Annotated in this window: 57 protein-coding genes (2 of these 57 cut by a window edge); 39 read left to right on the top strand and 18 right to left on the bottom strand. The window is 38.2% G+C overall.

Annotated elements, in window-relative coordinates:
- The 5 genes from IGK27_RS01185 to IGK27_RS01205 all read left to right on the top strand — a co-directional run.
- Window positions 1-343, top strand: the 3' portion of a protein-coding gene (locus IGK27_RS01185; RefSeq protein WP_002362939.1) for a methylated-DNA--[protein]-cysteine S-methyltransferase. The gene continues 149 nt to the left of window position 1, outside the view; 343 of the gene's 492 nt are visible here — the last part of the coding sequence; the start codon falls outside the window, past its left edge; its stop codon occupies window positions 341-343.
- 12 nt (window positions 344-355) lie between these two features.
- Window positions 356-868 carry a DNA-3-methyladenine glycosylase I gene (locus IGK27_RS01190; protein WP_002355189.1) on the top strand — a complete coding sequence of 171 codons (513 nt, stop codon included), beginning with the start codon at window positions 356-358 and terminating at the stop codon, window positions 866-868.
- Between the two features lie 12 nt (window positions 869-880).
- A complete protein-coding gene (locus IGK27_RS01195) occupies window positions 881-1555 on the top strand; it encodes an HD domain-containing protein (protein ID WP_002355190.1) in 675 nt (224 codons plus the stop codon).
- Window positions 1556-1697: 142 nt separating this feature from the next.
- Window positions 1698-2633: a cation diffusion facilitator family transporter gene (locus IGK27_RS01200; protein WP_002355191.1), complete on the top strand. Its 936-nt coding sequence runs from the start codon at window positions 1698-1700 to the stop codon at window positions 2631-2633.
- A 29-nt stretch (window positions 2634-2662) separates the two neighbouring features.
- Entirely contained in the window at window positions 2663-3076 is a 414-nt protein-coding gene (locus tag IGK27_RS01205) for a DUF4809 family protein (RefSeq protein ID WP_002364994.1), read from the top strand.
- Between the two features lie 97 nt (window positions 3077-3173).
- Here IGK27_RS01205 and fabI read toward each other — a convergent pair whose 3' ends face one another.
- Entirely contained in the window at window positions 3174-3926 is a 753-nt protein-coding gene (gene fabI / locus IGK27_RS01210; RefSeq protein WP_002358338.1) for an enoyl-ACP reductase FabI, read from the bottom strand.
- 297 nt (window positions 3927-4223) lie between these two features.
- Here fabI and fabF point away from each other — a divergent pair, with 297 nt between their 5' ends.
- The 3 genes from fabF to IGK27_RS01225 all read left to right on the top strand — a co-directional run bounded on the left by fabF (window position 4224) and on the right by IGK27_RS01225 (window position 7011).
- Window positions 4224-5462, top strand: coding sequence for a beta-ketoacyl-ACP synthase II (gene fabF / locus IGK27_RS01215; protein ID WP_010821341.1), 1239 nt, complete (start codon window positions 4224-4226; stop codon window positions 5460-5462).
- 1 nt (window position 5463) lies between these two features.
- On the top strand, window positions 5464-5898 hold the full coding sequence (gene fabZ / locus IGK27_RS01220) for a 3-hydroxyacyl-ACP dehydratase FabZ (RefSeq protein ID WP_002355197.1): 435 nt from the start codon (window positions 5464-5466) through the stop codon (window positions 5896-5898).
- Between the two features lie 144 nt (window positions 5899-6042).
- Window positions 6043-7011, top strand: coding sequence for a dihydroorotate oxidase (locus IGK27_RS01225; RefSeq protein WP_002386045.1), 969 nt, complete (start codon window positions 6043-6045; stop codon window positions 7009-7011).
- Between the two features lie 37 nt (window positions 7012-7048).
- Here IGK27_RS01225 and IGK27_RS01230 read toward each other — a convergent pair whose 3' ends face one another.
- A complete protein-coding gene (locus IGK27_RS01230) occupies window positions 7049-7696 on the bottom strand; it encodes a FusB/FusC family EF-G-binding protein (protein WP_002355200.1) in 648 nt (215 codons plus the stop codon).
- Window positions 7697-8050: 354 nt separating this feature from the next.
- Here IGK27_RS01230 and efp point away from each other — a divergent pair, with 354 nt between their 5' ends.
- The 4 genes from efp (at window position 8051) to IGK27_RS01250 (ending at window position 11074) form a co-directional block, all read left to right on the top strand.
- Window positions 8051-8611, top strand: coding sequence for an elongation factor P (efp, locus tag IGK27_RS01235; protein ID WP_002355202.1), 561 nt, complete (start codon window positions 8051-8053; stop codon window positions 8609-8611).
- Between the two features lie 168 nt (window positions 8612-8779).
- Window positions 8780-8917: a hypothetical protein gene (locus IGK27_RS01240; RefSeq protein WP_002355203.1), complete on the top strand. Its 138-nt coding sequence runs from the start codon at window positions 8780-8782 to the stop codon at window positions 8915-8917.
- Window positions 8918-9006: 89 nt separating this feature from the next.
- Window positions 9007-9924: a PLP-dependent cysteine synthase family protein gene (locus IGK27_RS01245; protein WP_002355204.1), complete on the top strand. Its 918-nt coding sequence runs from the start codon at window positions 9007-9009 to the stop codon at window positions 9922-9924.
- 13 nt (window positions 9925-9937) lie between these two features.
- Window positions 9938-11074 (top strand): cystathionine gamma-synthase, encoded by a 1137-nt coding sequence (locus IGK27_RS01250; protein WP_002355205.1) that lies wholly within the window; start codon window positions 9938-9940, stop codon window positions 11072-11074.
- 36 nt (window positions 11075-11110) lie between these two features.
- On the opposite strand, the gene genA is transcribed toward IGK27_RS01250, so the two are convergent.
- The 3 genes from genA to genR all read right to left on the bottom strand — a co-directional run bounded on the left by genA (window position 11111) and on the right by genR (window position 14837).
- Window positions 11111-12541: a 6-phospho-beta-glucosidase GenA gene (genA, locus tag IGK27_RS01255; RefSeq protein ID WP_002355206.1), complete on the bottom strand. Its 1431-nt coding sequence runs from the start codon at window positions 12539-12541 to the stop codon at window positions 11111-11113.
- A gap of 26 nt (window positions 12542-12567) precedes the next feature.
- Window positions 12568-13902: a PTS sugar transporter subunit IIC gene (gene genB / locus IGK27_RS01260; RefSeq protein ID WP_002355207.1), complete on the bottom strand. Its 1335-nt coding sequence runs from the start codon at window positions 13900-13902 to the stop codon at window positions 12568-12570.
- Window positions 13903-14075: 173 nt separating this feature from the next.
- The gene (gene genR / locus IGK27_RS01265; protein ID WP_002355208.1) at window positions 14076-14837 is read right to left on the bottom strand and encodes a MurR/RpiR family transcriptional regulator; all 762 of its coding nucleotides are present in this window, start codon (window positions 14835-14837) and stop codon (window positions 14076-14078) included.
- 198 nt (window positions 14838-15035) lie between these two features.
- Here genR and IGK27_RS01270 point away from each other — a divergent pair, with 198 nt between their 5' ends.
- The 6 genes from IGK27_RS01270 (at window position 15036) to IGK27_RS01295 (ending at window position 21607) form a co-directional block, all read left to right on the top strand.
- Window positions 15036-15626, top strand: a complete 591-nt coding sequence (locus IGK27_RS01270) for a dihydrofolate reductase family protein (protein ID WP_016615451.1) — start codon at window positions 15036-15038, stop codon at window positions 15624-15626.
- Between the two features lie 131 nt (window positions 15627-15757).
- Window positions 15758-17125, top strand: coding sequence for a TrkH family potassium uptake protein (locus tag IGK27_RS01275; RefSeq protein WP_002366061.1), 1368 nt, complete (start codon window positions 15758-15760; stop codon window positions 17123-17125).
- 20 nt (window positions 17126-17145) lie between these two features.
- Window positions 17146-18309, top strand: coding sequence for a cation:proton antiporter (locus IGK27_RS01280; RefSeq protein ID WP_002355211.1), 1164 nt, complete (start codon window positions 17146-17148; stop codon window positions 18307-18309).
- Window positions 18310-18436: 127 nt separating this feature from the next.
- The gene (locus IGK27_RS01285) at window positions 18437-18877 is read left to right on the top strand and encodes a CopY/TcrY family copper transport repressor (protein ID WP_430596425.1); all 441 of its coding nucleotides are present in this window, start codon (window positions 18437-18439) and stop codon (window positions 18875-18877) included.
- A gap of 15 nt (window positions 18878-18892) precedes the next feature.
- Window positions 18893-21379: a heavy metal translocating P-type ATPase gene (locus IGK27_RS01290; protein ID WP_002377899.1), complete on the top strand. Its 2487-nt coding sequence runs from the start codon at window positions 18893-18895 to the stop codon at window positions 21377-21379.
- Window positions 21380-21400: 21 nt separating this feature from the next.
- A complete protein-coding gene (locus IGK27_RS01295) occupies window positions 21401-21607 on the top strand; it encodes a heavy-metal-associated domain-containing protein (protein ID WP_002370181.1) in 207 nt (68 codons plus the stop codon).
- A 43-nt stretch (window positions 21608-21650) separates the two neighbouring features.
- Here IGK27_RS01295 and IGK27_RS01300 read toward each other — a convergent pair whose 3' ends face one another.
- Window positions 21651-23021: a DUF5808 domain-containing protein gene (locus IGK27_RS01300; RefSeq protein ID WP_002370182.1), complete on the bottom strand. Its 1371-nt coding sequence runs from the start codon at window positions 23019-23021 to the stop codon at window positions 21651-21653.
- Window positions 23021-23410: a GntR family transcriptional regulator gene (locus tag IGK27_RS01305; RefSeq protein ID WP_002358356.1), complete on the bottom strand. Its 390-nt coding sequence runs from the start codon at window positions 23408-23410 to the stop codon at window positions 23021-23023. Before IGK27_RS01305 ends, IGK27_RS01300 begins: the two co-directional genes overlap by 1 nt.
- Window positions 23411-23559: 149 nt before the next feature.
- On the opposite strand from IGK27_RS01305, the gene IGK27_RS01310 reads away from it, so the two are divergent.
- Window positions 23560-24888 (top strand): aminopeptidase C, encoded by a 1329-nt coding sequence (locus IGK27_RS01310; protein WP_002358357.1) that lies wholly within the window; start codon window positions 23560-23562, stop codon window positions 24886-24888.
- 43 nt (window positions 24889-24931) lie between these two features.
- Here IGK27_RS01310 and IGK27_RS01315 read toward each other — a convergent pair whose 3' ends face one another.
- Both IGK27_RS01315 and IGK27_RS01320 read right to left on the bottom strand, forming a co-directional pair.
- Window positions 24932-25552, bottom strand: coding sequence for a flavin reductase family protein (locus IGK27_RS01315; protein ID WP_002379044.1), 621 nt, complete (start codon window positions 25550-25552; stop codon window positions 24932-24934).
- A gap of 21 nt (window positions 25553-25573) precedes the next feature.
- The gene (locus tag IGK27_RS01320) at window positions 25574-26548 is read right to left on the bottom strand and encodes a ring-cleaving dioxygenase (RefSeq protein WP_002355221.1); all 975 of its coding nucleotides are present in this window, start codon (window positions 26546-26548) and stop codon (window positions 25574-25576) included.
- A 265-nt stretch (window positions 26549-26813) separates the two neighbouring features.
- Here IGK27_RS01320 and IGK27_RS01325 point away from each other — a divergent pair, with 265 nt between their 5' ends.
- Both IGK27_RS01325 and IGK27_RS01330 read left to right on the top strand, forming a co-directional pair.
- Window positions 26814-27170, top strand: coding sequence for a DMT family transporter (locus IGK27_RS01325; RefSeq protein ID WP_002386054.1), 357 nt, complete (start codon window positions 26814-26816; stop codon window positions 27168-27170).
- Window positions 27167-27478 carry a DMT family transporter gene (locus tag IGK27_RS01330; RefSeq protein WP_002355223.1) on the top strand — a complete coding sequence of 104 codons (312 nt, stop codon included), beginning with the start codon at window positions 27167-27169 and terminating at the stop codon, window positions 27476-27478. The genes IGK27_RS01325 and IGK27_RS01330 overlap by 4 nt, the downstream gene beginning before the upstream one ends.
- 95 nt (window positions 27479-27573) lie before the next feature.
- On the opposite strand, the gene IGK27_RS01335 is transcribed toward IGK27_RS01330, so the two are convergent.
- Window positions 27574-28620, bottom strand: a complete 1047-nt coding sequence (locus IGK27_RS01335) for a chitinase (protein WP_002355224.1) — start codon at window positions 28618-28620, stop codon at window positions 27574-27576.
- Between the two features lie 42 nt (window positions 28621-28662).
- Window positions 28663-29247: a lytic polysaccharide monooxygenase gene (locus IGK27_RS01340; RefSeq protein WP_002355225.1), complete on the bottom strand. Its 585-nt coding sequence runs from the start codon at window positions 29245-29247 to the stop codon at window positions 28663-28665.
- A gap of 274 nt (window positions 29248-29521) precedes the next feature.
- Between IGK27_RS01340 and IGK27_RS01345 the strand changes: the two genes are divergently transcribed.
- From IGK27_RS01345 to IGK27_RS01355, 3 genes are read left to right on the top strand one after another with little or no spacing between them, the layout of a single operon-like run.
- A complete protein-coding gene (locus tag IGK27_RS01345) occupies window positions 29522-30256 on the top strand; it encodes an acyl-ACP thioesterase domain-containing protein (protein WP_002355227.1) in 735 nt (244 codons plus the stop codon).
- Window positions 30257-30306: 50 nt separating this feature from the next.
- Complete coding sequence (locus tag IGK27_RS01350) at window positions 30307-31140, top strand: DUF72 domain-containing protein (RefSeq protein WP_002355228.1); 834 nt, start codon at window positions 30307-30309, stop codon at window positions 31138-31140.
- A gap of 16 nt (window positions 31141-31156) precedes the next feature.
- Window positions 31157-31693, top strand: coding sequence for a haloacid dehalogenase (locus IGK27_RS01355; RefSeq protein WP_002355230.1), 537 nt, complete (start codon window positions 31157-31159; stop codon window positions 31691-31693).
- Between the two features lie 22 nt (window positions 31694-31715).
- Here the strand turns inward: IGK27_RS01355 and IGK27_RS01360 are convergent, their stop codons facing one another.
- Entirely contained in the window at window positions 31716-33068 is a 1353-nt protein-coding gene (locus IGK27_RS01360) for an aspartate kinase (RefSeq protein WP_002385384.1), read from the bottom strand.
- A gap of 186 nt (window positions 33069-33254) precedes the next feature.
- Here IGK27_RS01360 and IGK27_RS01365 point away from each other — a divergent pair, with 186 nt between their 5' ends.
- The 3 genes from IGK27_RS01365 to IGK27_RS01375 all read left to right on the top strand — a co-directional run bounded on the left by IGK27_RS01365 (window position 33255) and on the right by IGK27_RS01375 (window position 37134).
- Window positions 33255-33941, top strand: coding sequence for an HAD family hydrolase (locus IGK27_RS01365; RefSeq protein WP_002355232.1), 687 nt, complete (start codon window positions 33255-33257; stop codon window positions 33939-33941).
- A 185-nt stretch (window positions 33942-34126) separates the two neighbouring features.
- A complete protein-coding gene (gene ezrA, locus IGK27_RS01370) occupies window positions 34127-35863 on the top strand; it encodes a septation ring formation regulator EzrA (RefSeq protein ID WP_002355233.1) in 1737 nt (578 codons plus the stop codon).
- A 125-nt stretch (window positions 35864-35988) separates the two neighbouring features.
- On the top strand, window positions 35989-37134 hold the full coding sequence (locus tag IGK27_RS01375; protein WP_002355234.1) for a cysteine desulfurase family protein: 1146 nt from the start codon (window positions 35989-35991) through the stop codon (window positions 37132-37134).
- A 51-nt stretch (window positions 37135-37185) separates the two neighbouring features.
- Here IGK27_RS01375 and IGK27_RS01380 read toward each other — a convergent pair whose 3' ends face one another.
- Both IGK27_RS01380 and IGK27_RS01385 read right to left on the bottom strand, forming a co-directional pair.
- On the bottom strand, window positions 37186-37878 hold the full coding sequence (locus tag IGK27_RS01380) for a response regulator transcription factor (RefSeq protein WP_002358364.1): 693 nt from the start codon (window positions 37876-37878) through the stop codon (window positions 37186-37188).
- Complete coding sequence (locus IGK27_RS01385) at window positions 37875-39218, bottom strand: sensor histidine kinase (protein ID WP_002385380.1); 1344 nt, start codon at window positions 39216-39218, stop codon at window positions 37875-37877. The genes IGK27_RS01380 and IGK27_RS01385 overlap by 4 nt, the downstream gene beginning before the upstream one ends.
- Before the next feature lie 323 nt (window positions 39219-39541).
- On the opposite strand from IGK27_RS01385, the gene IGK27_RS01390 reads away from it, so the two are divergent.
- The 5 genes from IGK27_RS01390 to IGK27_RS01410 all read left to right on the top strand — a co-directional run bounded on the left by IGK27_RS01390 (window position 39542) and on the right by IGK27_RS01410 (window position 45171).
- Complete coding sequence (locus IGK27_RS01390; RefSeq protein ID WP_002358366.1) at window positions 39542-40519, top strand: DUF4822 domain-containing protein; 978 nt, start codon at window positions 39542-39544, stop codon at window positions 40517-40519.
- Window positions 40520-40703: 184 nt separating this feature from the next.
- Window positions 40704-41669 carry a DUF4822 domain-containing protein gene (locus IGK27_RS01395; RefSeq protein ID WP_002387659.1) on the top strand — a complete coding sequence of 322 codons (966 nt, stop codon included), beginning with the start codon at window positions 40704-40706 and terminating at the stop codon, window positions 41667-41669.
- A 218-nt stretch (window positions 41670-41887) separates the two neighbouring features.
- Window positions 41888-42931, top strand: coding sequence for a DUF4822 domain-containing protein (locus tag IGK27_RS01400; protein WP_002387660.1), 1044 nt, complete (start codon window positions 41888-41890; stop codon window positions 42929-42931).
- A gap of 173 nt (window positions 42932-43104) precedes the next feature.
- A complete protein-coding gene (locus IGK27_RS01405; protein ID WP_002379049.1) occupies window positions 43105-43908 on the top strand; it encodes an ankyrin repeat domain-containing protein in 804 nt (267 codons plus the stop codon).
- A gap of 51 nt (window positions 43909-43959) precedes the next feature.
- Entirely contained in the window at window positions 43960-45171 is a 1212-nt protein-coding gene (locus IGK27_RS01410; protein ID WP_033626279.1) for an amidohydrolase family protein, read from the top strand.
- A 108-nt stretch (window positions 45172-45279) separates the two neighbouring features.
- On the opposite strand, the gene IGK27_RS01415 is transcribed toward IGK27_RS01410, so the two are convergent.
- The 4 genes from IGK27_RS01415 to IGK27_RS01430 form a co-directional block, all read right to left on the bottom strand.
- A complete protein-coding gene (locus IGK27_RS01415) occupies window positions 45280-45699 on the bottom strand; it encodes a type II toxin-antitoxin system death-on-curing family toxin (RefSeq protein ID WP_033626278.1) in 420 nt (139 codons plus the stop codon).
- The gene (locus tag IGK27_RS01420) at window positions 45696-45935 is read right to left on the bottom strand and encodes an AbrB/MazE/SpoVT family DNA-binding domain-containing protein (protein ID WP_002358371.1); all 240 of its coding nucleotides are present in this window, start codon (window positions 45933-45935) and stop codon (window positions 45696-45698) included. The genes IGK27_RS01415 and IGK27_RS01420 overlap by 4 nt, the downstream gene beginning before the upstream one ends.
- A gap of 100 nt (window positions 45936-46035) precedes the next feature.
- Window positions 46036-46848 (bottom strand): alpha/beta hydrolase, encoded by an 813-nt coding sequence (locus IGK27_RS01425; RefSeq protein ID WP_002407437.1) that lies wholly within the window; start codon window positions 46846-46848, stop codon window positions 46036-46038.
- Window positions 46823-48415 carry a PucR family transcriptional regulator gene (locus tag IGK27_RS01430; protein ID WP_002355248.1) on the bottom strand — a complete coding sequence of 531 codons (1593 nt, stop codon included), beginning with the start codon at window positions 48413-48415 and terminating at the stop codon, window positions 46823-46825. The genes IGK27_RS01425 and IGK27_RS01430 overlap by 26 nt, the downstream gene beginning before the upstream one ends.
- Window positions 48416-48537: 122 nt before the next feature.
- Here IGK27_RS01430 and fdrA point away from each other — a divergent pair, with 122 nt between their 5' ends.
- The 7 genes from fdrA to IGK27_RS01465 all read left to right on the top strand — a co-directional run.
- Window positions 48538-51549: a DUF1116 domain-containing protein gene (gene fdrA / locus IGK27_RS01435; protein WP_002355249.1), complete on the top strand. Its 3012-nt coding sequence runs from the start codon at window positions 48538-48540 to the stop codon at window positions 51547-51549.
- Window positions 51542-52375, top strand: coding sequence for a DUF2877 domain-containing protein (locus IGK27_RS01440; protein WP_002355250.1), 834 nt, complete (start codon window positions 51542-51544; stop codon window positions 52373-52375). Before fdrA ends, IGK27_RS01440 begins: the two co-directional genes overlap by 8 nt.
- A 9-nt stretch (window positions 52376-52384) precedes the next feature.
- Window positions 52385-53638 (top strand): MFS transporter, encoded by a 1254-nt coding sequence (locus tag IGK27_RS01445; protein ID WP_002355251.1) that lies wholly within the window; start codon window positions 52385-52387, stop codon window positions 53636-53638.
- A 134-nt stretch (window positions 53639-53772) separates the two neighbouring features.
- Window positions 53773-54711, top strand: coding sequence for a carbamate kinase (gene arcC, locus IGK27_RS01450; RefSeq protein ID WP_002355252.1), 939 nt, complete (start codon window positions 53773-53775; stop codon window positions 54709-54711).
- Between the two features lie 6 nt (window positions 54712-54717).
- Complete coding sequence (locus tag IGK27_RS01455) at window positions 54718-55938, top strand: dicarboxylate/amino acid:cation symporter (RefSeq protein WP_002355253.1); 1221 nt, start codon at window positions 54718-54720, stop codon at window positions 55936-55938.
- A gap of 89 nt (window positions 55939-56027) precedes the next feature.
- Entirely contained in the window at window positions 56028-57089 is a 1062-nt protein-coding gene (gene allD, locus IGK27_RS01460) for an ureidoglycolate dehydrogenase (protein WP_033626496.1), read from the top strand.
- On the top strand, window positions 57089-57671 hold the beginning of the coding sequence (locus IGK27_RS01465) for a hypothetical protein (RefSeq protein WP_002392492.1). 839 nt of this gene lie beyond the right edge of the window; only the first 583 of its 1422 coding nucleotides appear in the window; its start codon is at window positions 57089-57091; its stop codon lies beyond the right edge, outside the window. The genes allD and IGK27_RS01465 overlap by 1 nt, the downstream gene beginning before the upstream one ends.

The following is a 57671-nucleotide window of genomic DNA, read 5'->3' on the forward strand; positions in this document are numbered from 1 at the left end:
TTCTGAAAAGAAAACTGCGCCTTATAAAGAAGCACTAATAAGTTATCTTAACCAACATTCGACAACGTTTGCTTGCCCCATAGACATCGAAGGAACGCCCTTTCAAAAAGAAGTTTGGCAGGCGTTGCAAGAAATACCTTATGGTGAGACAATAACCTATCAAGAAATTTCAGAAAAAATTGGGCGTCCACGTGCGGTTCGAGCAGTTGGCACAGCGATTGGGAAAAATCCTTTATTAATGGTCATTCCTTGCCATCGAGTCATCGGCAGCAAGGGACAATTAACCGGTTACCGTGGTGGTTTAGCAATGAAACAAGCATTATTAACATTTGAACAGTCTTAAAAGGAGGCGGCGATGAACAACTATCAATGGTATACAGAACAATGGGGAAAACCTACAAGAGAGGATGATTTGCTGTTTTTATTGTTGACGGTGGGTGTTTTTCAAGTTGGTTTAAGTTGGAAAGCAGCAGCAGGGAAAAAAGTAGCATTCATGAAAAATTTTTGCCAAATGAAGCCGGAAAAAGTTGCCGCGCTGTTGCCTGACGAAGTCGATCGAATAGTAGCTGATCCAGATATGATTCGCAATCGGCGCAAAATTGAAGCAACCATTAAAAATGCGCAAGCAATTTTAAAAGTACAAGAAGAATTTGGCAGTTTTGCCAATTATCTATGGCAATTTGTAAAAAACGTCCCCGTTTTATCTATTTATGAAGAAGCATACCAAGTCCCACGCACACAGCTTTTGTCAGATAACGTAGCAAAAGACTTAAAAAAAAGAGGATTTTCTTTTGTAGGTCCGATTGTCACCAATATGTTTCTGAAAGCTAGCGGGATTATCCAGGTGGAAATTTTAAATCCAGAATAAAGGAGTGTTAGGATGTTTGAAAATGAATCTCTTAGTTTTGAAGAACAAACAATTATTCAAGCAGCAGAGCGTTATGTTCAACAAGAATTAGCCAACGAAGCAAGTGGCCATGACTGGTGGCATATTTATCGGGTGACACAATTAGCAAAAACAATTGCAGAGAAAGAACAAGCAAATTTATTTTTATGTATATTAACAGCATTGTTACATGATATTGGCGATGAAAAATTTAACGAAAGTGAAGAGGCTGGCTTACTAAAGGTGCAACAATGGTTGGAAGCAAATAACGTATCAACAGAGCAAACGAATCACATCCTTTCCATTATTGCTAATATGTCCTTTAAAGGAGGAAATACTGGGAAAACAGTCACTACATTAGAAGGAAAAGTGGTCCAGGATGCGGATCGATTAGATGCCATCGGTGCGATTGGAATTGCACGGGTGATGGCTTATTCGGGAAATAAAGGCCGTTTAATTCACGATCCTCACAAACAACCTCGTGAACAGTTAACCCAAGAAGAATACCGGAATGGGGAAGATACTGCTATTATGCATTTTTACGAGAAACTTTTAAAGTTAAAGGAACAAATGAATACAAATTATGGTCGCTTATTGGCGGAAAAGCGTCATCAATTTATGGAACTTTATCTGGAGGAATTTTATCAAGAGTGGGATGGACACCGATAAATGAGGGCCAACTAAAACAGTCAGTACATTTCTTTTTGAATTTTAAGAGAACTCTTTTTTACAAATACCTCAGAAGTGGTAAAATGATGGATGAATAAACGGGTGGTTTATCTTAGTTTTACGTTACATATAGGAGGTAATTATGGAGACAAAAAAATCGAGTGGCATGTTTGCAGTTATTGCCGCACTGATTGCGAATATTTTAGTAGCGATTAGTAAATTTGTTGGTTTTGCTTTAAGTGGTAGTACCGCTATGATGAATGAAAGTATCCACAGTGTCGTGGACTGTAGTAATCAGGTGTTATTACTTTTTGGGAATAAGCGCGCTTCTCGTGGGCAAAGTGCGTTACATCAATTTGGAGAAGGCCGTGCAAAATACTTTTTTAGTACAATTGTTGCAACGATGCTCTTTTTTGGTGGGGGCGCGTTAGGCGTAATGGAGGCTATTCAGAAGTTACTGCATCCCTCTCATGAAGTAGAAAATGTGGCTATTGTCATTGGTATTTTAATTTTTGGTTTGCTTGTGGAAGGTAGCTCTTTGCGTGTAGCGATGAAAGAAATCAAAGAATTGAATACAGAGAAGTTATCGCTCTTAAAATTTTTGCGAGAAAGTCGTCACAGTGAAATTTTAATTATTTTTACGGAAGACTTTTGTGCGGTTATTGGTTTGTGTTTAGCTTTGGTGGGAACCCTTTTAACAATGGTAACTGGGATTGCTGCATTTGATGCTATCAGTGGTTTACTGATTGGTTTGCTATTAATGTGTGCAGCCATTTTCTTAGCGAAAGAATTTTATAGTTTGATTATAGGCGAAAGTGTGACCGCTACAGATTTAGCAAAAATTAAAACCGCATTTGATCGGGCGGATGTTGAAAAACTAATTGATGTAAAAACCGTTCATTTAGGCCCAACTGAAATTTTAGTAGCGGCAAAAATTGATGTGGTAGAACCAATGGAAGAAGATGCACCTGATGTTGTGAATGCGATTGAACGAGATATTCGTAGTAAAATGCCTGATAAAAAAATCTATATCTATATTGAAGTTGACGATTATGATGTGAATTACGTTCGTAAATAACAAATGAAAGAATAACTTTAAAAAACAATATGGGGGAAGAAACGATGCAAGAGGCAATTATAACAAGTACAGTAGATTTAACCAGTGGTGGTTGTAACGCCTGTGGTTTAGTGGAAGATACCGTCTACACATTAGCAATGAATGGAGTGGACATTCCGTTAGATGGCTTGACAGTTGCTCATCTAGTTTCTGCTGTTGTTGCCAGAAATGGATTTAAACAGGAGCTACAAATGGATATGCTAGATGACGAATATATCCTTTATCGAAAAGAAGACACAGCAGTAACCTTTAAAGAAGCGTACAATCATTTAAGCTACGATAACGGTTCTGAAAAAATCCAATCTAAAAATAAACTGGAAGATTTATCAAAACTTTTTGAACAAGTTAATCAAATCCTAACAACTGTTTTTGGAATTGAAACTGTCAATTTTATTATAGAATAAAGTAAAAAATAGAACAGAAATTGGACAATCAATGAGTGAAAGAGATTGTCCAATTTCTGTTTTTTAATGTATAAATAGAAATAAAGACAAAAAATGATTAAGTTAAGTGAACGCCTTTATCGACATAAATGATGTCACCGACCACACCACTAGCTAGCTCACTGACTAAAAAGGCACAAGTGTTTCCGACTTCTTCAATGGTTACACCTGTTTTATCTGGTGTCCGCTCATTAGAAATACTAATCAATTGATCGTAGTCTTTTACACCAGTCACAGCCAATGTTTTAATCGCTCCTGCGGAGATTCCGTTGACACGAATTTTATCTGCAGCTAATTCAAAAGCTAGATATTTCACGGCAGTTTCTAAAGATGCTTTAGCAATCCCCATCATATTATAGTTAGGAATCGCACGTTCGGAACCTAAATACGTCAATGTGACAATTCCTGAACCAGGATTTAACAAAGGTTTCGCATAATGAGTGACTGCTAAAAGAGAGTAGCTACTAATATCTTGTGCTAATAGGAAACCATCACGAGTGATGTCACTAACGTTTCCAGACAATTCTTCTTTTTTGGCAAAAGCAATCGCATGGACTAGTCCATCGATCGTGCCCACTTCATTTTTAATTGTTTCAAAGGCTGCTTGAATGGACGCATCAGAAGCAACATCGCACTCCACCAACAAATCATTTTCATCTGCTAATTTAACCACTTGCTTTTTCATGCGTTCGTTTTGATACGTATAAATAACATTGGCCCCTTGATCTTTTAATGCTTTAGCACAGCCCCAAGCAATACTTTTTTTGTTGGCAACACCCATTACGACGACATTCTTATTTTGTAAAAACATATAAAATCTCCTTTAATAAAAAATTTTTGTTGATAGAATAGGCTTTTCTTCATCAAAATGTAAAAGTTACATTTATTGAGTTGACGAATAAAATTTCAACTGGTATTATCTGTGTGAGAATGATAACAAAATCTTCTCAATTTTCTAATCTTGAAAAAAACAGACATTTTTCCTGATGTCTGAATTATTAACCAAAATACTTTGAAAGTCAAACTATTTTTCTTATTTTTTGAGAAAAAGTGCTGGAAACCGCATGAAATAATAGTTTGATAATCAAAATAAACTCGGAGGTACAGTATGAAAAGAGTGGTCATAACCGGCATGGGTGCCGTAACACCATTAGGCAATACCGTAAAAGAATTTTGGCATAATCTAGTGGATGGCAAGCTAGGAATTGGCAAAATTACTAAATTTGATTCTGAAGATACTGGGGTGGCTTTGGCTGGTGAAGTGAAAGAGTTTGACCCAAGTGCTGTTTTAGAACGCAAAGAGCAAAAAAGAATGGACTTATTTTCTCAATATGGCTTGGTCGCTGCTTTAGAAGCGTGGGAAATGAGTGGTTTAACAGAAGCAACGATTGACCCGACTCGTTTAGGTGTGATTGTCGGTAGTGGGATTGGCGGGATGACTACCTTACAAGACCAAGTACGGGTAATGGATAAAAAAGGCGCAAAACGTGTAACACCATTTTTCGTGCCCATGGTAATTGCTAATATGGCAGCGGGAAATATTTCGATTCGTTTAGGTGCAAAAGGACCTTCTCAAACTATCGTGACTGCTTGTGCTTCTGCGACGAATGCGATTGGTGAAGCTTTTCGCACGATTAAATATGGTTTAGCGGACATGATGGTAACTGGTGGGACAGAAGCCACAGTATGTGAAATTGGGATTGCAGGCTTTGCAGCATTGAATGCTTTAAATACAACAGAAGATGCGACTCGGGCTTCGATTCCTTTTGATAAAGAACGAAAAGGTTTTGTGATGGGTGAAGGCGCAGGAATGCTGGTTTTAGAAGAACTCGAGCATGCACAGAAACGTGGCGCAACTATCTACGGCGAAATTGTTGGCTATGGCAGCAACTGTGATGCTAGCCACATGACCGCTCCTTTAAAAGACGGTAGTGGCGCGGCGGCTGCGATGGAAATGGCGATTGCAGAAGCAGGGATTACGCCGGAACAAATTGGGTATATCAATGCTCATGGTACGTCAACCCCAGCGAATGACGCTGCGGAAACAACGGCCATCAAACGTGTCTTTGGTGAGCGAGCATCGCAAATTCCAATTTCAAGTACAAAGAGTATGACTGGACATTTATTGGGCGCGGCTGGCGGTATCGAAGCGATCGCTTGTGTGCAAACATTGCAAGAAGGAAAAGCTCATCCGACAATAGGCTACCAAGTTGCTGATCCAGATTGTGATTTAGATTATGTCACAGAAGGTGCACGTGACATTACAGCGGACTATACAATTAGTAATTCGTTTGGCTTTGGTGGCCATAATGGTGTAATTTGCTTGAAGAAATGGGAGGAAAACTAGTATGAAAAAAGTAATGACTGCAACAGAAATTATGGAAATGATTCCTAATCGCTATCCGATTTGTTATATTGATTATGTGGATGAAATTATTCCAAATGAAAAGATTATTGCAACAAAAAATGTAACAATTAACGAAGAATTTTTCCAAGGACATTTCCCTGGAAATCCAACAATGCCAGGCGTTTTGATTATTGAAGCATTGGCACAAGTAGGTTCGATTTTAATCTTAAAAATGGATCAATTTGAAGGTGAAACAGCCTATATTGGCGGTATCAACAAAGCCAAATTCCGTCAAAAAGTGGTCCCTGGTGATGTCTTGAAATTACATTTTGAAATCGTCAAATTACGTGACTTTGTCGGCATCGGCAAAGCGACTGCTTACGTGGAAGATAAAAAGGTCTGCGAATGTGAATTGACGTTTATTGTGGGACGATAAGAATCAATCAATTTTGGATACGTTAGTTTCCCTAAGAAAAGGAATAAGTCACAATGGCTTATTCCTTTTTAAATTTATATAAATAACACTAACGCAAAAAAACATGCTATAATCATAAAAAGCTTATGTGAAGGTGGTAAGCTTATGAGTAAAACAATTTACAGGAGGGTTTTTCTTTTGGATATTTCAGTAGAGTTTTCGGGACATAAATTGGCGAATGTGTTAATGAACGCATCAGGCATTCATTGTATGACAATTAAGGAAATGGACGAGTTAGCGGCTTCTCAAGCAGGTGCTTTTGTCGCTAAGACGGCAACACCTAATCCTCGTCAGGGCAATGAGGAACCACGGTATTTTGATACACCATTAGGAAGTATTAACTCAATGGGCTTGCCTAATTTAGGGATTGATTATTATTTAGATTATCAGATTGCACGTCAAAAGGAATTTCCTGAGGAGTTACGCTTTTTATCTGTATCTGGTATGAATTATGAGGAAAATATCGCTATTTTAAAAAAAGTGCAAGAAAGTGAATACACAGGAGTGACAGAATTTAATTTGTCTTGTCCCAATTTGCCTGGTAAACCGCAAATTGCTTATGATTTTGAATTAACAGAAAAGCTTTTAACAGAAGTTTTCCAATTTTTTACTAAACCATTAGGTGTAAAATTACCCCCATTTTTTGATATTGCACATTTTGACGCAATGGCTGAAATTTTAAATAAATTCCCTTTAGTTTACGTGAATAGTATTAATAGCATCGGTAATGGTTTATATATTGACAGTGACAAGGAAGAAGTGGTCATTAAACCAAAAGGAGGCTTCGGTGGACTGGGCGGCGAATATGTCAAACCAACAGCGTTAGCCAATGTTCGTGCGTTTGCGCAACGTTTGAAACCAGAAATAAAAATTATTGGAACGGGCGGTATTACATGTGGAAAAGATGTTTTTGAGCATCTTTTATGTGGTGCGACATTAGTACAAGTTGGCACACAATTGCACCAAGAAGGTCCACAAGTTTTTGAACGTCTAGCCAAAGAATTACAAGAAATCATGGCAGCAAAAGGTTATGAAAGTATTGAAGAATTTCGTGGGAAATTGAAAGAGATGTAACAAAAAAACGTCAAGAAATTTTCTTGACGGTTTTTTGTTATTTCACAGCCTTAACATTTTCCATAAAGGCTTCCAAATATTCAGGTTGTGTTAATTGTTGGTTACAGGTGTCGCTATCATGGCAAATGTAATTGCCTTTTTTCGTGTAGGTTCCGTCACCGCCTGATTTGGTGGTAGCTAGGAACATAGACACATTCGTGATTGTTTGACAGATGGAGCAAACACCTTTAACAATGGTGGGTGAAAGGGTGCCGTGGACGCCGATTAATTTATTTTCTCGATAAGCTAAGATAAATTTTTTCTGAGTCCCAGCGTCGTTCCAACCGACATAGGTATTGTTCCGTAAATCCATGTTTTCCCACTCAGGAATCTTTAACTTTTTCACTTTGCGAAAGACTTTCGTGACTTGTGGTGTTGAAGGTTCCTTAAAGGGCAGCACGGTTTCTTTTAATTCGTCTAAATATTTTTCAGCACGTGCGCGTGTTAAACGACGATCCATCACTTTGTCCAACAAAATCGTAACAGCAGGGTGTTCTTCTGGAAATAACCCATTGATTTTTTCGGCACATAGGGCCTGGACAGTTTTGACAGTCGTAGCATCGTTAACAGACGTATAGGTGTTTAGTAACACAGCGACTTGTTCTTTAATTATGTTAAATTGGTAAGGTTGAATAGTTGGGTTCATGATTTTAAATTCCTTTCAAATAGACCGAGTACATACGCTGAAAGGCAATTTGTCTCACCAACGTATGTTTAGTGACAGACAACCTCATGTGTTTTTGATAAAGATAGCGTTTGACGTATCATATCATCACCCCCTTTAATGATTGATTTTTTCTATGTAAAAAGTGAAAATAATTGATGAAAGCTTGGTAATTCTAACGCAATTCAAGAAAAAAGGCAAGTTAAACTCGTTTTATTTCCCAATTCAATGTCTGGGGAGTGATAAACTTCTAAAAAAGATACGTGATTTCCTAGATTAATCCTAGGTTATTTGCTACAATAATGAAGAATTAACCAGAGAAAAGGAGAAATTACAATGATTGCAGCAAGCGATTTAAAAGCCGGTATGACTTTTGAGCAAGACGGCAAATTAATTAAAGTAATGGAAGCTAGCCACCACAAACCAGGTAAAGGTAACACGGTTATGCGTATGAAATTAAAAGATGTTCGTACGGGTTCAACAACAGATACAACAATGCGCCCAGATGAAAAAGTGAAAAAAGCGCACATCGATACAAAACCGGTTCAATATTTATACAGCCAAGATGATATGGCTATTTTCATGGATTTAGAAACATATGAACAATATGAAGTACCAACTGCTTTAATTGAAGAAGAATTAAAATATTTATTAGAAAATATGGAAGTAAAAATTCAATTTTATGGTGAAGAAGTCATTGGTTTAACTTTACCAACAACGGTAATCTTACGTGTTGCTGAAACACAACCTTCAATCAAAGGCGCAACAGTAACTGGTTCTGGTAAACCCGCTACAATGGAAACAGGATTAGTTGTTAACGTTCCAGATTTTGTTGAAGCAGACGAATTATTAGAAATCAATACTGCGGAAGGTACGTATTTAAAACGTGCTAAATAAGTAGCAGAAAAACAGAAGGCTAGCCTTCTGTTTTTTTTGGTCTATTAATTCTTTTGCCTATAAGAAAACCATTGGTGTGATAGGAAATAGCAATCGTTAGAATCGTTGACACTAGAAAATGGGAAATGGTATAGTTTGGTCAACACATGACGAAGGAGGAAATCAACCATGACGAAAAAACAAGCTAGCCCTTTTTTAGAAACGGAAAGCTGTTGTTGTATGGTGCAAAATAGTGCAGCATACTCTTTTGTGATGGGGAAAACCTCCGTTATTTCTGAAAAATTGCCTAACACGATTCCTCTCTGAATCTAGACAACCAGAAATAAACAAAAAAGGTGCTGATGCGATCAGCACCTTTTTGTTTTATGTACATGTATTAGAAGGAGGAATTCGCTATGATTGTTCAGTCAATTTTAGACACAATCGGAGCAACACCATTATTTGAATTTACAAGTGAACAATATCCTATGCCAGAAGGCACTAAAATTTATGCGAAACTAGAATATTTGAATCCAGGTGGCAGTGTCAAAGATCGGCTTGGTGTGCATCTTCTCAAAGAAGCAATGAAAACGGGAAAGATAAATCAAGCCACAACAATTATTGAACCGACAGCGGGGAATACAGGGATTGGACTTGCATTAGCTGCCAGTCAACTGGGCCTCAAGACAATCTTTGTTGTGCCAGAAAAATTTAGTCAGGAAAAACAACAGCTGATGCAAGCGTTAGGTGCTAAAATTGTCCCTTCGCCAACAGAGCAAGGGATTGTCGGAGCGATAATTAGTGCTCAAGACTTAGCCAAGGAAATTCCTAATAGTTACGTGCCGTTACAATTTGAAAATCCGGATAATCCTGCTGCTTACTACGAAGGATTAGGACCTGAAATTGTTCAAGACCTAGGCGGGAAGATTACTAGCTTTGTCGCAGGTTTAGGCAGTGGTGGAACGTTTGCAGGTGTTGGCAGATATCTCAAAGAACAAAATAGTAAGACGCAATTATGGGGCGTGGAGCCAGAAGGTTCGATTTTAAATGGCGGACCTGCACACGGACATGAAATCGAAGGCATTGGCGTGGAGTTCGTGCCGCCTTTTCTTAAACAGATTCCTGTGGACGGCTTTTATACCATTTCAGACGAGGATGGTTTTTTCTGGGTCAAACAATTAGCCAAGAAAAGCGCTTTGCTGGTGGGAAGCTCCAGCGGCGCAGCATTTGCGGCGGCATTAAGAGAGGCGCGCCGCTTACCAGCAGGCAGCACAATTGTAACTATTTTTCCTGACGGTAGTGACCGTTATTTATCAAAAAATATTTATTCTTAGGAGGAAAACTTTTATGAAATTCAATACCAAATTAATTCATGGCGGCATTAGTAAAGATACAACAACAGGTGCAGTGAGTGTTCCTATTTATCAAACGTCAACCTTTGAACAAAATGGCGTGGGCCAGCCAAAAGAATATGAATATTCTCGTTCAGGTAATCCCACACGTCACGCGTTAGAAACCTTAATCGCTGAGTTAGAAGGTGGGAGCCATGGCTTTGCGTTTAGCTCAGGCTTAGCTGGTATCCATGCAATCATTTCTATGTTTGGACCCGAAGATCATATTTTATTAGGTGACGATGTCTATGGGGGGAGTTTCCGTTTATTGGATAAAGTATTTGTAGCAAATGGGTTAAGCTACACGATTGTAAACGCCAGCGACTTATCAACAATTGAAGCCGCAATTCAGCCAAATACAAAAGCCTTGTTTTTGGAAACACCAAGTAATCCACTGTTAAAAATTACAGATATTGAAGCGGCAGCTAAGCTTGCTAAAAAACATCAGTTGTTAACTATTGTCGATAATACATTTGCGACGCCTTATTTTCAACGGCCGTTAGCGTTAGGTGCTGATATTGTCGTTCACAGCGGGACAAAATATTTAGGGGGCCATAGTGATGTAGTCTCTGGTTTAGTCGTAACGAATCATCCAGAAAGCGCAGAAAAGATTGCCTTTTTACAAAATGCGATTGGTGCTGTTCTAGGACCACATGATGGTTGGCTGGTCCAACGTAGTTTAAAAACATTAGGCGTCCGGATGGCAGCGCACGCCCAAAATGCTCAAAAAATTGCAGAATTTTTAGAAGCGCATCCAGCGGTAGCAACGGTGTATTATCCAGGACTAGCGAGTCATCCTGGTCACGAAATTGCGCAAAAACAGATGTCGGGATTTAGTGGCATGATTTCTTTTGAATTAGCCAAGGATGAGCAAGTCGTTCCTTTCGTAGAAGCGTTGGAAATTTTTACTTTAGCGGAAAGTTTAGGTGGCGTAGAAAGTTTAATTGAAGTACCTGCCATTATGACTCACGCATCTATCCCCAAAGAAAATCGTGAAGCCGTGGGAATTAAAGATGGACTCATTCGTTTATCTGTAGGAATTGAAGCAGTCGAAGATTTGTTGACTGATTTAGAAAAGGGATTACAAGCATAAACAAAAGGCCCTCGTCTTTAGACGAAGGCCTTTTGTTTATAATTCTTCTCCATTCGTAGCAATCACTTGTTGATACCAAGCAAACGATTTTTTCTTTCGCCGTTCCAACGTTCCGTGACCATCGTTGTCCTTATCTACATAAATGAAGCCATACCGTTTCTTCATTTCGCCTGTACTAGCGCTCACTAAATCGATGAATCCCCAAGGTGTGTAGCCCATCAAATCAATGCCGTCATACGCAACGGCTTCTTTCATCATCTCAATATGTTCACGTAAATAAGCGATTCGGTAAGTGTCGTTAATCGTTCCGTCTGGTTCTAGCTCATCAATAGCACCAAAGCCATTTTCGACAATAAAAAGTGGTAATTCATACCGATCATTGAACCAATTCATTGCATAGCGTAAGCCCATAGGATCGATTTGCCAGCCCCAATCAGATGTTGCTACATAAGGATTTCGCACCAAGTCTTTTGCTTCATTGTAGTCAAAAGTAGGGGCCTTTTCTGCACCTTTCACAGCAAATGACATGTAATAGCTAAAGCCAATATAATCAACACAGCCATTAGCTAAATCAGTTAAATCTTCTTCTGTGACATCTAATGAAATGTTTTTTCGTTTCAAATAGCATTGAATTGCACTTGGATAATGACCGCGGACATGAACATCGGTAAACCAATAACGTTTTTGCATTGCGCTAACACTCATCATCATATCCTCAGGATTACAAGAATAAGGATAAATAGGCACCATCGCAATCATACAGCCAATTTGGAAGTCGGGATTGATAGCGTGGCCAATTTTCACTGCACGTGCGCTAGCGACTAGTTCATAATGAGCAGCCTGATACATAATTGCTTCGCGGTCTTCTCCTTCTTGGTAAGCAATACCAGAGTTAGTAAAAGGTGCAAAATCTTCTTCATAATTGGCTTGGTTGTTAATTTCGTTAAAGGTCATCCAATATTTGACTTTTTTCTGGTAACGAGTGAAACAGACTTCAGCAAATTTGACAAAAAAATCAATGACCTGGCGATTGCGAAAACCGCCATATTTTGTGACTAAATGATAAGGCATTTCAAAGTGAGACAGTGTCACAACTGGCTCAATGCCATTTTTCAAACACTCGTCAAAAAGTGCATCATAAAAACGAAGGCCTTCTTCATTGGGCGTTTCTTCATCTCCGTTAGGAAAAATTCGTGTCCAAGCAATAGAGGTTCGGAAACAATTTAAACCAAGTTCTTTGAATAGTTGAATATCTTCTTGATAGCGATGGTAAAAATCAATCGCTTCATGGTTAGGATAGTGTTCATCTGGTAAAACGCCTGCGGTAATTTTACGAGGGACGCCATGTGCACCGGCAGTCATTACATCCGCCACGCTCACCCCTTTACCGCCTTGGTCCCAGCCTCCTTCTAATTGATGAGCAGCGACAGCGCCGCCCCAAAGAAAATCATTTTTCAAAATTGACATATCGTTTCAGTCCTTTGTTCAAATTTTTATACATTTTGTGCTTCGACTTTTTCAAGGGTTTCTTCAGTAATCGGTTGATTGGTTTCTTCTGCGTAGTTAAGTGCATCCATTTTTTTAGCAAACGGTAAATAGATAAAGAAACTCATCGTCAGTACCACTACTTGAAGCAACGCGGCTTGCCAACCACCAACTAAAAGTCCAGAAATGATTGGAGGAGTAGTCCAGGGAACTTGTACCGCAGTAAAGAGAGGAACCAGTCCTGTGTACAAGGCAAAATATGTCACAACAGAAGAAACAATCGGTGTGATAATGAACGGCACAGCCATGATTGGGTTCATCACGATAGGTGTAGCAAAGACAATTGGCTCGTTAATATTGAAAACAGCTGGCCCAATTGAAAGCCGACCTAATTGCTTAAACTGAGCTGATTTGGCAAAGAAAACCATGAACACGACTAACCCGATTGTCATGCCCGCACCAGTGACCGTTAAAAATTGATCTAAAAATTGTTGTGTAACAATATGGCCACCATTAGCCAGTGTTAAGTCTTTTCCAGATTTCAAAATTTCGGTGTTTTCTAAAGAGTTTGCTTGTAAAATAGGACCCATGATGCCGCCAACGATTGTTGACCCGTGAACACCGAAAAACCAAAAGAGCGGAATGACAAAACCTAATAGTAATGCGCCACCTAGTGAATCTGTGACTCCTTGAAGTGGTGATTGTAGCACTTCGTAAATAAAGTCAAAGAATGTCGTATTGAAGACTTTATCTAGAAGAATGAAAATTAGCATTGCACCAGTTACAATGACGCTGGCAGGAATTAACGCAGTAAAGGAATTGGCCACATTTTCTGGTACAGCTTCTGGTAATTTGATACGAATATCATGACGTAAAAACCAACTATATACAACGCCGACTAACAAACCAACAATAATAGCTGTAATCATCCCTTTACCAGCTGTCCAATCTTTGTTGATGACATTGCCAACTACTGCGCCAGAAACCGCATCTTTGACTTCAGATGACATAAACAAAATGAAAACCACCATGGCAATCATGCCCGCTGGGAGGCCTTCAAATCCCTCGCTTTTTACATATGAGTAGGCAATACCGATGACCGCAAATAACGACATAATCGCAAAAGATGCCCCATATGCTTGATTGAAATAAACAGCCAGACCGCTTGCGTTAACCCATTCAGAAATAGCTGTAACTGGGAAATTCGCTAATAGAAGAAACACGGAACCAACAATGGTAAAAGGCATCGTGTAAAGCATCCCGTTCCGTAAGGCAGTAATTGCTTTGGTATTGACGAATTTTAGTACTGGAGGTAATAATTTCTCGTTAATCCATTCGTTCATAAAAATCTCTCCTTTGAAGAATAATATAAATGCAAATGTATCCGTTTACATATTTACTATATAAGCTTATTTGAAGAAAAAATAGACTTTTGCTTGAATGAGAAACATGTACCAAGAAAAAAAACAAAAAAGCTCATGCTGTTTTAGACAGCATGAGCTTTTTTGAAAAACAACTAGAAAGGTGTTTCATCTAGTTCCTTTAAAAGTTGACTTGCTTGATGAGCTAGGAGTTCAATTAAAGCAATGACAGGGATTTGAGTGGTTGTATTAACTGATTTATCTGCAAATGGAGAACGTTCGTCGGGCATATAATAGGAGATGTTGTAGTCAGCCAAGCGGGCAATAGTTGAATGTTGATTGTTGGTAATGCTTAGCACTTTGGCACCAGCTGTTTTAAAATCGGTCATTTGTTTAATCATTTCATTGGTTTCCCCAGATACAGACAGAATCAAGGCTAATGTATTTTCAAATCCGCGCTTGGGGATAGGCGTAAAGGGGTCAGCAATACTGTAAGAATTGATATTTAAGTTGGCAAAATAACGACTGCCATAACTACCTAAAATTCCGCTAGTACCAATGCCAGTAAAGGCAACGTGACGTGCTTGAACAATCATTTGAATTGCTGGACGAAGCATTTCGTAATAGGTTTCTTGGTTTAATTTTTTTAAAAAAGCATCGACGTGAACCGTGGCATCATAAAAATTTTCAAACGTTTGTGTTTGTTTGGCTTCTTCTTTCACTGCATATTTTAATTCAGAAAAACCAGCATAGCCCATTTTGTTACAAAATCGTAGAATCGTTGAGGTGGAGACATGACAGGAAGTAGCCAGTTGGCGAATGGTCTGTTGAGGGATTTGGTGCAGGTGTTCCAATACATAATGGTAAACGAGCATTTCTAATTCATTCAAGGTCTGAACCTTCTCTAAATCAAACAAAGTAATCCTCCTTTATATAAAAACTGAATATGTTATTTTTTTGTGTAAATCAAATAAACCAATTCTTATTTTTCTTGAAAAAAATGTAAAATAACTCAATAAAAAGTTTCTTATTTCCTATTTTACAAAAAGTAGCCCAATTATCCTAGTTTTTCTCTTTTTTCTTTTAAAAATAACAATGCGCACCCCTAGAGTTTTTTGAGAAAACAAGCTAAAATAGATAAGAAGAGAAAAGGGGGCGTTGATGTGGCACGGGAAGTAATTTTATTTATTGCAGCGAGTATTGATGGTTTCATTGCGGATAAAGCGGGCGGTGTTGCTTGGTTAGAAGAGAATATTCGTGGCGATGAAGAAGATCGTAGTTACGATGAAATGTATAAAAAAATAGACACTGTGGTAATGGGGCGGACTACTTATGATCAAGTTACACAAGAATTGTCCCCAGATGTGTATTTTTATGAAGACAAGCATTCTTATATCATTACCTCTCATCCAGAACCATCAACTGCTTCAAGAACTTTTACCAAGGAAGATCCAGTCACATTAATTCGTCGTCTCAAAGAAGAAGACGGCGCGGGAATTTGGATTGTTGGAGGCCCAAAAGTGGTTCAACCGCTTTTGGCAGCTGATTTAATTGATACCTTCATTTTGACGACAATACCACTGTTTCTGGGTGAGGGCATTGCTCTATACGAGACAATGGCTCAATCAATTCCAGTTCGTTTAAAACAGGTTTATCAAAAAAATGAGTTGGTTTATTCGATTTATCAACGTGAAAACAAAAATTAAAAAATAATTATTCGGTTGGGCAAGTTGCTTTCAAGGTTTTGAGTTTCTCATAGGGCGAGAGGAACAAAGCAACAGTTGTCTAGCCGTTTGTGTTGTTTTTGATTGACAAAGAAATGGTAGAGGAGAAAAAAATGAAACATCAGATCAAAAAAAGGTTGTATATTTCACCTGTTCAAACAATTGTCTTAGGCTTTTTTTTATTAATTGTTGTAGGCACAATCTTATTAATGATGCCTTTTTCTGCACAAGCTGGACAAAAAACGCAATGGATTGATGCTTTTTTCGTGGCAACTTCCGCCGTCTGTGTTACAGGGCTTTCGCCTTTGAATACGGCGGAACATTGGAGTCCTATCGGGCAAGTTATTATTATGATTTTGATTGAATTAGGCGGCTTAGGCTTTTTAACCGTTGCCACGATTTTCTTTAGTTTGCTGCGGAAAAAAGCGTCACTAAGTGTACGGATGTTGTATCAAGAAGCGTTAAATGTTAGTGAAGTTTCCGGAGTTTTTCGTTTAATGAAATATATTATGAAGTTTGCGGCCATTATTCAATTACTTGGAGCCTTCTTGTTGTCCTTTCAATTTGTGCCAACATTTGGGTGGAAAAAAGGGTTGTTTTTTAGTCTCTTCCATGCCGTTTCGGCATTTTGTAATGCTGGCTTTGATTTGCTAGGGGATAGTATGGTTCCTTATCAAAATTCGCCTTATCTTTTACTAGTTATTAGCTTTTTAATTATAGCTGGCGGCTTAGGATTTATTGTGTGGCGCGATATTTTTGCAATGATTAAAGGCTATAAAAATAAAATTAAGCACCGTGTTAGTATTCATACACGCCTTGCTTTAACGGTGACCGCCACCTTTTTAGTCTTAGGGACCGTTATTTTTTACATTTCAGAATATCGCCATTTTCCAGCTGACATGTCTTTTTGGCAGCGTCTTGTCAACAGTTGGTTCTTGTCGGTTACACCAAGAACGGCTGGCTTTTATTCAGTTGATTATTTGAAAATGAGTAATCCAGGCCTGATTGTCACGATTTTGTGGATGTTTATTGGTGGCACTTCAGGATCAACCGCTGGCGGCTTGAAAACCACTACGTTTGGTGTGCTATTTTTACAATTTCGTGCAATTTTTAAAGGGAAACAGCGAGTGGAATTCCATGAACGCACAATTCCTGAGCGAGTAGTGCTCCAAGCGTTTACTTTGTTCTTCTTGGCAACTTTTTTATGTGTAACTGCTTCGGTTATTCTCTCGTTTACAGAAACATTACCTTTAAAAAACGGGATTGAGTATATTGTTTTTGAAGTGATTTCTGCATTTGGAACGGTCGGTTTAACAATGGGGTTAACACCAGATTTAACTGTTTTTGGTAAACTGGTGATTATTTTTCTAATGTTCGTCGGTCGTGTGGGTGTGTACACGGTGTTATTGTCATTAATTAAGAAAGGCTTGGAAAGTCAGTCGAAAGTTCAATATCCAAAAGAATCAGTGATGATTGGTTAATAGAGAAAGAGGGAAATAGAATGGAATTTTTAGGTATTTTATGTTTGATTTTAATTACAACGACTTTAGCAGGTGTTGCTTGTAAAAGAGTAGGAATTCCTGCGGTAATTGGGCAATTGCTAGTAGGGATTGTGTTAGGTCCAGCGATGTTAAATATTGTGCATCAAGATGTGTTTGTGCATGACTTTTCAGAAATTGGTGTCATTATGCTGATGTTTATTGCTGGAATGGAATGTGAATTGGAATTATTGAAAAAATATGCGAAACCTAGTGTCATGGTCGCTATTTTGGGGATCGTTTTACCGGTTGGTTTTACTATGTTGATTGGTCAGCTGTTTGCTTTTTCTTGGAAAGAAGCTTTTTTCCTTGGGTTAGTTTTAGCAGCAACGTCGGTCAGCATTTCAGTAGAAGTATTAAGAGAGTTGAATGTTTTAAGTAGTAAAGAAGGTGCAACGATTCTTGGGGCTTCCGTCGTTGACGATATCGTGGTCGTGATTATTTTAAGTGTCGCTGTCGGCATGATTGGTGCAAGTACAGGCGGCAATACAGAAGTCAGCTTTATTGTTAAGTTAATTGAACAAGGCTTATTCTTTATTGGGATTTTCTTTTTGGTCCGCTTTATCGCTCCCTATTTACTACGTTTAAGTCAAAAAATGAACATTGGGTCGTCTGTTATTATCATGTCATTGATTATCTGTTTGGGCATGGCTTATTTGGCTGATTTAGTTGGTTTAAGTTCTGTCGTAGGTGCCTTTTTTGCAGGGATTGCTGTGGGACAAACGGATGCAAAAACAGAAATTGATTTCAATATTGAAGCTATTGGCTATGCCGTGTTTATTCCCGTCTTCTTTGCCAGCATTGGCTTATCAGTGACATTTAACACGTTAGGAAAGGATTTACCTTTTATTTTGGTAATGACGATTATGGCGATTTTAACGAAATTACTGGGCGGCGCCTGGGGAGCGAAAATGGTTGGTTTCTCCAATACAAGTTCTTTAATGGTCGGTGCTGGGATGGTTTCGCGTGGGGAAATGGCATTAATCATTGCGCAAATTGGTTACCAATCTAAATTACTTTCAGAAGCGTATTATACGAGCATGATTGTGGTAATTATCTTAACGACCTTAGTTGCACCGTTCTTATTGAAATACTTTGTTAAAAAACAAGAATCTGCGTTGCAATAAAAAAAGATGAGCAGAAGTTGTTGACAAAAAAATAAAATAGCTATATGATGAGTTCAAGATAAACGACTACGTTTGTAGTCGATAATCTTGAACTCTTTTTTATTGATGAAGGAGGAATTTAACGAGTATGGCAAAAGATAAATTAGCGACAATTACTGATGCAGAGTGGGAAGTCATGCGGGTTATTTGGACCCAAGGCAAAACCACGAGTCGTGAAGTGCATACACTTTTAAATGAGAAAAAAGAATGGAAATCAACGACCGTCAAGACGTTACTAAGTCGTTTAACAGATAAAGAGTTAGTTGGGACGGAGAAAGCAGGTAATAAATATATTTATTATCCGCTAGTAGAAGAACGTCGGAGCGTTGAAACGGTGGCAGACGAACTTTTAGCCAAGGTGTGCAGCCGTAAAGTTGGTTCCGTGGTAGAAACAATTTTGACAGAGAGTCAGTTGAGTTATGACGATTTGGATCGATTAGAGGAACTCTTGAAAGAGAAGCGCAAGACGGCGGTTGAATCTGTCCCTTGTAACTGTATTCCTGGTCAATGCCAATGTCATTTAATTTAAAAAGGAGTGAAAAAAATGGAAAGTAAAACGTTTGATATTGAAGGGATGAGCTGTGCTTCCTGTGCCCAAACGATTGAAAAGGCTACGGCGAAGTTACCTGGGATGGCAAAGGCAAGTGTCAATTTAGCTACGGAAAAATTAAGTGTCACGTATGATCAGACGGAAGTCACAGAAGAAGAAATTAAGGAAGCTGTGTCAGATGCTGGCTACAAGGCGATTAGCCCAGCCCAGCAACGAACGTTTGCGATTGAAGGAATGAGTTGTGCTTCCTGTGCCCAAACGATTGAAAAAGCTGTGAACCAATTATCTGGTGTTCAACAAGCGATTGTTAATTTAGCCACGGAAAAACTGGTGGTTAGTTATGACGACCATCAAGTAACGAGTGCTGAAATTATCAAAGCAGTTACGGATGCAGGTTATCAAGCGACAGAAGAAGTCGCTGCAGGTGCAACAGCGGACCAAGATCGTGAAAAGAAACAAAAACATATTGCTGAGATGTGGCAACGTTTTTGGATCTCAGCGGTGTTTACAGTACCCCTTCTTTATATTGCGATGGGACATATGGTAGGCTTACCATTGCCGGATTTTTTGAATCCAATGACACATGCGACGACCTTTGCAATGGTTCAATTGATTTTGACGTTACCCGTCCTATATGTCGGCAGAGAATTTTTCACAGTTGGTTTTAAAGCATTATTTAAAGGGCATCCGAATATGTTTTCTTTGGTAGCTTTAGGAACCAGTGCTGCTTTTGTGTATAGTTTATATGGCACAGTCATGATATTCTTAGGAGATACAAGTTTTACAATGGCTCTTTATTATGAATCAGCGGGTGTTATTTTAACTTTAATTACATTAGGAAAATATTTCGAAGCTGTTTCAAAAGGGAAAACCTCAGATGCGATAAAAAAATTAATGGGTTTAGCACCGAAAACTGCTCATATTTTACGTGATGGCGCAGAAATTGAAGTGCCAGTTGATGCTGTTCAGTTGGATGACATTGTGATTGTTCGCCCAGGAGATAAAATCCCTGTTGATGGAGTGATTGTTTCAGGCAGTAGTTCTGTGGATGAAGCCATGTTAACGGGCGAAAGTTTGCCTGTTGAAAAGAAAGTCGGTGATGCAGTAATTGGTGCTAGCATCAATAAAAATGGCAGCTTTCAATTCAAGGCGACAAAAGTGGGAAAAGAGACGGCCCTTGCCCAAATCATTCAATTAGTGGAAGATGCGCAAGGCTCAAAAGCGCCGATTGCACAATTAGCTGATAAAATTTCGGGTGTTTTTGTCCCAATCGTCATTGGTTTGGCTGTTCTTTCTGGCTTGGCTTGGTTCTTTTTAGGACAAGAGTCATGGATTTTCGCTTTGACAATTACCATTTCTGTGTTAGTGATTGCTTGTCCTTGTGCGCTCGGCTTGGCAACGCCGACTGCGATTATGGTGGGAACAGGTAAGGGCGCTGAAAATGGCGTTTTAATTAAAAGTGGGGATGCTTTAGAAACCACTCACAAAATTCAAACAATCGTGTTTGATAAAACAGGAACTATTACAGAAGGCAAACCGGTGGTTACAGATATTTTAGTTGCTGATTCAGCACTTTCAGAAGCTGAGTTACTAACATTAGCAGCTTCTGCAGAACAAGGATCAGAACATCCTCTAGGTGAAGCAATTGTGGGGGCGGCTAAAGAACGTCAATTGCCATTAGCAGAAGGAAGCGATTTTTCAGCGATTCCAGGTCACGGCATCCGTGTGACAGTCAACGAACGAGTCCTACTTTTGGGCAATATAAAATTAATGAAAGAAGAGGCCATCGAGCTATCAACGTTTGTTCAACAAGCGGATCGTTTGGCAGAAGAAGGGAAAACCCCAATGTTTGTGGCAAAAGATGGTTCGTTTGCGGGTATCATTGCGGTAGCAGATACTGTGAAGGATAGCAGTCAAACAGCCATTGCACGTTTGCATAAAATGGGGATCGAAGCCGTGATGATTACGGGAGACAACAAGCGTACTGCCGAGGCGATTGCAAAACAAGTAGGTATCGATCGTGTCTTAAGTGAAGTTTTACCAGAAGATAAAGCATTAGAAGTGAAAAAACTACAAGCAGAAGGCAAAAAAGTTGCGATGGTGGGTGACGGTATTAATGATGCACCAGCGCTTGCCCAAGCAGATGTGGGGATTGCTATTGGTTCAGGCACAGATGTTGCAATGGAATCGGCCGACATTGTGCTAATGCGTAGTGATTTAATGGATGTGCCTACAGCAGTTGAATTAAGTAAAGCGACCATCAAAAACATCAAAGAAAATCTTTTCTGGGCATTTGCTTATAATACATTAGGTATTCCAGTGGCTATGGGTGTGTTACACTTATTTGGTGGACCTTTGTTAAGTCCGATGATTGCAGCAGCAGCTATGAGTTTTAGTTCAGTCTCTGTCTTACTAAACGCCTTACGCTTAAAAGGATTTAAACCTTCGACGGTGAAAAAAACTAGTGGAAGTCAAAAATAAAATTGAAAAGGATGAAGTGAAATGGAAAAAACAGTAAAAATTGATGGGATGAAATGTGATGGCTGTGTTCAAGCGGTCACTGAAAAATTTAGTGGAATTGATGGCGTAACGAATGTTGCGGTTCACTTGGCAGATCAAACAGCCATTGTGACAGCAGATCGTGAAGTAAGCCAAGATGAACTGAATACCACGTTGGCAGATACAAAATTTAAGGTTGTCAGCGAATAACAAAAAACAGGGCCTACCATCATGAGTAGGCTCTGTTTTTTTGTTATGGAAGTTTTGTTTTGATTTCCTGATAAATCTTAGTCGTTTCTTGACCCTCACGCGCAGTATAATAATAAACTTTTTCCCGCGTTTCTATTTTCAGAATCGGATGACTTTTTGTATAAATTAGTAAATAAGCAGGTTTTCCAGCGACTTTAAATTCTCCTGTTAAGTAACTATCTGTCGCAGCACCCATTGTGCGGATGCGTTCTTGAGGTAAGTCATCAATCAAAGAAACAGCAGTGATTTGGTTAAAAGGAATTGACCTTGTTTTTGCTAATGGGGCAGATAACTCAATTTGTTTATTTTCAATAGTTGCTTGAAAGGCATGACTAGAAAAATCATTTATAAACATCGGCACTGTGGCAAAGAACAGCACCGCAATCGTTAAAATGCCAGTAGCGGCTAGAATAATTTTCCCAGCAGGCCGTCCTAGGTTAATGGATAAATTCATACCAATGCGATCAGGAACCATGATTTTGGGGTCCTTTGGATTGATATAAATCCCATACCGCCAATATTGATCATCATCCCCATAGCGATAATCGCCAGCCTGTAAAACGAATTGATCTTGTTTTTTGCGCATTGAAAATAGGTAGTAGAAGAGAAAGCCTACATAAACAAACAAAAGAATAAAATAACAAAAAGTAAGAGCCATCGCAACCGTATAATCAATTACAATTGTGAAAGTTGGTAAAATGGTTAGCGGTGCAAAAACCAAGGAGGATAAAACCATTAAAACAGACCAATGATGCCGAAATAAATCATTGATTTGCTGATTAATTTTTGAGTCACTAGTTAGCGGTTTGACAGGTAAGCGCGCAATAAAATAATAGCCGCCAATGAACAAACTTAACATCAAAACAGTAATTAAGAAAAGAATCCAGGAACCAATCGCCGTTTGCAAGGAATAAAAGCCCCCAGCAAAAGTAAGAATAATTGCAGGTAAAAACCACCAAAATGAAATAAGTTTCTGGTTTTTATTTAAAACTAATTGCGTATCGATTAAGAGAGGACGCTTAGGTAGCAACCAGCCGTTTTGCATTTTTAAAGCGGCCATTTTGCGAATATAAACGATTTGCAGATAGTAGCCACTGCCAATAAAACTAAATAAAAGTAACAGAAAAAGGAACAATAAAATCGAATCATAAGGAATAAATAACAAAGGTAAACTAAGAACACTAAAAACGGCTGCTAGTTGAACCAAGCGTTTTTTATAACGTTTCCGGATTGCTTGAACGCTGGGATCTTGTAGTTTATCTTCTGGTAAAGTGTTTTCCAAAATAATATTTTTGTGAGGATTTGCATAAATCCCCATAGTAAATGCCATAAAAAAAGCGACAGAAACTAGGATGAAATAAAAGAATACCGCCATTATAATGCACGCCCTTTCGAATCAAAATTTTGATAAATTTTCTGAATAAGTGCTTGGATTTCTGCTTCGGATTGCTGATGTAAAAAACTTTCAGCCAACAGAAGTTCTAAACGCTCATGCAATTGCTGTTGCCAAACAGCGGTAGCAGGTAACTTTGCGGCAATTTTGGTGCCGTTACGACGGTCAGTCACAATATAACCTGATTGCTTTAACTTATTATAAGCTTTTGAAACAGTCATCATATTGACCCCGATTTCGTCCGCCAATTGTCGGATAGAAGGCAAACTTTCATTGGGAACCAGTTCACCTTTGGCAATGCCTACAATGATTTGATCAATGAGTTGCTGATAGATGGGCTGTTCGCTTTGTTCATCTATTTCTAAAAGCATCGAATCACTCCTGTCTTATTTGTGTTATCTGTATTATATATCCTAATACAAAAAGAGTTGGAAAGCAAGGAATTTAGAGTAAATGGTTGTTTCTGTTTAAAGAGAAGCATATAATGAAGAAGAACGTAAAATGAAAGGACGATGAAAATATGACAGCAATTGAACCAAAATTAACAGAGAAATTCCATCAAGATTTCTTGAACAATAATAAACAAAATGCCTTACAACGTAGTGTAGTAAAAAATGGTATCAGCGCTTCAGGTGAATCTGTACAAGGAGCCGTGAATAACGTACCCGTCTTTTCAGTCGACTTAGCTACTGGAAAAGTGGCCAATCAAAAACAAAGCGGTCGCTGCTGGATGTTTGCGGCATTAAATACATTTAGACATAGAATGTTAAATGCGTTTCAATTAAAAGATTTTGAATTATCACAAAACTATACATTTTTCTGGGATAAATATGAAAAATCAAACTATTTCTATGAAAATATTATTGCAACAGCCGATCAACCGTTGACTAGTCGTAAAGTGGCCTTTTTATTAGCGACACCACAACAAGATGGTGGGCAATGGGATATGATCGTTTCAATTTTTGATAAATATGGCGTAGTGCCTAAAACGGCAATGCCTGAAAGCAGCAACAGCTCCAATTCACGTGATTTAAACAACTATTTAAATAAAAAATTACGCAAAGATGCAACAATTTTACGTAGTTTAATTGAAAAAGGCGCTTCTGCTGAAGAAGTCCAAAAAAACAAAGAAGCAATGTTACAAGAAATTTATAATTTCTTAGCAATCTCTTTAGGAACGCCGCCAGAAACCTTTGATTTTGAATACCGTGACGAAGAAAAAAATTATCATTTGGATCAAAATCTAACACCGCAAACATTCTTTGAAAAATACGTTGGCGTTAATTTACATGATTATGTAAGTATTATTAATGCTCCTACAGAAGATAAACCCTTCAACAAAACATACACTGTTGAAATGTTAGGGAATGTTGTCGGCGGCAAAGAAGTTAAATATTTAAATGTAGAAATGGCTGCTTTCAAAAAATTAGCTGCTGCACAATTGGAACAAGGCGAATCTGTTTGGTTTGGTTGTGATGTCGGACAATCTTCAACACGTGACACAGGAATTATGGCATTAGACGTTTACGATATGAACGATCTTTTTGATATTGATTTTACGATGACTAAAGCAGAACGTTTAGACTTTGGTGAAAGCTTAATGACACACGCCATGGTTTTAACAGGTGTTGATATCGTTGATGGTCAAACAACAAAATGGAAAGTGGAAAATAGCTGGGGCGAAAAAGTCGGTGAAAATGGCTTCTTCGTTATGAGCGATGCGTGGATGGACGAGTACACTTATCAAATCGTTGTGCACAAAGATTTATTAACTGATGAACAGAAAAAAGCTTGGGAACAAGCGCCAACTGTTTTGGCACCTTGGGATCCAATGGGCGCATTAGCATAAAACAGAAAAAGAAGGCCCCCGCCGTCATGGCGGGGCCTTCTTTTTACGTTGGGCGGCGAACTTCACGGATTTCGCCCAATGTTGTATAATCATTGCCTGCTAAACGAGCAATCGGTTGGAGTTTTTCAGGTAAAATGTACTGATGTTCTTCATCGAAAACGGCTGAATCAAAATAGAAATCGGTAATTTCTACAATGAATAAATCCGTAATAATTTGACCTTCATGGTTAGCAATAGGTACATATTGATGTAAGCGAGCTTCCATCCGAATCGGCGCGGCTTTGATTGCTGGAACAGCAACAGTCTGGCTGGCAATGGTTTCAATACCGAATGTGTCAATTTCACTGATCTCTGCTGCTAAAGACGCCGAAGTCTGATTCATTTGAGTAAGAACGTCTTCGTTAACGAAATGGATGACAAGTTCTTTAGTAGCCAAGATGTTTCGTGCCGTATCTTTAGGCTCTTCGTCTGGTCGTAAAATGGACAACGTTGCTAAAGGAATTTCAGCTGCCGCCGCATTAAAGAAACTAAAGGGAGCAGCGTTGACGACACCTGTAGCTGTATCTTGTGTTGTAACCCAAGCGATTGGCCGAGGAATAATACTTCCTGATAAAAATTTATACGCTGTTTTTGCAGATAACTCGTTACTATTGTAATGAATCATAGGAACCTCCTAGAAAAAATACTAATTTCTTTGAACATTCGCATCTGAAGTATCGAAAGGACGCACAAATTCTTCAATCCCTGCCCGTTTTGGTTCTAAAAATGGCGGTAATGATAATTTTTCACCAGCGTGTTCATAGGTTTCATCCTCTAAAAACCCAGGACCATCGGTTGCCAGTTCAAATAAAACATGTGTTGCTGCCAAGAAATATTCAGATTTAAAGTAAAAACGTTCCACAAAGCCAGAATTAGGAAATTCCAAACGATTAATTTTTTCAATCCAGAAACGTAGTGCTTCCTCATCGGCAACGCGCAAGGCTAAGTGATGGACATTGCCGTAGCCTTCTTGGGCCGCTGGCAAATCTTCTCGATGCTCTACGATAATGCTGGCACCATTCCCACCTTCGCCAACTTCAAATAAATGGAAACTACCTTCAGCATCAATCAATTTGAACCCTAAAACTTCAGTTAAAACTAGTTGCAGATGTTCGTAATTTTCGACAGTTACAAAGGCTGGACCTAAGCCGATTAAAGCATGTTCACTAGGGACGTTAGATTTTTTCCAAGGCGTGCCGGCTGCAACACCTTGGTTCTTTTCATCAGAAATAAGTTGGTAACGTTGATTGTCAAAGTCTTCAAATTCTAAATACTTTTTACCAAAACGTTCTTGAATTTCTCCATGATCAATTGCATATTCATTAAAGCGTGATACCCAGTAATCCAAAGCAGCATCATCTTTTACACGGAAGGAAGTACGAGAAATTGTATTGGTTCCTTTGGTTCCTTTAGGTAAGCCTGGGAAGTCAAAGAAAGTCATATCTGTTCCGGGAGAGCCGGCATCATCAGCAAAAAATAAATGATATGTTTCAATATCGTCTTGGTTGACAGTCTTCTTAATTAAACGTAGACCTAAAATATCGGTGAAAAAGTGATAAATTTTTTCGGCACTTGAAGTCATGGCAGTGACGTGGTGTAAACCTAAAATTTGTGTATTCATAATAAAAATCCTCCTAAAAGAAAAATAATTTTTTAATTAATTAACTTACTAAAAGTAAGTTTAAATGATTAGTCCTAAAAATGCAAAAGAAATGTCTCGAATTCGAACTATTGTTTTTTAGTTGATTTTTTAAAAAAATAAGAATATAATGACCTGAGATATTTTAATACATAAACTTTCGTAAACATCGCCGGATGCTTGCGACTAAAGTGTTAATGAACAGTTCTTAGGCCATAGCTGAACTGTTTGTTGGCACTTTTTTTGTTTGGAAGGGAAGGAAAACAAGATGAGTAAAGCTTGGTTAAAAGTTATTTTTGGCGCTTTTTGTGAAGTGATTTGGGTCATTGGCATGAAGCATAGTACAACATGGTGGGAGATTTTAGGGACAGTAATCGCAATCTTTATCAGTTTTTATGCGCTGATTAAAGCAGGAGAGGAATTGCCAGTCGGCACAGCCTATGCTGTATTTGTCGGCTTAGGTAGTGCTGGAACTATTGTAACAGATCATTTTTTATTCCACACACCATTGGGCATAGGAAAAGTTCTTTTTCTGTTGCTGTTATTAATAGGTGTAATTGGCTTAAAAATGGTAACTGGAAATAAAGAGGAGGAAACAAGATGAGTTGGTTATACTTAGTTATTGCAGGCTGTTTTGAAATCTTTGGCGTAGGTTCAATTAAATTATTTACAACAAAAAAAGACTTACGTTCATTGTTAATTTTAATTCTAGCGTTTAGTGGTAGTTTCTTATTCTTATATTTAGGGATGAGACAATTGCCGATGGGCGTTTCTTATGCGGTTTGGACAGGAATTGGTACAGCAGGAGGCGCTATTTTAGGAATGCTCTTAGGTGAATCAAAAGACCTACGCCGGATATTTTTTATTTTTTTAATCATTGTTTCTGTGATTGGTTTAAAATTAATTGGTTAGAAAGCAAGAGAACATTGTTTGGATTATTGAAAGACAGGTGAGTAAAATTTAAAAAGAGACAGAACCAAGTGCGGTGTTCTGTCTCAAAATAGCTTTTATTTTACAAGGTTACTATAACGTGTCGCAAATTCATTGTTGTAGGACTTGCCGTTGACATCTTGACCAACGTCCCAATTTGCAGACCAAGTCATTAAGCCACGGATAGGATTACCGTCTTTTGCTAACTGATCAAAAGTTTTGGCTACAGGGGTAGCCTCAACGACATAGCCGCTACCAGCAGCATCCCGATTTGCTGGTAAACCAAGGACTAATTTATCGTTTGGTATCTGTAGATAGCCGCGCGTGCCATGGATTAATGAATCAGACATATAATAGAGGAACTCGTATTTTAGAGCATCGTTGCTTTGAGCAACCCAAGTCATAATTTCATCAACCCAGACACCGTCGCCGCCTTGGTTATATAATTGTGGGGCAATGTAATCATAATAACCATTTAGGGAAGTAATGTATGTTTCATAAGCGGCACCAGGTTTTAAATAAGGGAATTCTGGTGCCATCGTAATGATGAAATTTTTTCCTTGTGCTCGATAATGGTCTTTGACTATTTTCAACGTAGCAGGGATGACGGTTTGGTTGTCGCCAGCAGTAATCGCCAATTGCTCTAAGTCGATGTCTAAACCATCAAAGCCGTATGTTTCCACTTGACGAATGATTTCATTCGCAAAGGCTTGTTCATCGCCTTTGACTAATTGAATATGTGCATCTGCTCCACCAAGTGCCAATAAAACTGCGCGACCTTGACTATTTAATTGTGCGACTTCTTGTCGGAAGGCAGTGTCCGTTTGGTTATAAGGCTTGAACGTAGGAATCCGTGTCGTGCCATCGCTTTTCATGAAGGAAACCGGTACGACATTGTAGGCTTGATTTACTTCTGAAAGGTTTAGTGATGCTGATGTTCCTTGTTTGTAACCATCGCGTCCTTTTGAGGCCCAGTTATGCCAATATCCAACCAACACTTTTTTGCCAGAGATATCTACCATCGTATCCGCAGCATCTGCAGAAGCTTGAGTAGGCGTTAACCACAAGCCAACTGCAACGGTTGAAAGAAGGAGAAAAGCAGGAATTATTTTTTTTAGCTTCATTTTTTGAGAACTCCTTTAATTTAGTTTAAGATGTGAGTATTTTTACTGAATGTTCACATCAATCGCTTGGTAAAAGGCGTTCACCGTATCACCAATGCCCCAGACAGCGTAAATGACATGATAACCTTTGCGGTCTGTCGGAATATTAATTGTTTGTTTAACAACTTTATTAGGAACTTCTTGTTTGCCGTCGATTGAAGCAATTTTGTCGAAGTTTTTAATGTCTAATGGTTGATTGGGATTCCAGCCATTTTTAGTAATATAGTAATCCCAAGAAGCAGTTCTATGTTGGGCAGTTAAGTTCCAAGTGATGTCAAGGGGACCTGTTGTAATGTTTGTTTTGTGCCAACGAGTAGCTGTTTGTTCATCCAAAGGTTCAAAACCTGAGACACCTGCACTGGCTAATTTACCAGTAATAAACGTATTTTTGGGCGCTTCGATACTTTGAGGTTCCCATTGTGCACGACCAACATTTGTATTTAAGTTACCACCAGCAGAACTACCAAAGAAAGCACGACTTCCAGGACTTGCTACGTAACCATGAGCCTCCGAAACAGTAGGGGCCAATGCAGCGCCACCTAAAACAAAACTAAAAGCCAGGACGATTGTTAATAAACTCTTTTTCACGAAAAAAACCTCCTAAAAAATTATTTTGTATGCGCTTACAGATAGGAATATAACATAATAATCTTTCGGATACAAATAATAAGAAATGTTATTTTTAAAAATAAAACAATATTTTTTAAGTAATATTAAGAACGTTTTTAAATAATATAAATAATAGTGCTTTTCAAAGTTTTGTTAATTTTTCATTCGGAATCGCAATTGAAGAAATCACGTGGTATACTTTTAAGGAGAAACAATGACACGAAAGTAGCCATTGGAAAAAGGAGATTATTTCGTGGGAAAAAAACATACATCCTCTTATGAAGTTGCCTACTATGACGGCGATTTTACTGGTGCAATGAAGATACCGGCTTTGTTAGCGGTTGTCATTAAAGTATCAGAAGAACAAACAGAATTACTAGGAAGAGATGCGGCTTATGTCGCTCAATTTGGTCTAGGCTGGGTCATCACCAATTATGAAATAGAGATTCATCGCTTACCAAAAGTTGGTGAAAAAGTAGCAATTACAACGCAAGCTATGAGTTATAACAAATATTTTTGTTATCGTAACTTTTGGGTTCATGATGAAGAAGGCAATGAATGTGTCTTTGTGAAATCAACCTTTGTCTTAATGGATCAAAAAAATCGGAAAATCAGTAGTGTGTTACCAGAAATTATTGCACCTTTTGATTCTGAAAAAATCACTAAAATTTATCGCCATGAAAAAATTGAAAAGGTCACAGAGGGGAACTTTTTACCTTATCGTGTGCGTTTTTTTGATATTGATGGCAATCAACATGTTAATAATGCGATTTACTTTAATTGGTTATTGGATGTGTTAGGGTATGACTTTTTAACAACGCATCAACCGAAAAAAATTCTTGTGAAATTTGATAAAGAAGTAGAATATGGCCAAGAAGTCGAAAGTCATTACGAAATTGTCGAACAAGAAAATCAGTTGAAAACGCGCCATGAGATTCGGATTGATGGTCAAACCTATTGTGAAGCGAATATCGATTGGACCAACTAAGTTGAGATGACGGTTTAGAAAAATAAAAAGTTACGCAGAGGAGGAAGGACATGATTCGCTTAGGATTAACATCTTTTAGTGAACACGACTATTTAACTGGAAAAAAACGGTCCACGCTTTATGAATATGCCAGTCATTTACCGCTAGTTGAAATGGACACGGCGTATTACGGGATTCCTCCCAAAGAACGAGTAGCTGAATGGGTCAAAGCAGTTCCCGAAAACTTTCGCTTTGTCATGAAAGTTTATAGTGGAATCAGTTGTCAAGGTGAGTGGCAGACCTATTATGCAAGTGAAGAAGAAATGATCACCGCCTTTTTAGAAAGTATGGCCCCATTAATTGAAAGTAAAAAATTATTTGCCTTTCTGGTACAATTTTCAGGAACATTTGGTTGTACGAAAGAAAATGTCGCTTACTTGCAAAAAATTCGTCACTGGTTTAAAGACCTACCCATCGCCATTGAATTACGAAATAATTCATGGTATCAACCAAACTTTGTAAAACAAATGTTGCAATTTATGAAAGAAAATCAATTTTCACTTGTGATTGTAGATGAACCGCAGATTCCTACGAATCCAGTGCCCTTTTATCCTTATGTAACGAATCCTAATCTCGTGCTCTTCCGGTTTCACGGACGTAATGCGGCTGGCTGGTTAGCCAATGATGCAGAGTGGCGAAAAAAAAGAACCCTTTATCATTATAATACGCAGGAAATCGCTGATTTAAGCGAAGCTGTTTTAAAAATGTCGCAAGAAGCTAAAGAAGTGGGCGTAATTTTTAATAATAATTCTGGCGGCGATGCCGCAGAAAACGCTCTACAGATGCAAAAAGTCTTGAATTTGAGTTACGATGATTTGAATCCAAAACAATTAGATTTATTTTGAGAAAGAAGGTAGCTGAATGTCTGAAAAGCAATCCCCTTATGAAATGGCTTGTGCATTCCACGAGGTTTTTAATCCACAACAACCAGAGCAACCAACTGCTTTTTCGCCAGAGCTAGCCAGTCGACGAGCAGAGTTTAAAGTCGAAGAACTTGTAGAATTTTTATATAGTGCTGCTGATAATGACCAAGTACTTTTTCAACAATTGGTCAACGGATTAAAAAAATCTGTCGATAAAGCAGAGCAGAAAGTCTTGGCGAAAGGCAAACCAGTATCTGATCCTTTAGTGGAGGAAGTGGATGCACTAGTTGATTTATTGTATTTTACTTATGGTTCGTTTTGCTTAATGGGCGTCAATCCAACAAAAATTATTGAAATCGTTCATCAAGCCAATATGGGGAAATTATTTCCAGATGGGCAGCCACATTATGATCCAGAAACAAATAAAGTATTAAAACCTGAAAATTGGGAACAAGATTTTGCGCCAGAAGCTAAAATTAAAGCGGAAATTCAGCGCCAATTGAAAATTACTGAAACCAATGAAAAAGACGAATGAGAAAACTCATTCGTCTTTTTCATTAATCATGGAAGAACGTCCGATATAAAGCTTTGATGGCTTTTTCCTCTTGTTCTTTTTTGATACCAAACATAATACTTACTTCCGAAGATCCTTGGTTAATCATTTCTAAGTTGATTTTTTCTTTGGCTAACGCCATTGTACTTTCAGCAGTAACCCCAATTCGTTGGCGCATGCCTTCCCCGACAATCATAATCATAGAAAGGTGATGCGTGATGCGTAACTCATCAGGCGCTAAAACTTCTTGGAGTTGGGCCATCAGTCGATTTTCAATTTCAGTTGTTAACTGGTCTTCTCTTAAAACAATCGTGATGTCATCAATTCCTGAGGGCATATGCTCATAGCTCAAGGCTAATTTTTCTAGTACTTCTAAGAGCCGTCGCCCAAAACCTAACTCTCTATTCATTAAATACTTACTAATGTAAATACTTGCGAACCCTTGATCACTAGCAATTCCTACAACAGGGGCATGCTTCACTTTGCGAGAAGTAGTAATTAGGGTGCCAGGATGATGTGGGTTGTTAGTATTTTTGATAACGACTGGAATATTTGCGCGATAGGCAGGCATTAAGGCTTCATCGTGGAGGACGGCAAATCCTGCATAAGCTAACTCCCGCATTTCTCTGTAGGTCAATTCTTGAATCGTTTGAGGCTGTTCAATAATTCCAGGATGGGCGACATAAATTCCGTCCACATCGGTAAAGTTTTCATACAAATCTGCTTGAACACCTGCGGCAACAATGGACCCTGTGATATCGGAACCGCCACGAGAAAAAGTACAAATTTCGCCGGCTTCTGTATAACCAAAGAAACCTGGAATAACCAAGATTTGTTGAGTCTCACGATAGGCACTAATTTTCTCTAAAGCTTTTGGTAAAATGCGGGCATTGCCTGGCTCAGGTGTCACTAGGAGACCTAATTCTTTTGGACTAATGTAGCGAGCATCTAAGCCATTCTGATTGAAAAAACTGGCAACAACTTTTGCATTATTGTCCTCGCCGCTAGCTAAAAAATAGTCAAATAGAAAAGCATTGTTTTCTTTTGGTAAAGTGGCTAATTGGCGAATCGAAATAGCAATATCAGCTAAAACTGCTTTATCCAAGTGTAATTCATCAAAAAGATCTTCATAACGACGAATGATGGCAGAGATTGTCGATTCAATTTCCTCATTATTTAAGTAGCGCTGATAGTATTGAATCAATAAATCAGTCACTTTAATATCTTGCGGGGTTCGCTTTCCAGGAGCGGATACAACGACAAACGTTCGGCGCGGCTCTTCCTTGACGATTTGTAAGACTTTCTGTAACTGTGGTGCTGATGCTAGCGAGCTACCGCCGAATTTAACTACGTTCACGTTTATCACTCCTGTTTTTAATTATTTTCTCATTTGTAGATTAGTAAAAGGATACCGAAAAACATTTAGAAAAGCAACCACTTATTTTCAGAAAGTTAGGAAATCATGAAAATATTTGTTCTTCATTTTTCCTTAAAATTTTGTTAAACTGTAAAGATATGAGTCGTAACGAAGGAGTTAAATAGTATGACAGAATCCAAAACTGCCATTATTTTTGATATGGACGGTGTCCTAGTAGATAGCGAAGCTTATTATTATGAGCGACGTAAAGCATTTTTAGCGGAATTTGATTTGACCATTGAGGGCCTAACCTTGCCAGAATTAGTCGGTGCGGATATGCGTTCATTATGGCAAAAGATTGAACAAGTCAACAAAAAAGAGCTAGATATTGCTTTTTTAAATGAACAATACATAGCCTATAAAAAAGCGCATCCGATAGATTATTTAGCTGTGCTTGATGAAAATGCGAAACGTGTTTTACAATTTTTAAAAAGACAAGGCTATAAAATCGGATTAGCTTCTTCTTCCACAAAAGACGCAATTGAAGAGGTTTTGACAGTGGGGCAATTAAGTAGTTATTTTGATGCGGTCGTGAGTGGGGAAGATTTCGAAGAAAGTAAACCGGCGCCGGATATTTATCTGCACACGTTACAAGAATTAGCTGTTGCGCCACAGGAATGTATAGCCATTGAAGATTCAGAAAAAGGCATTGCCTCTGCCAAAGAAGCTGGGCTAGAAGTTTGGGCTATGCGCGATGAACACTTTGGGATGGATCAAAGTCAAGCGGATGCCTTCTTAACACAACTAAGTGATATTTGTAAAAAAATTAGTGAAAATCGGATCGATGAAAGCAGTGAATCAACCCCTTCGTAAGAAGATCGCGGGTTTTCTTAAAAAAGTTTGTTATAACTAGTGAATGAATATACAGTTTGTGCTATAATTTTCTATAGGTATTTCTGCAAGAATGCCCTTTTTCAAGGGTCAGGAACAATAGATAACCGTGTGAAGAGAACAAACAACCTTTCTTTTATTATAGAAAAATTATCGGAGGAGCCAAAATGAAGAATAATTGGATTATCATTTTAGTACTAGTAATCGTTATTATTGCTGCGGTGCTATACTTAATTGGTTATTTTATGCGCAAAAAAAATCAAGAACAATTAGATGAATTAGAAGTTCGTAAAGAAGCCCTGTTTGACTTGCCAGTCTTTGAAGAAATCGATGACATTAAAAAAATGCATCTAGTTGGACAGAGTCAAAATAGTTTCCGTGAATGGAATCAACGCTGGGTAGAACTATCGACGCGTTCTTTCGCCGAACTAGAGAGTCAAATTTATGAAGTCGAAAATCAAAATGAAATTTTCCGTTTCATGAAAGCGAAGAAAGCAGTCGTGGAAGCGAATGAAACGATGACCGAAATGGAAGCCGAAGTGGAAGTCATTCGTAATGGCTTGAAAGAATTACGTGAAAGTGAAGAGCGCAATTCATTAGAAGTTCAAAAAGCTTTGGATGTCTATGAAGAATTAAGTAAATCACTAAAAGATGATAAAGCTAGCTTTGGTCCAGCTTACTCCGAAATCCAAAAACAATTAAGAAACGTCGAAATTGAATTCACACAATTTGTCACACTAAATACATCGGGGGACCCAATCGAGGCTCGAGAAGTCCTAGAAGATGCGGAACGTCATACGTATGAATTGGAAGACTTAATGAAACGGATTCCACCAATGTATGAAGAATTAAATGAAACTTTCCCAGATCAATTAAAAGAAATCGAAGAAGGCTACAACCAATTATTAGCTGACGATTATGTGTTCCCTGAACAAAACTTTGCTGAAGAAATTCAACATGCGAAAAAACGTGTCGAGAATTCAATGGCTGATTTAGAGAAAACAGAGATTGCTGCAGTAGAGGTCGCAAATCGCGACACAGCAACGGCGATTGATGCATTATATGAAGTGATGGAACGTGAAATTGAAGCGAAGAAATATGTCGTAACCAATCAAAAAATTATTGACGATTATATTTCTCATTCCTTAAAAAATAACCGTCAATTAATGATTGAATTGGACCATGTATCACAAAGCTACACCTTAAACAACAACGAGTTAGGACGTAGTCGTGGTTTCCAAACGGAAATTGAAGAAATTATCCGCCGTCAAAAAGACTTAGAACCTCGAATGAAAGAACATACCGTTCCTTACTCTGAAATTCAAGCGTTCTATAAAGAATGCTATAAGATTTTAGATGATATTGAAAATCAACAATTAGAAATTGATGCTTCATTGAAAGAACTAAGAAAAGGCGAAAAAGTCGCCCAAGAAAAAGTCGACGAATACGAATTCCGTTTACGGAGTATCAAACGGTATGTTGAAAAGCAACGATTACCAGGTTTGTCTGCTGATTACTTAGAATTTTTCTATGTGGCAACGGATCGAATTGAAGATTTAAGCCGAGCCTTAAATAAAATGCGCATTAATATGGATGAAATCAATCGTTTGTGTGACTTATGCGAAGATGATTTAGAGTTATTAGATAAGAAAACAAAAGATTTAGTCAATGCAGCAGCTCTGACAGAACAAATGATGCAATATGCAAACCGCTATCGTCATACTCACGAGAACATCCGAGCGGCTTTAGATAAAAGCATGTATTTATTCTCGACAGAATTCCGTTATCAAGATGCATTAGATGAAATTGGAACGGCATTGGAAGCTGTTGAGCCAGGGGCGTTCAAACGAATCGAAGATTTTTATTTTAAAAATATCAATAACCCTAATTTAACAGCAATTTAATTAAACAATCACTAAACAGAGGTTTGTCGACAGACAAGCCTCTGTTTTTATGGCGTGGTGGTGACTTGAAGTGATACTTTAGAAAGTATATAATGGGAAAGAATTTTAAAAAAGAAGGGTGACAAATGATTTATTTTGATAATAGTGCAACTACACCGATTTACCCCCAGGCTTTAGATACATATGTAAAAACCAGTCAGCGGATTATTGGCAATCCGTCTAGTCTGCATGACTTAGGCAACCAAGCGAATCGGCTCTTACAACAAGCACGGAAGCAGATTGCGGAGCTAATCAATGTTTCAGCAAATGAAATCTATTTTACAAGTGGCGGAACTGAAGGAGATAACTGGGTTTTAAAAGGAACGGCTATCGAAAAACGAGAATTTGGTAATCATATTATTATTTCTGCAGTGGAACATCCAGCAGTTACAGAAACAGCGGAACAATTAGTCGAACTAGGTTTTGAACTTTCTTATGCGCCAGTGGATAAAGAAGGTCGTGTAAAAGTCGAGGAACTACAGAAATTAATTAGAAAAGAAACGATTTTGGTTTCTGTTATGGCAGTGAACAATGAAGTGGGAACGATTCAACCAATTAAAGAAATCAGCGAGGTTTTAGCGGAGTTTCCTAAAATTCATTTTCATGTAGACGCGGTTCAAGCAATTGGGAAAGTTAATTACTCAGAGTGGTTAACGGATCGGGTGGATTTTGCAACGTTTTCTGCACATAAATTTCATGGACCACGAGGCATTGGTTTTATGTATTGGAAACAAGGAAAACGTTTAGCGCCGCTTTTAACAGGAGGCGGGCAAGAAAACAACCAACGCAGTGGGACAGAAAACGTACCAGCAATTGTGGCAATGGCCAAAGCGTTACGCTTGCATTTAGAGAACGAACAACAACGGCCGCAACATGTGGCGACATTACGGAGTTATTTATTAAAGGCGCTAGAAGAATTTCAAAATGTGACTGTTTTTTCACAAGATAATGAACATTTTGCGCCACACATTTTATGTTTTGCTTTGAAAGGGATTCGCGGCGAAGTGCTAGTCCATGCATTGGAAGAAAAACAGATTTATATTTCGACTACGAGTGCTTGTTCTAGCCGAAAAAAAATGGCTAGTAGCACCTTGTATGCCATGCATGTGCCTGGGGAATTGGCGACTTCCGCTGTGCGCATTAGTTTAGATGAAAGCAATACAATGGCAGAAATTGAACAATTTATGATTGTTTTTAACCAACTTTATCAAAAATTTTCTCGTGTAAATTAATAAAAAATAAGTTGGAGCCTAGAAATAGGCTCCGACTTATTTTTGCTCTCTTTATCGATTGAAGCGGTAGCCACTACCCCAGAGTGTTTCAATTGGAGAGTCAGAAAGATTGGCTTTTTTTAATTTTTCCCGAATCCGTTTAATGTGAACAACGACAGTCGAAACCTCAGTATCTAAGGCATCAAACCCCCAGACACTTTCAAAAAGTTCTTCTTTATTCCACACACGGTTAGGATGTTCCATCAAGAAAACCAACAATTTGTATTCTTTGCTTGTAAAAATAACTTCATTTTCTAAAACAAACACTTTGTGGGCGGCAGTGTCGACAGCGATTTCATTGATTTTTAGTAATTGTGGTGGTTGTTCTGCGTTGCTTAACAATTGATAACGGTTCATATGGGCTTTTGCTCGAGCGACTAATTCATTGGGACTAAACGGCTTGATTATATAATCATCCGCACCTAAGCCAAGCCCACGAATTTTATCAATATCTTCTTTTTTAGCCGAAACAATCATGATCGGCGTTTGCTTTTTTTTCCGAATTGCACGACAGATTTCAAAACCATCCATAGTTGGCAGCATCACATCTAAAATAATTAAATCAAAGGGCTCATTTAAAGCTGCTTCCAATCCTTTTTTTCCATCATGTTCAATTGTGACAGTCATATCGTTAATTTCTAAATAATCTTTTTGCAAATCAGCAATGCTTGGATCATCTTCAATAATTAATACATGTGGTTTCATTTTTCATCCTCCAACAACGGCAGCGTAATTATCACGTTGGTGCCGTCTCCTTTTTTACTTGTGACAGTGATTGTTCCCTGATGATAGTCAATAATTTGTTTGACAATACTTAATCCCAAGCCGCTTCCTTTAACTGTTGGGGTTCGAGATTTGTCTACACGATAGAAGCGTTCGAATAAATAAGGTAATTCTTTTTTATCGATACCAATGCCGTTATCTGTAATGGTTAAAACTAAGTCTGTTTGATTATGCGTTAAAGAAATCGTAAAGGCTAGTTGTTCTTTAGTGGGATCCGCAAATTTAATGCTATTTTGAATTAGATTGGTAATCACGCGATTCATCTGCGTGGGATCCATTTGAACGTATAAAGCTTCGGTGGGAAGTACAGAAGTGATCACGAGTTCTTGTTCCAAACGGTATTCTTCAAGAATATGTGCAATAAAACGAGTGAAATTGGTCTTTTCCATTGTAAAGACAGCACGATCTAGGTCTAATTTAGAATACAAAAATAATTCTTCAATTAAATCATTGAGGCCTAAACTTTTTTCATGAATGACCGTTAAATAGCGCTGTTTTTTTTCTTCAGTATTGGCAACGCCATCCATCAAACCTTCAACGTAACCAATAATAGAAGTAATTGGTGTTTTTAAGTCATGAGAAATATTTGCAATTAATTCTTTCCGATTAGCTTCATATTTTTCGCGTTCCGCATTGGCTTCTTCTAAATCTTGCCACATTTGTTCAAAACTAAGTTGGAGCTGTTTGACTTCTGTTGAGACGGTTTGGTGGCTAGTTGGTGTAAATGGATTTTCTTTTTGGGCATCCTTACCCAATGTTTTAGTCGCTTTTTCTAATGCTTCTAATGGCTCGATAGTGGTTTTGGTTAAGCGCTTATTAATGAGCCAAGCTGCCGCAATTGCTACAAGGATAATTAACAAAATCATCCAGATAATCCAGCGTGTGAAGAATTCAAAAAGGCTGCTTTCGCGTTTCAAGACAATAAAGCTCCCGTTAGAACCATCTAAATAATGAAAATCGGATTTGACATAATGATATAGACGCCCTGCATTATCCAGTGTGCCAGTTGGCATAATATTATTCATTTCGTAGTTTGGAATATGTACAGACAAAGATTTTTCTACTAAATTATCCGAATAATAAGGAAACCGTGCATTCTTTCGAATAATCACACTTAATCCTTTTGCTTCAATTGTTTGAATCGTTTCCTTTAATTCTTTACTCAAAGGTGTATCTAGTAATTTCGGTGATTTTTTTAGCAGTTGATCTAAGGCCAAATAACTTTCTTCTTCGTTAGCGGTCAATGGTCGTTGCTTATTCATCATTCGGTAAGCTTGGGGCAAACTGGGGACAGTTCCTAATGTGATGTAAGAAGCTAAGGATAAAACAGCTAAAACAGAGGCTAAAGTAATAATGATGGCACTAATATAAGAAATAAAAAAGCGGCGTTTAATGGTCAAAAGCGTCCCTCCTAGTGGTTTTAATCTATTTCTTACTTATAGTGTATTACAAGTGAACAAAAAAAAGCTAGTATTGTTATTAACTTTTTTTCATTTGTTTATAATTTGTTCATTTTTCGGCAAGTAGGAGTTTATAAGGCTTTGCTATTCTAAATATATCAAAAAGAAAAAGGGGATTACCAACCATGAAAAAGAAAAAAGTTTTTAGTGCGCTTACCTTATTAACCTTTAGTACGTTGTTGATTGCAGGCTGTGCTGGCGGAGCCAACTCTGCAACAGATAAATCAAGTGCAGCTAGCTCAAGCACTGCAGTCTCTAGTTCAGCAGAAGCAGCTAAGGAGCAATCAAAAGGACAAGAATTAACAGAAATTTTATCCAGTACTGATTGGCAAGGCACAAAAGTTTACGACAAAAATAATAATGATTTAACAGCAGAAAATGCTAATTTTATTGGTTTAGCAAAATATGATGGTGAAACAGGTTTTTATGAATTTTTCGACAAAGAAACAGGTGAAACCCGTGGCGATGAAGGCACATTCTTTGTGACAGACGATGGCGAAAAGCGTATCTTAATTTCGGATACACAAAACTATCAAGCGGTGGTCGATTTAACGGAAGTGACGAAAGATAAATTTACCTATAAGCGAATGGGTAAAGATAAAGACGGGAAAGATGTAGAAGTCTTTGTAGAACATATCCCTTATTCTGACGAGAAATTAACCTTTACGAATGGCCGTAAAGATTTAGAAACAGAAACTGGCAAGATTGTTACCAGTGAACCTGGGGATGACATTTTAGGGGCTACATTATGGAATGGCACGAAAGTTTTAGATGAAGACGGTAACGATGTTACTGAAGCAAATAAAATGTTTATTAGTTTAGCGAAATTTGATAATAAAACAAGTAAATATGAATTCTTTGATTTAGAAACGGGTAAAACACGTGGAGATTTTGGTTACTTCCAAGTAATTGATAATAACAAAATCCGTGCTCACGTTTCAATTGGTGACAATAAATATGGAGCTGCATTAGAATTAACAGAATTAAATGATAAACGTTTTACGTATACACGAATGGGTAAAGACAACAATGGCAAAGAAATTAAAGTCTTTGTAGAACATGAACCATATGAAGGAGACTTTACGCCAGACTTCACGTTCTAATTAGTCAATCACGAGTGGATGAAGCGGTCAAAAGGAAGTAAAGGATTCTTTTGACCGCTTCATTTTTAACAAAAAAATAGTTTATAGTTGTTTTTAATCGTTTATAAATTGTTCATTTTTCTGACAGTGGTAGTTTAGAATCGTTTGTTAAGATAGGTTTATCAAAGAAAAGGAGCGATGCTTTATGAAAAAGAAAGTATTAAGTTCGATTACTTTAGTAACATTAAGTACGTTACTTATAGCAGGTTATGCAAGTCCAGCATTTGCAGATCATGCAGCCAATCCAAATAGTGCTACAGCAAATTTAGGCAAACATCAAAACAATGGCCAAACAAGAGGCGACAAGGCGACTAAGATTTTATCTGGCACGGACTGGCAAGGAACCCGTGTTTATGATGCTGCTGGTAATGATTTAACGGCAGAAAATGCTAATTTTATTGGTTTAGCAAAATATGATGGTGAAACCGGTTTTTACGAGTTTTTCGACAAAAATACTGGGGAAACCCGTGGTGACGAAGGAACATTTTTTGTGACAGGTGATGGCACAAAACGAATTTTAATTTCGCGGACACAAAATTATCAAGCCGTAGTGGATTTAACCGAAGTGAGTAAAGACAAATTTACTTACAAGCGTTTAGGGAAAGATAAACTGGGGAATGATGTTGAAGTTTACGTGGAACACATCCCTTATCATGGGAAAAAATTAGCTTTTACAAATGGACGTGAAGCATTAACCAATCAAACTGGCAAAATTGTGACAAATAAGTCAGGGGATAAAATTTTAGGAACAACCTTGTGGAATGGCACAAAAGTCGTAGATAAAAACGGTAATGATGTGACAGCGGCCAATCAAAATTTCATTAGTTTAGCGAAATTTGATCCAAACACAAGTAAATATGAATTTTTCAATTTACAAACAGGTGAAACCCGCGGCGACTTTGGGTACTTCCAAGTGGTGGACAATAACAAGATTCGGGCCCATGTATCTATTGGTACGAATCGTTACGGCGCGGCGCTAGAATTAACGGAACTAAACAATGATCGATTTACGTATACTCGAATGGGTAAAGATAATGCTGGTAATGATATTCAAGTGTTCGTGGAACATGAACCTTACCAAGGCACATATCATCCAGCCTTTACTTTCTAAAAGTCTCTTGTCTTCTCTCTTATTTAACAAAAGAACGTCCCCCAACGTTCTTTTGTTTTCTCTTCCTCTATAAATAAATTGTTATTAGTTATAATTAAATATTATTATTAAGATAATTATAATGATTATTATTTAATAATTTGTTCATATTATGGACAGGTGGAGTTAATAACTACTTGCTATCCTTAAATTATCAAAAGGAAAGGGAGTAGTCGTTTATGAAGAAAAAAATCGTTGGTACAATTACGTTGTTGGCTTTAAGTGCGTTATTAGTTGGTGGAGCAGGAGGGGCTTTGACGGCAGAAGCATACGTTCCTCAAAGCGTAGACAATCCCAATAATTTAGGGGATTTACCTGAGTATTTACGTTCAGTTGGTATTAGACAAGATGAAGGATTATCAGAAAAAGATTGGGCTGGAACACGCGTTTATGATCGAAATGGGAATGACTTAACAGATGAAAATCAAAACCTATTACATGCAATCAAATTTGATGCAACCACTAGTTTCTATGAATTTTTTGATAAAGAGACTGGAGAATCAACAGGAGATGAAGGAACCTTCTTTATGACCGCTGGTATTACAGATGTTTCCCGTCTTGTAATTATTTCTGAAACCAAAAATTATCAAGGTGTATACCCACTTAGAACTTTATACCAAGATACTTTTACGTATAGACAGATGGGGAAAGATAAAAACGGAAATGATATTGAAGTTTTCGTAGAAAACAAAGCAACCTCAGGACCAGTTTATGGTCGTCCGCAGCCATACCCCAATAATCGTCCCAGAACACTAGAATTCACGAATGGACGCCGTGCCATGACAGAACAAACAGGCCAGATTGATGTAAATCGACAAGGGGATGAAATTATTGGTAAAACTTCCTTTGATGGGACACCGCAACTTCTTTGGAATGGCACAAAAGTAGTGGATAAAGATGGCAATGACGTAACTTCGGCCAACCAAAACTTTATCAGCTTAGCGAAATTTGACCAAGATAGCAGCAAATATGAATTTTTCAATTTACAAACTGGTGAAACTCGTGGCGACTATGGCTACTTTAAAGTAGGAAATCAAAATAAATTCCGTGCCCATGTTTCCATTGGAACCAATCGCTATGGCGCTGTCTTAGAGTTAACAGAATTGAATGATAATCGTTTTACGTACACACGAATGGGTAAAGATAACGAAGGAAACGATATCCAAGTCTATGTGGAACATGAACCATACCAAGGAACTTTTAATCCTGAATTTACCTTTTAAGAACAAAACATACGAATGGAAACCAAAAAAAGTTTCGACTTCTTTTGGTTTCTCTCTTTTTAAAATAGAAAAACAGAGAAAGCGTTTTAATCGACAAATAAAAAAAGATTCGTTAGATTAGAACCACTGGAGAAAAATCTCATATTTCTCTCGAAGAAAGGAAGTTGAGCACAATGAACAAAAAAATTTTAATGGGGCTATTAAGTGTCGTGACCATTCCATTACTTGCTGCGTGTCAAGGAGGAGAAACACCCTCCGCAGCGTCAAAAAATAGTCAAACGGTGACTACTCAAAGTAGTGCAAAAACTGAAAGCACCAGTACAACCCGTTCGGTGGCTCAAACAACATCAAAAGAGGAAGTGAAAGAACCGATGAAGACCTATGAAGTGGGTGCGCTTTTAGAAGCAGCCAATCAACGAGATACGAAGAAGGTCAAGGAAATTTTACAAGATACTACTTATCAAGTGGATGAAGTCGACACAGAAGGCAACACACCGCTCAATATCGCTGTTCACAATAATGACATTGAGATTGCAAAAGCGTTGATTGATCGGGGTGCCGATATTAATCTGCAAAATAGCATTAGTGATAGTCCCTATCTTTATGCGGGAGCGCAAGGACGTACGGAGATTTTAGCGTATATGTTAAAACATGCGACCCCAGATTTAAATAAGCATAACCGTTACGGTGGCAATGCGTTAATTCCGGCAGCTGAAAAAGGACATATTGACAATGTGAAGCTCTTGTTAGAAGATGGACGAGAAGACATAGATTTCCAAAATGACTTTGGCTATACAGCATTGATTGAGGCAGTGGGGTTACGTGAAGGGAACCAACTTTACCAAGATATTGTAAAATTGTTAATGGAAAATGGTGCGGATCAATCCATTAAAGACAATTCTGGTCGAACAGCAATGGACTATGCCAATCAAAAAGGTTATACGGAAATTAGTAAAATTTTAGCACAGTACAACTAAGTATTGTGTCCTTTCGGGAAGGAATAAATACAGGTAGGAGTGAAGGAAAGCATGAATTATTGGTTAAAAAATGTTCGAATTGAAACAGGGTATCAAAAAGAAGGTGACTGGTTATCTGGGACAGTAACCAAAGAAGTGGCAATTGAAGTAACAGATGGAGTATTTACAAAAATCATCCCCAATGAAGAATTGGTAGAAGAATCTGGGATGACAATTATTGATGGTCACCATCAATTGATTTTACCAGGTTTGATTGAAAAACATTGTCACTTTGATAAAAGTAAACTAGGTGTTCCGTGGTATCCGGTGACGCCAGCGAAGTCAATTGTGGAACGTGTCGAAGCAGAAATCCCTTATTTAGATAGTTTAGAACTTTCTTTAACAGAACGCGCCAACCATTTAATTGACTTAGAATTACCACATGGCGCGACAGCCTTCAGAACACATGTCGACGTGGAACCGATGACAGACTTACGTTATTTTGATGAAGTCCAAGCATTGGCCCAAACGAAACCATTTGCGGTAGAAATTGTCGTCTTTCCACAGCACGGCTTACTACGTTCAGATTCCGTTGAATTAGTTGATCAAGCATTGGCAAAAGGCGCCGATTTTATTGGTGGCGTGGATCCTTATTCACTAGATGGTGATTACAAAAAATCATTGGCTGAAACATTCCGCTTAGCAGATAAACATGGTGTCGGTGTGGATATTCATTTACATGACCGTCACGAAGCTGGGACAACAACGATTAAAGAAATTATCCGTTTAACGAAAGAATATGGCCTACAAGACAAAGTATTTATCAGCCATGCCTTCGGGTTAAATGATTTCATTGGTGAAGAACGTGCCGAAGTTTATGATGCTTTAGCAGCAGAAAAAATTCATATTAATTCCAGCGTGCCAATCACACCTAATACGATTCCGCCAATTATGGAATTGTTACGTCATGGAGTCAATGTCCATCTTGGTTGTGACAATATCTACGATTGCTGGTCTCCCTATGGTGATGGTTCATTACAAGAAAAATTGGCTCGTTTAGGTGAACTTTTTAATGTGAAAGATCAAGATGCTTTAACCCAATTATTGGGCTTAGTGACAGATGGTGTCACAACTTTAGACGAACAAGGGCAAGCAAATTGGCCGCAAGTTGGTGCTGAAGCAACTTACTTACTCACTGAAGCAGAATGTGCGGCGGCTTTTGTCGCTCGTCAGATACCGGTGGAAATCAGTGTGGTAAAAGGAACCACACTTTATCAAAAATAAAAAAAGAAGCGAGATTTCTCGCTTCTTTTTTTGTTATTAAATTTATTTGGATTAGACGCTTAATTTTACAATTGAAAACGACATCCATCTTATATTTCATTGATGAAATTAGTGAGAAGAAGTATGATTTAATTTAGCTCTGATTACTTTTGGTACATCGTTTTTCAACTGATCAAAATCTGATCTATAAGTAGCAATAAAAACCAATAAATCAACGCCTTCTTGCGTATCTAATTGGAAATCATAACCGTTTAATTGTAAAAATAAGTCGGTTGCCATTACAGCTGTCCGTTTATTTGCATTGTAAAAACAATGCTTTGTTGCAATGTTAATCATTAAAATAGCTGCTTTTTCTTCAATTGTTGGGTACAGGTCAACGTCAAAGACGAATTGTGCTGGTTGGTTGCTAGCCATTTCTAATGCATTACGATCTTTGATGCCAATTTGTTCTGCGGGAGAATACGTTTGGATCAAGAAAGTATTCATTTGAAATAGATCATCCGCTGATAAATAATAAATACTTTTCATTTAGTAACCAATTCTTTGTACAGCTCATTATGTTTTTGTTTTGAGTTCTCCATCATTTGTTGTAATTTTTTTTGATGTTCTGACATATTTTTTTTAACAATAATATCTTTTAATTTTTCTTCGTCTACATAAACGGTGTCTGTCGCAGTCGCACCAATGCTTTCTAGAAACTCTTTTGACAATGTCATAACAACAGAATTCCCAACTTTTCTAAGTTTTCTTTCTTTGATTTCCACTAGTAACCCACCTTTCGTATATATTGTATATACAGTATATCATGGATCGTAAAAAAGTTTCTATCACAAGTCTAATACTTTAATAAAATTTCTTGATTGCTTATCGTTCCTTCAGCCAGCTATCCAATTGCTCAAATAAAGTGATGACCGAAGGATCTTTGGTTTGTTTTAAAAAATCATGTTCTAAATAGTAAACCGCTTTAAAGGTACTCTCAGGAATGGTCCGTCCGATTTTTTTGCTATAGCGGAACGGCACTTCTTCGTCTGAACTGCTAGCTGTACTGAAACAAGGGGGAAAAGTTTTTAATGTTTCGTCTGACAGTGCGTAAGCAGACCAGTCCCCATTTTCTGGTAATCCGTAAAAGTGCGGCAATAGCGCTTGCTGAATACTGTAATGATACAGCAGATAGCGAGAAAGAAAAGGATCATCCCAAACAGGCTTTGTTTGGTCGATAGCAGCTATTTCTTTAGCGGAAATGGCTTGCTTTAATAATTTCCGTGGCTCTTTAATAAATTCTAAATCTGTATAGCCGTAAAAATTGACTAAAAATTGTGGCCTCAAATTTAGTGTTTGTAATTGTTTGGTTAACTGTAACATTAAATAACCGCCAGCGGAACGCCCGCACAAACCAAATGGCTGGTTTTGAATAATCTCTTCGTTTAACAATTGGAAGGTTTCCGTTAGCGTCCTTAAGATGTGATCGATTTTTGTATTTGGAGCCAACAAATAGTCCAGTGCTAAAACGGTATAGCCATTGCTTGTAAACAGCTCCTTCAGTTCTTCTGTTAAATCACTTTTGGTTCCATAAATCATCCCGCCACCGTGTAAATAGACGACATAGTTCGTTGATTCAGTCGTAGTGGGGTAGATAGTAACTGTTGCGCCATTAGCGAGTGTTTGATTGTTTTTCAAGTGCACGTCTCCTCATCTTTATAATGTATGTGGCAATTTCATAGTTCAACAATTGCAAGGGATTGGCTAAGTCAATATCAAGAAGTTGTTCCACTTTGTTTAAACGATAACGAATCGTTTTTGAATGAAGGAACATCGCTTCAGAGGTCTGTTTATAGTTGCGATTATTTTGGAAAAAACTGTACAAAGTTTCAAATAAATCGTAGTTGTTTTCGGCTAATTGATAAAGTGCGCGAGGAATTAATTCGTCTAAATTTTCCAATTGGTCTTCGCGGATAAAATTTTTAAATACCCCGATATCGGCTAAGGTGACAATTGGTCCGTTATAAAAAGTTTCATTAAAGCGCAGAATGTCCAGACATTCAATCAGTAGCTCTTTAATCCCTTCTCGTGATTTTAAACTGCTGACGGCAACGGTAAGCGTGTCGTTTTCTTCTAAAAGTTCAGCTAATAAACGGCTTAATTGCAGCTTTGTAATTTTTCCATCACTTTCATTGAAGTTAAAAAGGACCGCCGAATAATTTAGCTGATCAAAGAAGATGGATTTCACACGCAGGGTACGAAGTAAGGCAATAATTCGTTCTTTCATGAGTTGTGTATTGGTGTCTTTGGTAGAAAAAGCAATCGCTTGGTAAGAATCTAGCTCTTGCATTTGCACTTCACGAAGCAAACTGTTTAGCTCGTCAGGATTTTGCGGTGTATTTTGTAAAATAGCATCCGCTAAGTTGTTCAAACGAGTATACCGTTCTTTTTTTAACAAATTTTCGGTATTGAATTTTTCTTGTAAGACATCAATCGCATTTTCGATAATCACTAAATCCGTTTCTTTAACCTTTTCATCTTGTAAATAAACCAGAAGTAAACAATTAGTGGAATAACTATTGAAAATAGAAACTTCTAGTGCCAACTGTTTTTTGGGGTTGGCATGAGAATAAAGTGTTAAAAGAGAGTAATCATTTTTAGTGAACTCACTGTTTTTTAGTTTTTCTCTTGAGAGCACAATCGCATCATGGGGTAAGTCGCCATCGCTAATTTCCAGATGTTTATCCAACATTTTTAAAGCGAAGGGTAATTTAATGATGTCATAAAATTCTTGCATAATCGTCTCAACCGTTGGGTAGTGGCGCTCTAATTTGGTGAAACGTTGGCGCACATCGTAATACGTACGTAAGACATGCGACTGATAATTCAACAAAGGCTCGTAAATCGTAAACAGAATTTTTTCATAGCTAATGTCTTGTGTGATTTTAATTAAAGGAATTTCATAATTGAAACATAATTCGATAAACCACTCTGGAATCATTTTAATGAATCGATCTGTTTTCAAAATTAAGCCGCTGATGCCAATTCGGCGCATCTTTACGAAAAAATTTTCCAACTCTTTTTCGGGTAGATCATGCAATGCGTAGAAAGAAGTCAAAATTAACTGATTCTTTCTACTCCAGTTCTCAATGTCAATCGCTTCTAAGACCATTGCCGAGTCAACTTCATTGTCTAAACCAATCTCTTTCGTCAAAATTTTACCTTTTTTTAAGTCACCTATCGATAATAACTCTCTTAATTTCATCATTTTCTCCTTTTTTCCTCTTATGGATAAAAATTATACCATTTTTTTAGAATTATGTCCGATGAAAACACTTTCTCGTTTCGATACAATAGCATTGTAAGGAATAGATAGGAGGATGAACAATGTTACACACAGTAATTTTGAAAAACAATTACCAAGACTCCATCAACTTAATGTTATTGACCAATAAAATCAATGCATTAGATGGTGTAACCATGAGTCAAATCATGATGGGAACAGATGCCAACAAAGACATCCTTAACAACACGAACTTGTTAACGGATGAGGCCAATAGTGCATCTGCAAACGACATGATGATTGTGGTTGACAGTGAAAAAGAAAACATCATGGAAGAAGTTATGCCAGCGATTGATGAATTCTTAGATGATTTATCAGCAAAGGGAACTAGTGAAGAAGCACAAGCAGCAACTTCTTGGTCAGAAGCGTTTGATCTTTTACCAGAGGCGAATGTAGCGCTATTCAGTATTCCTGGTGAATATGGTGCGCCAGAAATGGAACGTGCCTTAAAAAATGATTTACACGTGTTCTCTTTCACGGATAATGTGTCAATTGAAGATGAAGTACGTTTGAAAAAATTAGCGCATGAAAAAGGCTTACTAATGATGGGGCCTGACTGTGGAACTGGTATTATCTCAAGTATTCCAATCGCCTTTACAAATGTTGTTTCTCCAGGAAACATTGGCGTTGTTGGTGCTTCAGGAACAGGGATTCAAGAAGTTACAACGATTATTGACCGCTTAGGTGGCGGAGTTGTTCACGCCATTGGTACTGGTGGTCGTGACCTAAGCGACAAAGTAGGCGCTATCACAGTGAAAGATGCTATTGTGGCCTTAGAAAATCACGAACCAACCGATGTGATTACAGTTATTTCTAAACCACCTGCAAAAGAAGTTCGTGATGAAGTGGTTGAATTATTACAAAGTATTTCAAAACCAGTCGTTGCGATTTTCTTAGGAGAAAAACCAACAAGTCACGAAGGCAAAGTTTATCTAGCTCATACATTAGAAGAAACAGCTAAAATTGCTGTTGATTTAGCAAATGATGTGGCCGTGAAGAAAAATTACTTTGAAGCATTAGCAAAACCAGCTGTACCAACATTACCAGAAGATAAAGTTGTAAAAGGCTTATATTCAGGTGGTACATTAGCTTCTGAAGCAGGTATGTTAATTTCAGAAGCTTTAGATCTTGGCGGTTTAGTGAAAGCAGAAGGTTATGTCTTGAAATCTCACGGTTATGAAGTCATTGACTTAGGCGATGATATGTATACACAAGGTCGTCCGCACCCAATGATTGACCCAGATGTTCGTATCGAAAAAATTCGTGAATACGCACAAGATGAAAAAACGGGGATTATCTTATTCGATGTGGTGTTAGGCTATGGTGCTCATGAAGACATGGTTGGTGCATTGTTACCAGCAATTGAAGAAGCGCGTGCCACAGCCAAAGAAGCAGGACGTGATCTTTACTTTGTTGCAACTGTTTGTGGGACGACGAAAGATCCGCAAAATTACCAATCGTCGGTTGATCGTTTGAAAGAAGGCGGCGTTTTAGTTGCAGAAAGCAATGCTAAAGCTGTTCAATTAGCTTTATTGCTAAAAGGAATCGAAATTTCAGAAGACGATAAAGAAGTGGTTGCTTACAACGGACCAACTGTCGATGTACCAAAACCAGGCGAAAAAGTAATGGAACTATTAACAACCAAACCAAGAATCATTAACGTTGGGTTGCAAAGCTTTACAGAATCAATCGTTGATTACGGTGGCGAAACAGTTCAATTTAACTGGCGTCCACGTGCCAACGGCAATAAAAAAATGATTAAAATTTTGGATGCTTTGGAAGATTACAGTGAACAAATCGAAGCTGAAAATCACAAAGTGACAGACAAAATTAAAAATGCACAACCATTCTTAGTAGATGTGGTACCTGCAAAATCAGTGATTCCAGAATTAAATGATGACGCACAAAAAACATTACTTCATGCTGGACCACCAATCCAATGGTCTGAAATGACTGGACCAATGAAAGGTGCTTGTATCGGAGCTGCATTATTCGAACGTTGGGCAGACAACGAAGAAGATGCTTTGAAGATTTTTGAAGCTGGCGAAGTACGTTTCATTCCTTGTCACCATGTAAAAGCAGTAGGACCAATGGGCGGTATTACTTCTGGTAATATGCCAGTCTTTGTTGTAGAAAATCGCTTAGAAGGTAACGAAGCATACTGTATCTTGAATGAAGGTATCGGTAAAGTATTGCGTTTTGGTGCTTATTCACAAGAAGTAGTTGATCGTTTAGATTGGATTAAAGATGTTTTAGGACCAACTATTGCGAAAGCCTTGAAACTTTCTGAAGAAGGCTTGAACTTAAACGTATTGATTGCGCGCTCTATTACAATGGGTGACGAGTTCCACCAAAGAAATATTGCCGCATCATTGAACTTCTTAAAAGAATTGTCTCCATTAATTATCAAAACAGATATTCCAGAAGATCAAAAATACGAAGTAATCAAATTCTTAGCTGACACAGATCAATTCTTCTTAAATGTCATGATGGCAACTGGAAAAGCAATTGTTGATGGTGCCCGTAAAGATACCAACGGAACGATTGTCACAACGATGACTCGTAACGGCGTGAACTTTGGGGTCCGGATTGCAGAAACAGGCGATCAATGGCATACCGCACCAGTAAATACACCAAAAGGTCTTTACTTCACTGGTTTCAGCGAAGAAGACGGAAATCCTGATGTCGGGGATAGTGCAATTACTGAAACAGTAGGCGTTGGAGCAATGGCTATGGTAGCTGCACCTGGCGTAACACGGTTTGTTGGTGCAGGTGGCTTTGAAGATGCGTTAGCAACCTCAAATGAAATGGCAAAAATCTGTGAAGGACACAACCCAACATTCTCAATTCCAACTTGGGATTTCCAAGGAACTTGTTTAGGAATTGATATCCGTAAAGTGGTGGAATTGGGAATTACACCAATCATCAATACAGGGATTGCACACAAAAATGCCGGTGTTGGTCAAATTGGTGCAGGGACAGTTAGAGCACCTCTAGGCTGTTTTGAAAAAGCCCTAGAAGCGTATGCTGAGAAACTAGGCATTACGGTTGAATAACCAACTAGTCATTAGTGACTACATTTTTCCTATCCACCAATATGGCAAGATGGGAACCATTCACAGTGTTTTTGAACGTTCATTTAATCTGAAAGTCCAGGATCAATTAATCAATGTTGCAAACTTCCATAATTATTTATCAAGCTTTGGTATGTTTTTGCCAGATCAATTGTTTCAAGAAATCTTTCCGTATGTACAACAAGGTAATAAAGTCAAAATCACAGAAAATCAGTTGACCTTTTACAGTACAGTCGGCGTGAAAACGATCCAACTCACACCTGCCGAGGTCGTTTCTTTAAACATTACTCATTTCAAGTTAGAAAAAGACCAATTACGCTTGTTGCGAGACCGCTTATTAGCGAGAAACTTAGAACGTAGAATTGGCCTGCCTTTAGACGAACGAGCAAAGCATATTTTCAAAAAAATGAGCCAAAAACAAAAAGTTTGGACACTATCGGAATGGCAAGAAGTAACGAATTATCTGATTGGTCGGGGCAAAGGGTTAACCCCGAGTGGTGATGACATTTTAGTGGCGTATCAAACAATTTTGTTCATACTTGCTGATGAAAGAGCTGCGGCGTTAGCCGCTACTCTTTCGGCAGCAAATTTATCCACAACAGATGTTAGTAAAGGCTATATTGCAAGCTCGGCTAAAGGATATGTAAATTCATTGTTGTATCAGTTACTCTTGGATTTGGAGAACCATCGGGATAATAGAGTTGACGAAAATATTGACAGAATTATACAAATCGGACATTCCTCTGGTAAAGATATGTCATTTGGAATGTTACTAGCTTTACAATCTGTAGAGTTAGATGAGAAGTGAGGAGAAGACATGGAGAATAGTAAAAAAAATCAAGCAGTGCAAGTGAGCAATAGTTACTGGATTAAAGTCGTAGCCATTTTCTTCGTAGGCTGGATTTTAATGTACGCAACACGAACTATTTTTAATCCAGTGATGGGGGTCATTGGAGAACAATTTGGTCTAAGTAACACACAACTTGGTTTAGCCAATAGTATCTTCTTTCTAACCTATGCTGTTGCACAGATTCCTTTTGGGATGATTGGCGATAAAATTGGGCGGAAATTAGTCATTGCTGTTGGGTTTATCGTTCTTGCTATTTCTACTTATTTTAGTGGATTAGCGACAACCTTTGTTATGTTTTTAGTCATTCGTGCAATTGCTGGTATTGGTCAAGGAGCTTACTATGGCCCGCAATATGCGCTATCGACAGAAGCGATTCCAGCAAGTAAACGGACCATCGGTAATGCCATCATCAATAGTGGGATGGCCTTCGGTACATCAGGTGGGTACCTACTTTCAAGTAAGTTGGTTTTAGAAAATGGTGAACATTGGAGCAAACCATTCTTTATCATGGCGATTCCAACGTTTATCGTAGGAATTCTTTTCTATACAATTTTGAAAGAAAAAGTGATTCGTCCTGGTGAAGAAGCTGCACGAGCAGCTGCTGAAGAAGGACCACAAGAAAAGATCTCATTAAAAGAAATTTTCTCAAATCGTAATTTATTAGCCGCATTTATTTTATGTTTCACAAGTATTTATGCAAACTTTGTCATTATTACTTGGTTGCCACAATTTTTAATTGCTGAACGTGGCTTTACAGGAGCGAGCGTTGGTTTCATTTCATCACTTGTACCATGGGCCTCTATTCCAGGAGCCTTAATCTTCGCTCGTTTGAATGATAAAACAGGTGCGACGAAAAAATTAGTCTTTACATTAGTACCTTTAGCAATCCTATCTGTCTTTGCGATTGCTTTTGTAACAAATCGGACATTGTTAATTTCTGTTTTAATTCTTTATGGGTTAACAGGGAAATTAGCGTTAGATCCAATTATGGTGACTTTTGTTACCAAACATGCACCAAAAGCGGCCTTAGGAACAACGTTAAGTGCCTATAATTTTATCGGGATGTCAGGGTCAATCCTAGCACCGTATGTCACAGGATATTTAGCAGATACAGCAGGCTCAATGCAAGTTGGCTTCTATCTTTCTTGTGTACTATTAGTTATTGGTTTACTAGCTTTTGCTTTCTTAGCTAAAGATGAGAGTAAACCGAAATTAGGTTAATTATCCCTTCGATAATGACTGAAACAATCAAAATGAGCAAGACAAAATCTTTCATTTCGTAAACAAATTATTTCTTATCCGTCGATACTGAAAAGATTTTGTCTTTGCTTTACTAAAAAGGAGCGAATCAATCAATGAGTTTAAACGTAATTGCCCTAGGTGGGAATGCTATTTTAGATACGGATCCAACAGATGAAGGCCAAAAAGCCGTCGTTAATCACGCGGCCAAATATATTGCAGAATTTGTTGCTAAAGGGGAACAAGTCATTGTCTGTCACGGAAACGGACCACAAGTAGGGAATTTGCTTTTACAACAAAAAGCAGGCGAAAGTGAAAAAAATCCAGCGTTGAAATTGGATACTTGTGTTGCGATGACACAAGGAAGCATCGGTTACTGGTTACAAAATGCTTTAACTAATGAGTTTGAAAAACGTAACATTGCTAAACCAGTTATCTCTGTAGTTACGCAAGTACGTGTGGACAAAGAAGATCCTTCGTTTAAAAAACCATCCAAACCAATTGGTCCATTCTATACAAAAGAAGAAGCTGACGCAGAAGCAGCCAAAGATGGCTCTACGTATGTGGAAGATGCTGGCCGTGGCTACCGAAAAGTTGTTCCATCACCAATGCCTAAAGAAATTGTTGAAAAAGAGGCGGTTCGTGCTTTAGTAGAGGCGGACGTTTTAACTATCTGTTCTGGTGGCGGGGGCATTCCGGTCGTAGCAGAAGACGGACAATACGTAGGTGTGGAAGCGGTTAACGACAAAGATTTCTCTGCACGTGTTTTAGCTGAAAACGTTGATGCAGACCGTTTGATTATTTTGACAGGCGTTGATAACATCTACATTAATTACAATCAACCAGATCAAAAAGCATTAGAACAAATCAGTGTAGCCGAAGCAGAAGAATACATTAAAGAAGGTCACTTTGCTGCTGGTAGTATGCTACCAAAAATCGAAGCTGCCTTAGACTTCGTAAAAGGTGATGACAAACGGAAAGCAATCATTACTTCTATCGAAAACTTAGAAAACATCGATAAAGAAGCAGGAACTGTGATCAGTCAAAAGGGGTAGTTTACCATGAAAAAACCGTCCATGATCACCCAAATTGCAATTGCTGTTGTCGTAGGAATCCTCGTAGGACTCTTGATTCCTGCTAGCGGCAATTACTTGAAAATAGTTGGAGATGTCTTTTTGCGACTGATGCAAATGGCTATTCCTATCTTGATCTTAGGGCAAATTGTCCAAGCAGTTGGCAGTATTAATCCAAAAGAATTAACGAGCCTTGGGGGTAGAACAATCGCTGTTTTCGGGATTTCCTCCTTAGCTGCTGCTTTATGGGGCGTCCTAATGGCAGTCATTTTTAATCCAGGATACGGTGTTAAAATGACTGGCTTCCAAGATGCTTCTATTAAAGCGCAAGAAATCTCAATTACTGATACAATTTTAAATTTCGTTCCGAAAAATATTTTTGATTCACTGACTCAAGGATCGATTATTCAAATTATTGTCTTTGCATTATTTTTTGGTTTAGCACTGAATAAATACTTACAAAGCCATCCAGAGACACAACTCTTCCAAATAATTGTGGACTTTAATGAAGTTATCATTACAGTCATTCGATACGTCATGTATCTAGCACCTCTGGGGATTTTTGCTTTAATTGCTTCAACAATTAGTCACTTAGGCCTTCAAATTATTTTACCGTTAGTGAAGTATCTATTGGTCTATGGATTAGGCACTATTTTATTTTTGGGCATCTGGATTTTGGTTATCACATTGTACTGTAAAGTAAGTCCACTACGTTTAATTACAAACATGAAAAATATGTCTGTGATGGCCTTGGCGACAACTTCTTCAGCAATTACTTTACCAGTAGCTTTGGAAGAAACAGAAACAAAATTAGGTTTAAGTAAGCGAATTACTAACTTAGTGTTGCCGTTAGGTATGTCATTAAACAGTAACGGTTCAGCGATGCATATGGCTTTTACTGTAATGACTATCGCTCAGATGTATCAGCTAGATTTTGATATTACGAAAATGATTTACTTAGCAATTACAGCAACGTTTGTCTCACTAGCAAACGCAGTTGTTCCCGGTGCGGGCTTAGTCTCACTGGCAGTGATTGTTCCGCAAATGGGTTTACCCATTGAGAGTATTGCAATTTTTGCAGGCGTCGAATGGTTTGTTGGCATGTTACGAACAATTTTAAATGTCAATTCAGATGTTTACTCTGCTATTCTAGTTGCAAAATCAGTGGATGAAATTGACTATACTGTCTTTAACAGTAGCAATAAGTAGTGAAAAAAGGGGAGGAAATGCAAGGTCGAAGAAGAAAATCACTTGTTTTCTTTCCCTTTTTTAAGATTAATGATAAAGGAGCAAGCGCAATGGAAGAAATGGTTGTCGTTACACCGGAAAAATTAGAAAAGCTGATGAAACAAAAATTAGAAGCTGCTGGTTTACATTCTGAACATGCCGAAGAAGTTGCTCGACATTTAACTTTTGCAGATGCTAGCGGTATTCATTCACATGGTGCGGTTCGTATGGATTATTATGCGGAACGGATTGCAAAAGGCGGGATCACGATTGACCCCGAATTATCATTTGAAAAAACTGGACCGTCCACTGCCATTTTTCATGGCGATAATGGCGTGGGTCAATTTGTTTGTAACGAAGCATTAGCTGCTGCAGTTGAACTAGCCAAAGAATCAGGGTTAGCATATGTTGGCGTTTCTCAAACGAGTCATAGCGGGACGTTATCGTATTATGTTAAAAAAGCAGCGGAACAAGGCATGGTTGCTCTTTCGATGTGTCAATCTGATCCAATGGTGGTACCGTTTGGTGGTACAAGCAATTATTTTGGAACAAATCCAATCGCTTTTGCAGCACCTAGAGCAGGTCATGAACCAGTCGTGTTTGATATGGCTACGACAGTACAGGCTTGGGGGAAAATTTTAGATGCACGTTCAAGAGATGTTGAAATTCCCGACACATGGGCAGTAGACGAAAAAGGCCAGCCAACGACTGATCCTTATGAAGTACGAGGTTTATTGCCGATTTCAGGACCAAAAGGATATGGACTAATGATGATGGTCGATGTCTTAGCTGGTTCGTTGTTAGGCTTACCTTTTGGCAAACATGTCAGCTCCATGTATGCGGATTTAACGGAGAAACGGAATCTGGGACAGATGTTTTTAATCATTGACCCAAGCCGCTTTACAGATTCTGAACGATTTAAAGAAAATATTAATCAAATGGTGGAAGAACTTCATAGTGTGCCTACAGCAGAAGGGTTTCAACAAGTTTACTATCCAGGAGAAATTGGTCAGCTAAACTATCAAAAAGCCATGTCAGAAGGCATTGAAATTCCACAAAGTATTTATGATTATTTAGTTAGTGAGATTGTACATTACGATAAATATGGCGGGCAAGGTGCCTTTGCCAAATAATGAGGAGCGCAGAGAGTATTCGCTGCTGCGTTGCTCTCGCCTTCTTTCTATTGGAGGAAAGTAAAATGAAAAAATCGTCAAAAGTAGCACTTATTTTTGCATTCTTAGTTAGTATTTTTGTGCCAGTTGCGGCCTTTGCTGATGAGATTGGGGATGTAGTTGCCCCGACAGGAATCATGGCATTAGTTGTGATTATTCCATTGATTGTTGTTTTGGTTCTATTGTTTATGAAAGTCGATATGATTATCGCTGGTTTAATTGGTGGCGTCTTAGCGATGCTGATTGGTGGCATTGGACTAGAAGAAGCGAATAAACAGATGTTGGAAGCTATCCCGATGATGTTAGGAATTACCGTTCCCATCATTAATTCAGCTGTTGCGATGGCGGTCTTTAAAGCAGGTAGTTATTCAGCTGCATTAACTTTAGCCAAACGAGGCACAAAAGGAAAAGTCGAGTATGTTTCAGCTTTTATTGTTATCTTATTAGCCGCAGCCACATATATGTCAGGAATTGGTGGCGGAAGTGCGATGGTTATTGCGCCATTGGCCTTTGCCGCAGTTGGCGTTGTTCCTGAATTAATTG

Origin of the sequence: Enterococcus sp. DIV0236 (assembly GCF_050558525.1) — a bacterium.
Classification (GTDB): Bacteria; Bacillota; Bacilli; order Lactobacillales; family Enterococcaceae; genus Enterococcus; species Enterococcus faecalis.

What these genes read in the sequence shown, in the direction of transcription:
- IGK27_RS01190 (WP_002355189.1), top strand. Translation starts at nt 356, where the DNA reads ATGAACAACTATCAATGGTATACAGAACAATGGGGAAAACCTACAAGA.
- IGK27_RS01195 (WP_002355190.1), top strand. Translation starts at nt 881, where the DNA reads ATGTTTGAAAATGAATCTCTTAGTTTTGAAGAACAAACAATTATTCAA.
- IGK27_RS01200 (WP_002355191.1), top strand. Translation starts at nt 1,698, where the DNA reads ATGGAGACAAAAAAATCGAGTGGCATGTTTGCAGTTATTGCCGCACTG.
- IGK27_RS01205 (WP_002364994.1), top strand. Translation starts at nt 2,663, where the DNA reads ATGGGGGAAGAAACGATGCAAGAGGCAATTATAACAAGTACAGTAGAT.
- fabI (WP_002358338.1), bottom strand. Translation starts at nt 3,926, where the DNA reads ATGTTTTTACAAAATAAGAATGTCGTCGTAATGGGTGTTGCCAACAAA.
- fabF (WP_010821341.1), top strand. Translation starts at nt 4,224, where the DNA reads ATGAAAAGAGTGGTCATAACCGGCATGGGTGCCGTAACACCATTAGGC.
- fabZ (WP_002355197.1), top strand. Translation starts at nt 5,464, where the DNA reads ATGAAAAAAGTAATGACTGCAACAGAAATTATGGAAATGATTCCTAAT.
- IGK27_RS01225 (WP_002386045.1), top strand. Translation starts at nt 6,043, where the DNA reads ATGAGTAAAACAATTTACAGGAGGGTTTTTCTTTTGGATATTTCAGTA.
- IGK27_RS01230 (WP_002355200.1), bottom strand. Translation starts at nt 7,696, where the DNA reads ATGAACCCAACTATTCAACCTTACCAATTTAACATAATTAAAGAACAA.
- efp (WP_002355202.1), top strand. Translation starts at nt 8,051, where the DNA reads ATGATTGCAGCAAGCGATTTAAAAGCCGGTATGACTTTTGAGCAAGAC.
- IGK27_RS01240 (WP_002355203.1), top strand. Translation starts at nt 8,780, where the DNA reads ATGACGAAAAAACAAGCTAGCCCTTTTTTAGAAACGGAAAGCTGTTGT.
- IGK27_RS01245 (WP_002355204.1), top strand. Translation starts at nt 9,007, where the DNA reads ATGATTGTTCAGTCAATTTTAGACACAATCGGAGCAACACCATTATTT.
- IGK27_RS01250 (WP_002355205.1), top strand. Translation starts at nt 9,938, where the DNA reads ATGAAATTCAATACCAAATTAATTCATGGCGGCATTAGTAAAGATACA.
- genA (WP_002355206.1), bottom strand. Translation starts at nt 12,541, where the DNA reads ATGTCAATTTTGAAAAATGATTTTCTTTGGGGCGGCGCTGTCGCTGCT.
- genB (WP_002355207.1), bottom strand. Translation starts at nt 13,902, where the DNA reads ATGAACGAATGGATTAACGAGAAATTATTACCTCCAGTACTAAAATTC.
- IGK27_RS01275 (WP_002366061.1), top strand. Translation starts at nt 15,758, where the DNA reads ATGAAACATCAGATCAAAAAAAGGTTGTATATTTCACCTGTTCAAACA.
- IGK27_RS01280 (WP_002355211.1), top strand. Translation starts at nt 17,146, where the DNA reads ATGGAATTTTTAGGTATTTTATGTTTGATTTTAATTACAACGACTTTA.
- IGK27_RS01285 (WP_430596425.1), top strand. Translation starts at nt 18,437, where the DNA reads ATGGCAAAAGATAAATTAGCGACAATTACTGATGCAGAGTGGGAAGTC.
- IGK27_RS01290 (WP_002377899.1), top strand. Translation starts at nt 18,893, where the DNA reads ATGGAAAGTAAAACGTTTGATATTGAAGGGATGAGCTGTGCTTCCTGT.
- IGK27_RS01295 (WP_002370181.1), top strand. Translation starts at nt 21,401, where the DNA reads ATGGAAAAAACAGTAAAAATTGATGGGATGAAATGTGATGGCTGTGTT.
- IGK27_RS01300 (WP_002370182.1), bottom strand. Translation starts at nt 23,021, where the DNA reads ATGGCGGTATTCTTTTATTTCATCCTAGTTTCTGTCGCTTTTTTTATG.
- IGK27_RS01305 (WP_002358356.1), bottom strand. Translation starts at nt 23,410, where the DNA reads ATGCTTTTAGAAATAGATGAACAAAGCGAACAGCCCATCTATCAGCAA.
- IGK27_RS01310 (WP_002358357.1), top strand. Translation starts at nt 23,560, where the DNA reads ATGACAGCAATTGAACCAAAATTAACAGAGAAATTCCATCAAGATTTC.
- IGK27_RS01315 (WP_002379044.1), bottom strand. Translation starts at nt 25,552, where the DNA reads ATGATTCATTACAATAGTAACGAGTTATCTGCAAAAACAGCGTATAAA.
- IGK27_RS01320 (WP_002355221.1), bottom strand. Translation starts at nt 26,548, where the DNA reads ATGAATACACAAATTTTAGGTTTACACCACGTCACTGCCATGACTTCA.
- IGK27_RS01330 (WP_002355223.1), top strand. Translation starts at nt 27,167, where the DNA reads ATGAGTTGGTTATACTTAGTTATTGCAGGCTGTTTTGAAATCTTTGGC.
- IGK27_RS01335 (WP_002355224.1), bottom strand. Translation starts at nt 28,620, where the DNA reads ATGAAGCTAAAAAAAATAATTCCTGCTTTTCTCCTTCTTTCAACCGTT.
- IGK27_RS01350 (WP_002355228.1), top strand. Translation starts at nt 30,307, where the DNA reads ATGATTCGCTTAGGATTAACATCTTTTAGTGAACACGACTATTTAACT.
- IGK27_RS01355 (WP_002355230.1), top strand. Translation starts at nt 31,157, where the DNA reads ATGTCTGAAAAGCAATCCCCTTATGAAATGGCTTGTGCATTCCACGAG.
- IGK27_RS01365 (WP_002355232.1), top strand. Translation starts at nt 33,255, where the DNA reads ATGACAGAATCCAAAACTGCCATTATTTTTGATATGGACGGTGTCCTA.
- ezrA (WP_002355233.1), top strand. Translation starts at nt 34,127, where the DNA reads ATGAAGAATAATTGGATTATCATTTTAGTACTAGTAATCGTTATTATT.
- IGK27_RS01375 (WP_002355234.1), top strand. Translation starts at nt 35,989, where the DNA reads ATGATTTATTTTGATAATAGTGCAACTACACCGATTTACCCCCAGGCT.
- IGK27_RS01380 (WP_002358364.1), bottom strand. Translation starts at nt 37,878, where the DNA reads ATGAAACCACATGTATTAATTATTGAAGATGATCCAAGCATTGCTGAT.
- IGK27_RS01385 (WP_002385380.1), bottom strand. Translation starts at nt 39,218, where the DNA reads ATGAATAAGCAACGACCATTGACCGCTAACGAAGAAGAAAGTTATTTG.
- IGK27_RS01390 (WP_002358366.1), top strand. Translation starts at nt 39,542, where the DNA reads ATGAAAAAGAAAAAAGTTTTTAGTGCGCTTACCTTATTAACCTTTAGT.
- IGK27_RS01395 (WP_002387659.1), top strand. Translation starts at nt 40,704, where the DNA reads ATGAAAAAGAAAGTATTAAGTTCGATTACTTTAGTAACATTAAGTACG.
- IGK27_RS01400 (WP_002387660.1), top strand. Translation starts at nt 41,888, where the DNA reads ATGAAGAAAAAAATCGTTGGTACAATTACGTTGTTGGCTTTAAGTGCG.
- IGK27_RS01405 (WP_002379049.1), top strand. Translation starts at nt 43,105, where the DNA reads ATGAACAAAAAAATTTTAATGGGGCTATTAAGTGTCGTGACCATTCCA.
- IGK27_RS01410 (WP_033626279.1), top strand. Translation starts at nt 43,960, where the DNA reads ATGAATTATTGGTTAAAAAATGTTCGAATTGAAACAGGGTATCAAAAA.
- IGK27_RS01415 (WP_033626278.1), bottom strand. Translation starts at nt 45,699, where the DNA reads ATGAAAAGTATTTATTATTTATCAGCGGATGATCTATTTCAAATGAAT.
- IGK27_RS01430 (WP_002355248.1), bottom strand. Translation starts at nt 48,415, where the DNA reads ATGAAATTAAGAGAGTTATTATCGATAGGTGACTTAAAAAAAGGTAAA.
- fdrA (WP_002355249.1), top strand. Translation starts at nt 48,538, where the DNA reads ATGTTACACACAGTAATTTTGAAAAACAATTACCAAGACTCCATCAAC.
- IGK27_RS01445 (WP_002355251.1), top strand. Translation starts at nt 52,385, where the DNA reads ATGGAGAATAGTAAAAAAAATCAAGCAGTGCAAGTGAGCAATAGTTAC.
- arcC (WP_002355252.1), top strand. Translation starts at nt 53,773, where the DNA reads ATGAGTTTAAACGTAATTGCCCTAGGTGGGAATGCTATTTTAGATACG.
- IGK27_RS01455 (WP_002355253.1), top strand. Translation starts at nt 54,718, where the DNA reads ATGAAAAAACCGTCCATGATCACCCAAATTGCAATTGCTGTTGTCGTA.
- allD (WP_033626496.1), top strand. Translation starts at nt 56,028, where the DNA reads ATGGAAGAAATGGTTGTCGTTACACCGGAAAAATTAGAAAAGCTGATG.